Below are 57671 nucleotides of genomic sequence, written 5' to 3'. Positions count from 1 at the left end.
TTGATGACTTAAATGTTTTACAACTGACAAGTGTTGACAGGAATGATTTTATACCAAGAAATAAATTAAGTTTTCAAGAAAATGGTACTGCTGTTCAATTGTTGAGACACTATGTAGACCAATATAATTATAACATAAAAATTAACTTATTTGATAATGACTACAGCAATACAAATTTAATTACTGCAAATTTTCCTGAAATAGAGTATTTCGACGATGGTTTTATTGCTTCAGATAATTTTTTAAATAAAATATATTTTGTTTCAGGTGGTTATAACAACATTTTTATTGCACGGTTTAATTATTCAACTTTATCGATAAATGAATCTGAAATGAATAAAATTAAAATTTGGCCAAATCCAATTGAAAACATTGTTAATTTTTCAACAGATTTTAAAACTGGAGAGATATACAGTATAGATGGTAAGCAAGTGCTTTTAAACATTCGCGGAACATCATTAGACATTACTAATTTGAGTAAAGGAATATATATTCTAAAAGGTATAGATATCTACGATAGAAATATTAATTTAAAAATAGTCAGGAAATAATAAAATACTACTGCCAATCGAGTTACCATCTGGCAATGAAACAATTGCCAGTGCGCCTCTCACACCACCATACGTACGGGTCTCGTATACGGCGGTTCAATAGTCATCTCAACAATTGCTCTTTACACCAATTGAAGCAACCTACTATTTTAAGCATAGGCTACAAAAATTTGCTCCTATGCGAATGTAATAGAGAACGTTGTTCCGTCCTATTTTGAAGACTCTATACATTAATTAGTATAATACCGCAAGAGTATATTCTAGTTTAGAATTTCTATCACCCTAGTTTAGCCCCTATAAATGGAAATAAAATTGAGAGGAATAATTAAAAAAATGACTTAATAAAATAGTGCTAAATTCATTAGATATCCCCATCCTCTCATAAATGATTATGCAATCCTCAAAGATTTAAATTGGTTTGATTTTCATCCAAACTACTTCAAAGAATCTGCATTCAACAATCCTTAAAAAAAAATGATTTTACAAACATATATTGAGTTAAAATATCATCTAAATAGAATGTGTTATCAAAATATAAGAATAGTAATTTATTAAAAATATCACCCCTATATATCAAAGGTGTTTTCTTTTACTTCTTTTTTTTTAGCTAAAACAGGCTGTTTTTTGTTACTATAATGTTACTAATAAAATAGCAGAGGCTTGAAAAACAGATGTTTAACAAGCCTCTAATGTACTCAAGATGGGAATCGAACCCACACTTCTTTCGAAATCGGATTTTGAATCCGACGCGTCTACCAATTCCGCCACTTGAGCTAATGGAGCCACAAAAATAAATATTTTTTATTTAAATCTCTTAAAAATCGCAGCTATTATGCGTTTTAGTACAAAAAAAATCATAAATTTGCACCTCATTAAAAACCATACAGTCTTACACACTGTTAAACAACACATTAGCAATGCCAAACACAAAGCCAGACGCGAAGATTTTTTCGATAACGCAAAGCAAACATTTAGCCGAAAAAATTGCAGCTGCTTATGGCGTTAGCCTAGGAAAAGTAATCACTTCAACATACAGCGATGGAGAGTTTCAACCGTCTTATGAAGAATCGATTCGTGGAACGCGTATTTTTATTATCGGGTCTACTAATCCTAGCTCAGAAAACTTAATGGAAATGTTGTTAATGATTGATGCTGCCAAACGCGCTTCGGCACGCCACATTACCGCTGTTCTTCCTTATTTTGGTTGGGCAAGACAAGACAGAAAAGACAAACCTAGAGTGCCTATCGCTGCAAAATTAGTAGCGAAAATGCTGGAAACAGCTGGAGCGACTAGAATTATTACAATGGACTTACACGCCGATCAAATTCAAGGATTTTTTGAAAAGCCTGTAGATCATTTATTTGCTTCAACGGTATTTTTACCGTACTTAAAAAGTTTAAACCTAGACAATTTAACGATCGCTTCACCAGATATGGGCGGTTCTAAAAGAGCCTATGCCTATTCTAAAGCTTTAGAAAGCGATGTGGTTATTTGTTATAAGCAAAGAACTAAAGCTAATGTAATTTCTCATATGGAATTAATTGGCGATGTTACTGGTAAAAACGTAGTATTGGTAGACGATATGGTAGATACTGCAGGAACCTTAACTAAAGCAGCCGATTTAATGATGGAGCGTGGCGCACTTAGTGTAAGAGCTATTTGTACACATCCTATTTTATCGGGTAGTGCTTACGAGCGTATTGAAAACTCTAAACTTGAAGAATTAATCGTAACTGATTCTATTCCTTTAAAACAAGAAAGTAAAAAAATTAGAGTCATTAGCTGTGCCAATCTATTTGCTGATGTTATGCAAAACGTACACTATAATAGATCGATAAGCTCAAATTTTTTGATGTAACAGCACCACTTACATCAACTTGACACCGAATAATAAATATTAACTATAAATAAAAACAATGAAATCAATTACAATTAACGGATCTCCAAGAGAAAGCGTAGGTAAAAAAGTAACAAAAGCCTTACGTAATGCTGGTCAGGTTCCTTGCGTATTATACGGAGGAGACAAAACAGTTCATTTCTCAGCAGCTGAATTAGCATTCTCTAAATTGGTGTACACACCTTATGCGCATACAGTTGTAATAGAAATAGAAGGTGGCTCTAGCTTTAATGCTGTTCTACAAGACATTCAATTTCACCCTGTAACAGACAGAATTTTACACATAGATTTCTATCAAGTATTTGAAGATAAAGAGATCACTATGACTATTCCTGTACGCTTTACTGGTAACCCAAGAGGTGTAAAAAACGGTGGTGTTTTTCGTAAAAGCAAACGTAGCTTAAGAGTAAAAGCCTTACCTGGAAACTTACCAGATTTCTTAGAAGCTAATACTACTGAACTTAAAATCGGACATAAATTATACGTTACATCTTTAGAAAATGAAGATTTCACCCTAATGCACCCAGAAAACACGGTGGTATGCTTTGTAATGCGCTCTAGAGCAGCAGTTTCAGAGGATGATGAAGATGTAGAAGCTGAAGATGAGGACGACGACGCAACAGCAACTCCAGCAGCTGAAGGTCAAGAATAAGCCATCAACTCTTAATTTTATTAAAAGCATTCTGTTAATTCAGGATGCTTTTTTATTTTTACACCAAACTAATCATCTTCTATGCTTACTTACATTTCGACTCTTTTTAAAACTAAGAAATCTAAACCTCTAGTAGAAGAACAAGATCCTATGAAAAAATTTCTTATTGTGGGCCTAGGAAACATTGGTCCTAAATACCATCACACCCGACATAACATTGGCTTTAAAATAATAGATGCTTTTGCTAAACAGGAAGCGCTTACTTTTACCACTCAGCGTCTAGGAGACCTTACTACCTATAAATTAAAAGGACGCACGTTTATTTTATTAAAACCCAGTACGTTTATGAATTTAAGCGGAAAAGCTATTCATTACTGGTTAGAAAAAGAAAAAATTCCGTTAGAAAATCTATTGGTAATTACCGACGATTTAAACCTTCCTTTTGGTAGTATACGTATTAAAACTAAAGGTAGCGATGGCGGACACAACGGACTTAAAGACACGCAGCACACTTTAAACACTACTGGTTATAACCGCTTTAGATTTGGTATTAGCGATGCGTTTTCTAAAGGAAGACAAATCGATTATGTATTAGGAGAATGGACCGATGAAGAAAATACCAAACTAGAAGAACGATTAGAAAAATCAATTGAAATTATAAAGTCTTTTGGTCTCGCAGGCATCAATAATACAATGAACGCCTTTAATAAAAAGTAACAAAAACGCTATATAACATATAAAAAAAAGAGGTAACACTGATTTATTATTCGTATTTTTACGAAAAATTTAATATATTAACATATTCAATAAATTGATATTATGAAGAAAACTACCCTCACTTTCTTTCTTTTCTGTGTATTCTGTTTGCCCTTATTAGTCTTTTCACAAGAGAAAGCGTCCACCGTTGTCGAAAAATGCGCAACCGATAAATTTAACGCACAACAACTTGCACAGTTCCCTAATATGATGGGAAGCCCAGCATTTGAAGCTATGGTGCAAGAACGCATTAATAATACAGACTTTAGCAAAACGTCAATGGCTGTGGTCACTATTCCTTTAGTGGTTCACGTACTTCACAATGGAGAAGCTGAAGGTGTTGGCGCTAATATTTCCGACGCACAAGTACTTTCTCAAATTACGGTAATGAATCAAGATTTTCGACGTATGGCCGGTACACCGGGTTATAATACAAATGCTGTTGGTGCCGATGTAGAAGTCGAATTCGAATTAGCAAAACAAACGGAAGACGGTTGCCCAACAGACGGAATAAACCGTGTTAATATTTGTCAAGATGGTGTTTCTAGCTTTGCCGAAATGGACAGCTATAAAACGCAAACCATTTGGGATTCTTCACGCTATATGAATATGTGGTCTTCAAAATACGTGGGGGCTTTAGGCGGCATTCTAGGTTTTGCTCAGTTTCCAGGCGGAAACCCAACTACAGATGGTGTTAGTGCCAACTATACTACTTTTGGAAGTTCAGATTACGATACTAATAACGATTTTGCATTGAATGCGCCTTACGATAAAGGCCGTACCATGACGCACGAAGTAGGGCATTACTTAGGTCTTTACCACACGTTTCAAGGTGGCTGTAATGGTGTAGGAGACGAAGTATCTGATACACCTCCTGTAGCGGCGCCAAATTATGGCTGTCCTACAGGAATCGATTCTTGTAATAACGGTACTTTAGATATGGTTGAAAATTATATGGATTACACAGACGATTTATGTATGAATATTTACACTATTGATCAAAAAGCAAGAGTAACAGCAGTGATTACTGGTCCAAGATCTGGATTAGTAGCAGGAACCAACAATGCCTTAACAGTACCTTCTCCAGTCACTAACGATGCAAGTGCTACAATAGAAAACTTAAATGTTAATTCATGTGGTGCAGACTTTACTCCAGAAGTTAGAGTGTACAACTATGGTACTACTACAATGACTTCTGCAACCTTAACTTACGATGTAGATGTTGCAGGAACGCAGGTTTACAACTGGACAGGATCGTTAGCGGAAGGACAATCGGAAGTTGTGACTTTACCAACGGTAACAAGTACTGGAGGAGAGCATACGTTTAACACTGTTATTTCAAATCCTAACGGAGCAACAGATGCACGTGCGTGTAACGATGTTTCGGAAGCGTGTTTAACACTTACTTCTATTGTAGATGCTATTACTGTAGAACTTACAATAGTCCCAGATAATTACGGAAGTGAAACAACCTGGTCGCTTACAGACGGATCTAATAACGTAGTTTATAGCGGTGGTCCATACGCAGATAATGACTCTACACCTATTGTTGAAACATTTAACGTTAACAATGAGTGCTACACTTTTGTCATTTATGATCAATATAATGATGGTATATGTTGTAACTATGGTAATGGTTCTTACGAATTAAAAACAGATGCGGCTTCTGGAGGAGCAATTATTTTTACTGGTGGTTCTTTTGCGAGTTCAGAAACTACTAAATTTTCTGTTAACTCATTAAGTACAGACGACTTTGCTAAAAGCAACACTATTAGCCTTTACCCTAACCCAACACAAAATGTTTTAAACATTAAAGTAGCAAATACAAATGCATTACCTGATGGTTTTAAAATCTATAATATGTTAGGTCAATTAGTAAAAGAGGCAACTATTAACAGTATTAACGATTTAAAGGTAAATACTGCTTCTTATAGTAACGGTATGTACTTTATAAAAATTAATAAAGACAATAACTCTGTGACTTTGCCTTTTATAAAAAAGTAATTTCATAATTTATATATAATAAAAAGCCAATTGAAGTAAATTCAATTGGCTTTTTATATTTTTGTAATTAAATGTTATACGTTTGGAAGCTTTAAAAACACTAAAAAATAATACCGTTATCACCATTGGCACTTTTGATGGTGTACATATCGGGCATCAGAAAATTTTACAGCGCCTTTTAAAAATAGGTGGTATTAAAAATTTAGAGCCTACCGTATTAACCTTTTTTCCTCATCCTAGAATGGTATTGCAAAAAGATGCCGGACTAAAACTTATTAATTCTATTTCCGAAAAAACCGCGATCTTAAAACAATTTGGTATTAGCAGATTAGTGGTTAAAGAATTCACTAAAGAGTTCTCTAGATTAACAGCGGAAGACTTTGTAGAAAAAATTCTAGTGAAAGAATTAAAAGCCAAACATATTATAATAGGATACGATCATCATTTTGGAAGAAACCGAACCGCCGACATTAACGATTTAAAAGCGTTTGGTAAGATTTATGGTTTTGAAGTGGAAGAAATTACTAAACAAGACATAAACGATGTCGCTGTTAGCTCTACCAAAATAAGAAAAGCGTTACTAGATGGCGCTATTACTATGGCGAACACTTATTTAGGTTATAATTTTTTTCTTACCGGAACCGTGGTTATAGGTAAAGGGTTAGGTCGCACCATTAATTATCCCACAGCAAATTTAGAGGTATTAGAAAATTATAAACTCATCCCTAAAAAAGGGGTCTATATTGTACAAAGCACCATTAATTCGGAAACCGTTTTTGGAATGATGAATATTGGCAACAACCCTACCGTAAATGGCGACAAGCAAACTATAGAGGTTCATTTTTTAGATTTAGATGAATCGCTGTACGGTGCGCATTTAAAAGTAGAACTCTTACACCGATTACGAGACGAAATTAAATTCAATTCAGTGGAAGATTTAAAAGAACAATTACACCGCGACAAACAACACACACTAGACTTTATAGCCAAAAATGCTTAACGCTTTTCTTTTTAAATATATAGATAATTCGGCATTAGTTGTTTTCCGAATTATTTTTGGTTTACTCGTTTTCTTAGAATCTGTCGGTTCTATTTTTACCGGTTGGATAACCCGTACATTGGTAGAACCTGAGTTCACCTTTTCGTTTATAGGTTTCGAATGGCTACAACCTTTACCAGGAAACTGGATGTATGTGTATTATCTTGTAATGGGTCTTTTAGGCCTGTTAATAATGGTAGGCTATAAATACCGAATGAGCATGATAAGCTTTACATTGCTTTGGTGTGGGGTGTATTTTATGCAAAAATCGTCTTACAATAACCACTACTATTTGCTTATTTTATTGAGTGCAATAATGTGTACACTACCAGCAAATAGGTATGCCTCTATAGATGTGAAATTAAATCCTAGTTTAAAACAACTCGCGATGCCAAGTTGGTGTAAATGGGTCTTTGTTTTACAATTACTTATTCTCTACACCTACGCCGCTATTGCAAAACTGTATCCGGATTGGTTAGATTTAACATTGCCAACCCTTTTAATGGAAGGCAAGAAAAACTACCCCATTATTGGCGCTTACTTACAACACGACTTTGTACCGTACTTAATAGCTTATGGCGGTATTTTATTCGACGGTTTAATTATACCTTTATTGCTCTTTAAAAAGACTAGAAAATATGCGTTTTTTGCGTCTATATTCTTTCACTTATTCAATTCTATAGTTTTTCAGGTTGGTGTGTTTCCGTATTTATCGCTAGCCTTTTCATTGTTCTTTTTCGAACCCGAAGTGGTGCGCCGCCTATTTCTTAAAAAGAAACCTGCGTATACTAAAGCCGAAATTATAGTACCTCATTACAAACCCATTCTGCTTGCCATTGGTAGTGTTTATTTTGTAGTCCAGGTGCTATTACCCATTAGACATCACTTTATTCAAGACGATGTCCTCTGGACAGAAGAAGGCCACAGAATGTCGTGGCGTATGATGCTAAGAAGTAAAAGCGGAGTGACCAGCTACAGAGTGATTGATAAAAAAACAGGGGAAACAACCGCAATACATCTAAGCGATTATTTAACGGCAAAACAAACCCGATTAGCGAGTAGTAAACCGGATGCTATATGGCAGTTTTCTCAACATTTAAAAGAAGACTTTAAAGCCAAAGGCCAAGACGTTTCTGTGTTTGTTGACTGCAAAGTGAGCGTAAACAGAAAACCATACCAAACGTTAATAAACCCAGCTATAGATATGGGAAGCGTAAAATGGCACTGGTTTAAGCATAACGAATGGCTTTTGCCATCAAAATAGGCGGATAAAATATTTTTCGGCATCTAAAAACGTATTACTTTTACGTTTTAGAATTGTTACTATAATTGCGTTAAGGATTGATGCGGTATCCTTTTTTGTTTTTCACAAAAAAGATATAGCGGAAAGCCTGACTTTACGGCGCTACTAAAAGCGAAGTAAAGTAACGCCCAAACAAAAAAATATGTTACAAATACCTTTTATTAGAGAAAACAAAGCGCTTGTAATTTCGCGTTTAGCAAAACGAAATATTGATGCTACAGAAACGGTAAACGCTGTAATTGTGCTAGATGAAGAGCGCCGTGCTTTACAAACCGAGTTAGATAACACCCTAGCAGAATCGAACGCGATATCTAAAGAAATTGGTGTTTTATATACGTCCGGACAAGCGGAAAAAGCAAAGGGACTAAAAGCAAAAACTAGCGAATTTAAAGAGACTACAAAAACACTAAACGAGGCCCTTAACGCAAAAATCGAGGCGTTAAACGCCTTGCTTTACACCTTGCCAAATGTACCCAATGCAACGGTGCCTGCTGGAAATACTGACGAAGACAATGTGGAAATTTTTAGAGAAGGTGCTATTCCTACTTTATTTGATGGCGCGTTACCACATTGGGAATTGGCAAAAAAATATGACCTTATTGATTTCGAATTAGGAACTAAAATTGCGGGTGCTGGTTTTCCTGTTTATAAAGGGAAAGGGGCGCGTTTGCAACGTGCACTTATCGCTTATTTTTTAGATAAAAATACGGCGGCCGGTTATACAGAGTATCAACTGCCTCATTTAGTAAACGAGGCTTCTGCCTTTGGTACTGGACAATTACCCGATAAAGAAGGGCAAATGTACCACGTTACCGAAGATAATCTGTATTTAATTCCAACAGCCGAAGTTCCTGGAACTAACATTTTTAGAGATGTGGTTTTAAATGCCGATGAGTTACCTGTTGGGATTACGGGATATACACCGTGTTTTAGACGAGAAGCAGGTAGTTATGGTGCGCATGTAAGAGGTTTAAATAGATTACACCAGTTTGACAAAGTGGAAATTTTGCGCGTAGAGCACCCCGATAACTCCTATAAAGCACTAGACGGAATGGTAGAACACGTAAAAGGCTTACTGCAAGAATTAAAATTACCGTATAGAATTTTACGACTTTGTGGTGGTGATTTGGGTTTTACATCGGCACTTACCTTCGATTTTGAAGTCTTTTCTACAGCGCAAGATCGTTGGTTAGAAATTTCTAGTATTTCTAATTTTGAAACTTTTCAAGCCAACCGTTTAAAATTACGTTTTAAAAATAGTGATGGTAAAAACGAATTGGCGCATACCTTAAACGGAAGCTCTTTAGCATTACCACGTGTTTTGGCCGGGATTCTAGAGAATTATCAAACAGAGAAAGGGATTGAAATTCCTGAGGTTTTAATACCCTACACAGGGTTCTCAATTATTGATTAATAACTTTATAGTAGTATTTTTCCTATATATTTAATAATTAAATCGTTAAACTGTTAATAAAAGACGCTGTTTAACGATTTTTTTCGGTTATGCCTTGTCAGTTCCATTTTTAATTAGCATATTTACCAGATAAGATTTTAAAATGAAAAATATAAAACGCCTACTACTACTTGCAACACTCATTTTTTTAGCTATCAAATATTTATAACATAGCCTGTAGAGGATACCAAAGTAGTAAAAAATGGTTGCGCGTTTTAATAATAAAAATAAACACCCTTTAAAATATTTCCGATCGAGTAATTGAATCATCTTAAATATATGATTAATAGCACATTTATTTAGATTGGCAAAGCCTGATGTTTACATCGGGCTTTTTTTTGTTATGTAATTATGCGTTTATTTAGATCGTAATTTTAGCACGACTTTTGCAATTACATTTGCTATATTTACCTAAAGTATACTTATGCGATTTTTATTTATTTTATGCCTTTTTTCTTATAGCCTCGTTTTTTCTCAAAGTGAAAACTCTGCCCTAGCTGAAGACTATTTTAAAAATGGTGAATTTGAAAAAGCGCTTATTAGCTACCAAAAGCTATACAAGAACAATAGCAGCAGTCTAGACTATATTTACAAGTTGGTTAGAACACACCAACAATTACAGCAATATAAAGAAGTTGATACCTTTTTAAAAACTCTTATTGAAATTAAAAACTATCCGCCTTTTACAATAGAATTAGGCTATAATTACGCGCTTCAAAACGATACTATTACAGCGAATACGTATTATAATAACGTCATCAATTCGGTTACCAATAACCCCAGTTCTGCGTTTGCTGTTGGTCAATCTTTTCACAACCTATCGCTATTAAACCAGGCTATCGCTACATATACTAAAGCGATGGAGAGTAATACGGAGTTTAATTTCGATATGCAATTGGCCAGAATTTATGGAGAACAAGGTGATGTAAAAAAAATGTTCACCAAATACATAGAGTTTGGAGCCGATAACACCTCGTATTTAAATACGATTAAGAGAGAGCTTAACACCTTTATAAGTGAAAATAAAGACCATCAAAACAACAAAATTTTACGATTAATACTACTTAAAAAGATCCAAGACTCCCCAGATATCTTGTGGAATGAAATGTTGAGCTGGTTATTTATCCAGCAAAAAGAATATAATAAAGCATTTGCACAAGAAAAGGCCATTTACAAAAGAGAAATGGAATCGCTAGATCGCATAGAAGAGCTTGCCAACATAGCGCACAACCAAAAAGACAACGAGATTGCCACGTCTATCTTTACCTATATTGTAGAAAACACTCAGAATCTAGATTCTAAAATTAATGCGTATTACAATATTCTAAAAATTAAAACGAGTATAGCGTCTCCAGAAGATTATGAGACCATTAATAAAGAATATCTAGACGTTCTAGCAGAGTATGGCGGATTAATGAGTGCCATAGATTTAAAAATAGCTTATGGACACTTTTTAGCGTTCTATTTAAAACAAACCGACAAGGCAATTCACTTTTTAAAGGAAGCACTTAAAGCCGATGCTTCGCAACAAAAGATTGCGAAAATTAAATTAGAGTTAGGGGACATCTTAGTGTTAGAGGAAAAGTTTAACGAAGCCTTAATTTATTACACTCAAATACAACGCAGCCTTAAAAACAGCACCATTTCTCAAGAAGCACGTTTTAAAGTAGCAAAAACTAGTTATTATAAGGGTGATTTTAAATGGGCGGAATCCCAGCTTAAAATTTTAAAAGCATCCACATCGCAACTAACTGCAAACGACGCTTTAGATTTAAAACTCCTTATTACCGATAATAAGTTGGAAGATTCATTACACGTCGCTCTAAAGAGTTATGCCAAGGCCGATTTATTACATTTTCAGAATAAAAATGAAGAAGCCATTGCTTTACTAGATGGTATTTTAATTACGCATTCTTCCGAAGCGATTATTCCGCAAACGCTTTTAAAGCAAGCACAGCTTTTCGAAATTAAAAAACAATACGATAAAGCCATTGTAAACTACCAACAAATAATTGCTAATTATAACGATGGTATTTTAGTAGACGATGCTATTTATGGTATTGCGCTGTTGTACGATAAACAACTGGAGCAGCCCGAAAAAGCGAAACCGTTTTACGAAACAATTCTTTTTAACCACCAAGACAGCATCTTTTTTGTGGAAGCCCGTAGACGATTTAGAGCACTGCGCGGCGATTCTATTCAATAAATTAAAAGTCATTTCGCTTTGTATATAACTCAGAACTACTGTTATTTGCAAAAAATATAGATTTATGTACATTTATAACGTTACCATAAACATCGATAATAGCGTTCACGACGAGTGGCTAAAGTGGATAAAAGAACATATTCCGCAAGTTTTAGCTACAGGTAAATTCTCTGAAGCGCGTTTTACAAAAGTATTAATAGAAGAAGAAATGGGCGGCCAAACCTACTCTATTCAGTACCGCTCTTATTCGCGTGCAGCACTAGACGCGTACTACAAAGAAGACGCCGATAAACTTCAGATTGAAGGCCTTGAAAAATTCGCCGATAAAATGCTCGCTTTTAGAACAGAACTTGAGATAATAGATGTATATTCTGTTAATTTTAAATAATATCCACCAGTATAAATAGCAACGCTTCAACATAAAAAAATGGCTTACAAAGGGAACAATCATCAAGTAAAAGCAAAAAAATTCTTAGGTCAGCATTTTTTAGAAGACGAAACTGTAGCCGAACGTATTGCCAACAGCATCAGCTTTAAGGGGTATAATAAAGTATTAGAAATTGGGCCAGGAATGGGCGTTCTCACTAAGTATTTATTAAAAAAAGAGTGTACGCTTTATGCTATAGAAATAGACACAGAAAGTGTAGCGTATTTAAAAAACAACTACTTGAATCTTGCGCCAAGAATTATAGAACAAGATTTTTTAAAATACGACGTTAGCGAAACCTTTAATAAAGAACCCTTCGCTATAATTGGTAATTTTCCGTATAATATATCTACGCAAATTGTATTTAAAACCTTAGCGTTAAGAGATCAGATTCCGGAATTTTCAGGAATGTTTCAAAAAGAAGTGGCGCAACGTATTTGCTCTAAGGAAGGCAGTAAAGTGTACGGTATTTTATCGGTTTTAACTCAAGCTTTTTACGACGCCGAGTACCTCTTTACAGTCCCCCCAACGGCGTTTACCCCACCACCAAAAGTAGAGTCTGGCGTTCTCGTTTTAAAACGAAAAGAAGACTTTAGCTTACCGTGCGACGACAAACTCTTTTTTAGAGTTGTGAAACAAGCGTTCCAACAACGCCGCAAAACACTTCGTAACAGTTTAAAAATGCTAGAATTAAGCGATAATTTGCGAGAAGATACTATCTTTGGCAAACGGCCAGAACAATTAAGCGTTCAAGCCTTTATAGAGTTAACGATGATGATTGAAAACGATAAATAAACCCTTTAAATTATTATTGTTTGATTGAGCAAAACGAAAACACACAATTCGAACTTACAGACGAACTTGTAGCACTGGTAGAACAACTTATCGCTTCACAAAGCGATACAGAACTACATACCCTTTTAAATGAATTTCACCACGCAGATATTGCCGAAATTCTTGACGAAGTCGGCTTAGAAGACGCTACTTACGTTATAAAACTGTTAGACTCAGAGACCACTTCCGAAATATTAATGGAACTGAACGAGGATAACCGTGAGAAAATATTAAAAACACTATCTGCCAAAGAAATTGCCGAAGAAGTTGAAGAGCTAGACACCGATGATGCGGCAGATATTATTTCCGAGCTTCCCGAAAGTCGTCAATTAGAAGTTATTTCTAATATTGAAAACGCGGCTCATAAAGCAGAAATTAAAGAACTTTTAGCCTACGATCAAGATACCGCCGGAGGTTTAATGGGTAAAGAGCTTGTAAAAGTCTATGAAAACTGGACGGTTGCCGGGTGTTTACGCCGTATTAGAGGCCAGGCCAAAGATGTTAAAAGAGTACATTCTATCTATGTTGTAGACCGCCAAAATAAACTTATTGGGCGTTTATCGCTAAAAGATTTAATTGTGGCAAAAAGCGATCAGAAAATTGCAGACATCTACATCAAAAGTGTAGATTATGTAAACGTAGAAGAAGGTGCTGAAGAAGTCGCAAAAATTATGCAAAAATACGACCTGGAAGCCATCCCTGTCGTTAACGATAACCAAACACTTTTAGGCCGTATAACTATCGACGATATTGTAGATGTTATCCGTGAGGAAGCCGACAGAGATTACCAAATGGCAGCCGGTATCTCGCAAGGCGTAGAGGCCGACGATAGCATTTGGAAACTTACAAAAGCCCGTTTACCATGGCTTTTAATAGGTGTATTTGGCGGCCTTGGTGCTGCCAGCATTATCGAATATTTTAACGAAGCTATGGGCTCATTTATCGTCCTGCTTAGTTTTGTACCGCTTATACAAGCCACCGCAGGAAACGTCGGTGTGCAATCCTCTGCCATTGTAGTGCAAGGTTTGGCAAACGACAGTGTAGATAGCAATATAGTAAAACGGCTTCTAAAAGAGTTTTTTCTTGCTATTGTTAACGGTTTCGCCATTGCCACTGTCGCTTTATTCATTACACATTTTGTGTTCGGCACGCCTTATATTGTATCAATTACCATTGGTATTGCATTAATATCAGTCATTATTATGGCCGCACTAATTGGTACATTTATCCCTTTCTTTTTAGATAAAAGAGGTATAGATCCCGCGGTTGCAACAGGGCCTTTTATAACCACCAGTAACGATGTCTTTGGTATATTAACCTATTTTTTAATTGCAAAACTTATACTCGGTTTTTAAAGTTGGGCGTTACCTAAAAGGTCGCGCTTTCCGTTGCAATCTTTTGCCGAAAAAGCAAAAGGATTTACACTGCAATCGCTAACGCAAAAAACCACACTTTTAAAATAAGTATCTATTATGAACATTCTTCACCTCGATTCCAATCACCCGCTTTTAATACAACAATTAAACGCTTTAGGGTTTACCAACGACGAAGATTACAGCACTTCAAAGGAAGGGATTGAAAAAATAATTCATAATTACGACGGTTTTATTATCCGCAGCCGATTTAAAATAGATGCCGATTTTTTAGACAAAGCCACAAAATTAAAATTTATTGCTCGTGTTGGTGCCGGATTAGAAAATATAGACTGTGCTTATGCCCACCAAAAGGGCATCACCCTTATAGCGGCCCCAGAAGGCAATTGTAACGCCGTAGGAGAACACAGCTTAGCAATGCTGCTCTCTCTATTCAATAAACTCAATACAGCAGACCGGGAAGTTCGTAGCGGCAAATGGTTACGAGAAAATAATCGCGGATTAGAACTCGATGGAAAAACCGTAGGCCTTATTGGGTACGGCAATATGGGGAAATCGTTTGCCAAAAAGCTACGTGGTTTTGAGGTTACAACCTTATGTTACGATATTAAACCCCAAATGGACGATGATAACGCGACGCAAGTCTCGTTGCAAGAACTACAACAACGTAGTGATGTCGTAAGTTTACATACTCCAGAAACGCCATTAACCACAAATATGGTAAATACCGAATTTATAAACGGGTTTGCAAAACCATTTTGGCTTATAAATACCGCGCGCGGTAAAAGCGTCGTAACCTCCAACCTGGTTTCGGCTTTAAAATCGGGAACTATTTTAGGCGCCGGCTTAGATGTTTTAGAATATGAAAAAGCTTCTTTCGAAAACTTATTTTCCAACGAATTGCCAGAAGCTTTCAAATATTTAATAAACTCAAAAAACGTACTACTCTCACCCCACGTTGCCGGATGGACTATAGAAAGTAAAGAAAAACTTGCTCAAACCATAGTCAATAAAATAAAAGCTAAGTTCTGTTAATTGGCATTTACACCTTTACTTTTACCTTTTCAATGCATTTATTATATCTTTAAAGTCCTTAATATTTAAAGACGATTATAAATGCAATACAAAGCCGATACGCCAGAAGAGTATAGTAATCAACTTCCAGAAAACCGTAGAGAATCCATAAATAAACTTCGACAAACCCTTCTTGCTAATCTTCCCAAAGAAATGGAAGAAGTTGTTAGCTACGGTATGTTAGGTTATGTGATACCGCATTCTGTTTATCCCGATGGCTACCATTGTGATCCTAAAACACCACTGCCATTTATCAATTTGGCGTCACAAAAAAATCATATAGCCATTTACCACTTGGGATTGCATGCGCATACAGAGGTACGCGATTGGTTTACTTCCGAGTACGCAAAACGTTGTAAACAAAAGTTAGATATGGGAAAAAGCTGTATCCGCTTTAAAAACATCGAAGCTATTCCTTTCGATCTTATCGGTGAGCTCGCCGCAAAAATGAGTACTAAAGAATGGATAACAATTTACGAAACCGCAATTAAAAATAAATAATTATGAAAAAACGCGTGACAGGTATTGGCGGTCTTTTTTTTAAAACCGAAGACCCAAAAGCAACTAAAGATTGGTATAAAAAACATTTAGGTTTTAATACCGACGAGTACGGGGCTACTTTTTGGTGGAAAGATAAAGAAGATAATGAATGCTCTACACAATGGAGCCCCTTTAAAACCGATACCGAGCATTTCGAACCCTCGAAAAAGGATTTTATGTTCAACTATCGCGTAGAAAACTTAAAAGAGCTTTTAGCAGCGTTAAAAATTGAAGGCGTTACTATTGTAGGTACAATGGAAGAATATGACTATGGTAAATTTGGTTGGATTTTAGATAACGATGGTAATAAAATTGAACTTTGGGAACCCATTGACGATGCCTTTAAGTAAAACGCCCCTTTTTTTTTAGTACTTTTATATCTTAACAGTATAGCAAAAAAATACTAACCTCAAAAAAGACACCATGAATACTATCAAAGACGACGCAAACGAATTCGCTTCAGAAGCTAAAAAAACAGCTAACGAATTCTCTAATAACGCTAGAGATACTTTTGGAAATAATAAAAATGTTGAAAACAAGAAAATCTTAGTTGGAATATTAGCCTTATTTCTTGGTTATTTAGGCGTACATAAATTTATTTTAGGTTACAACAAAGAAGGTATTATTCAACTCATTGCCTCTATAGTAACTTGTGGGATTGCTGGAATTATTCCTTTTATTGAAGGCATAATATACCTTACAAAAACCGATGAAGAATTCTACAACACTTACCAATTAGGTAAAAAGGGATGGTTCTAAAACCTAAAAAAAGGCTAAACACACAGTATTTAGCCTTTTTTATATCTCGTTTATCTCAATTTTACGCAATACCCACGTTTACTTATCCGCGTTATTTATCCCCGTTATTTGAAACCTTACTTTCTAATTCCGCCTGAAATTCTTCCATTACAGGTCTTACGGTACTCTCCGGTAAATCGGCAATTTTAATATACATTAATCCGTCTACCGCATTATTAAATAAAGGGTCAACATTAAAAGCGACCAATCGTGCGTTTTGTTTAATGTATTTTTTAAGTAATACCGGTAATCGTAATGCACCCGGCTCAATTTCATCGATAATCTTATCAAACTTATTCAAATCGGCTTCGGTGGCATCAAAAACAAAATCTTTATCAGCGTCTTTAAGCTTCACTTTAAATTCTTTTTTCGGGTGCACGTATTGCGCCACATAAGGATCGTAATAGTGCGATTTCATAAACTCGATCATTAACGATTTCGAGAAATTAGAAAACTGATTACTAATACTAACCCCTCCAATTAAATATTTATGCTCCGGGAAACGCAATGTGGTATGCACAATTCCTTTCCATAATAAAAATAAAGGCATTGGTTTTTGCTGATAGCTTTTAATAATAAATGCACGGCCCAGCTCTATGGATTCGCCCATCATTTTATATAATTCGGGCTCAAAACGAAACAAATCTTGTAAATAGAAGCCATCGATTCCGTGTTTGGCAAATATCTTAGAACCCAAGCCCATTCGGTAGGCGCCAACAATTATTTTGGAATCACTATCCCATAAAAACATATGGTGATAATAGGTGTCAAAACTGTCTAAATCTATGGCTTCATTGGTACCTTCTCCTACTTCTCTAAAAGTAATCTCACGCAAACGCCCAATTTCTCTAATAATATTAGGAATGTCCTTAGCAGGTGCCAAATACACTTCGTAATTTTTACTCACTAATAGACGCTTATCGTTTTCTAAAAGCGCTTCAACTTCTTTAATCATAATATCTGCCGCCACAGGTGTTACAATTTTTTTAGGAATTTTAAACCCTTTTAAAGAAGAAGAAATAGTATTTATAATTTTCTCTTTCGGTTCGAAAGTGTTCGATAACATATATGTTTTACGGCGAATAAAATCGGTAAAACTTTGTAGATCTTTATGTTCGTTTTGGTCGTTTACAGAAATCGGTTTTCCCACGCGCACTTTAATAGTTCGGCGTTTCTGGGTTAACACTTCCGATGGTAATTTTGCTGTTCTAAACGTATCGCTAATTTTAGACAATTTATAAAACAACTTGCTGTTTTTAGCGTGAAAGTAAATAGGCACAATAGGTACATTTGCTTTTTGCGCTAATTTCATCGCTGCTTCTTCCCAAGGTTTGTCGACCACCAATTTACCATCTCTATAAGTAGAGACTTCGCCTGCAGGAAAGATCCCAAGAGGATGTCCGTCGCGTAAATGCGCAATAGCACTTTTAAAACCGGCAATGCTGGACTTAGCATCCTTCCTATCTTCAAAAGGATTAACTGGCATTATGTATGGCGCCATTGGCGTGATACGATGGAGTAAAAAATTACCTATTATTTTAAAATCCGAACGCTCTTCTAGCATTAATTTTAATAATAAAATACCATCAATCCCCCCTAATGGATGATTAGAAACAGTGATATAAGCCCCTTCCTTTGGGAGTCGTTTTAAATCTTCTTCAGGAATTTCAAATTTAATTTTAAATTCATTTAAAATAGCATCCAAAAACTCGATTTCGGATAAATGTTTATTACGATCGTAGACTTTATTAAGCGTAGAGATTTTAAGAACTTTCATTAGCACCCAGCCACTAAAAGTACCAAAAACCCCGTATTTATCAAGGTGTATCGCTTTTGATACCTCCTTTGCTGTTACTAATCCCATTGTATATTTTAGAAGTTAACACTTACAAATGTAAGCAATACTTTATTTAGTTACTATTTGTACGGTTTGCTGAAACATCTGTTTTAACAAAACGTCTTTACCGTTTTCTAAGGCTTTTATAGCACCGTCGTCATAATGCCGAATAGTATATAATGACACGTTTTCCTTACACGTTACTTTAAACTTAGCTTTTAAATGTAATAATAACTTTTCTAAGTTATTGTATGCGTCGTCAAAACAAACCGAAAAACTTATGGCCGAATTTTGAATAACATCAACCTTCATTTTATGCAACGCTAGTAAATTAAAGATGTCGCTTATATTTTCTTCAACAACATACGAAAAGTCTAACGTTGAAAGCGACAGTAATATTTGATTCTGTTTTAATATAAAACACGGTGTATTTGGTTGAATTCCATCGGACTTTCTGACTATTGTACCTGGATTTTCAGGATTAATAAACGATTTTACATGCAAAGGTATTTCTTTTCTTTGTAATGGCTGCAGTGTTTTTGGATGTATTACCGAGGCGCCATAAAAAGCCAACTCAATAGCTTCTGTATAAGAAATAGTATTTAGTAAAACCGTGTTTTTAAAGTGCCTAGGATCTGCATTGAGCACTCCGGGCACGTCTTTCCAGATCGTAACATCGGTGGCATTTAAACAATACCCAAAAATTGCAGCCGAATAATCACTTCCTTCGCGACCTAAAGTGGTTGTAAAGTTGTTAGGATTGCTAGCTATAAATCCTTGTGTGATATATAAAGTTGAAGCCTCTACGACTTCTGAAATGTTTTTTTGAGTTTGCTCCCAATTCACATTAGCGCGTCTGTAAAAACTATCGGTTTTTATGCACGTTCTTACATCGAGCCACGTATTTTTAATGGATTGCTCATTTAAATACGCGCTTACAATAGTTGTAGAAAGTAACTCGCCATAGCCTATAACTTGATCGTAAACAAAATTATAATCGGGTGATTTATTGGTTTTAAAGAACAGTGTTAATTCTTCAAAAAGCAGTAATACTGATGTGTATACAGAGTGATTTTTATTCTCAAAAAGGGCTTCAACAATAGTTAAATGATATATTTTTACAGTATCAATTTCATTTATCAATCCCTTAGGATTATTAAAATATTGATGAATTACGCGTTCAATAGCATTGGTCATCTTTCCCATTGCAGACACCACCAATAGCGTGCGCGAATACCCAACTGTATTGAGAACATGCACGACATTTTTTACGCCGTTGGCATCTTGAATTGAAGCGCCTCCAAATTTAAAAACTCTCATTAAATAGTCTTAAGATATCCTTTTATGGCTTTTTCGTTAAGGTGAACGACATCCCAATCGCGCATAACATTAGCGCCTTTTTTTTCGTAAAAATTAATGGCAGGTGCGTTCCAGTCTAACACTTCCCAGCTAATACGCTTAACGCCCAATTGGTCGCCATATTTTACAACCGTATTAAGTAATGCGGTTCCTAAACCTGTACCGCGCATTTTCTCACTAACAATTAAATCTTCTAAATGTAAAACAGCGCCTTTCCAAGTCGAAAATCGCATATACACCAATGCAATTCCCACGACATTAGCTTCAGTTTCGGCAACGAAACAGGTGAATTTTGGATGCGCTCCAAACCCATCAATTTCTAAATCTTTAACCGTAACTTCTACTGCATCAGGCTCTTTTTCATAAACGGCCAACTCATTGATTAAGTTTAAAACGGCGGTCATATCCTTTTTTTCAGCTAAACGAATGTTGTAACTCATACTCTCTAATTTAGTGGGCAAATATAGTTTAAAGTTAATAGGTCTAAAAGATTTATCTGTATTGAAACCTATCTAATGTGTTAAAAAATACGATATTTGCAAAAACAACACTACACAATACTTATGTCTCGAAAAAATCAAACCTTAGGCGAATTCATTATTGAAAACCAGTCGTCTTTTAAATACACATCTGGAGAATTATCCCGATTAATTAACTCAATTAGACTCGCTGCGAAGGTGGTAAGTCACGAAGTAAACAAAGCTGGGTTAGTTGATATTATTGGTGCCGCTGGAGATGTAAACATTCAAGGTGAAGACCAACAAAAATTGGATGTGTATGCCAACGATAAATTTATACAAACGCTTAAAAATAGAAATATCGTCTGTGGTATTGCAAGTGAAGAAGAGGACGATTTTATTACAATAAACAGTCAGGATGAAAACAACCAGAATAAATATGTGGTTTTAATAGATCCTTTAGATGGTTCTTCAAACATCGATGTTAATGTATCGGTAGGTACTATTTTTTCTATTTACAGACGTGTTACACCTATTGGAACCCCTGTTACTATAGACGACTTTTTACAGGAAGGAAACCAACAAGTCGCTGCCGGTTATGTGGTTTACGGCACTTCTACAATGTTAGTTTACACTACGGGAGCAGGTGTCAATGGTTTTACGTTAAACCCAGCAATTGGTACGTTTTATTTATCGCACCCAACTATGGAATTCCCAGAAAATGGAAACATATACTCGGTTAACGAAGGAAATTACATTCATTTTCCACAAGGTGTAAAAGACTATATTAAATATTGCCAAATGGAAGAAGATAACAGACCATACACGGCGCGTTATATAGGATCGTTAGTCTCCGATTTCCATAGAAATATGATAAAAGGAGGTATCTATATGTACCCTAAAAGCTCTAAAGCGACGAACGGAAAGTTGCGTTTATTATACGAATGTAATCCTATGGCTTTTATTGCTGAACAAGCTAATGGTAAAGCTAGCGACGGTGTTACAAGAATATTAGATATTAAACCAACCGAGCTTCATGAGCGTGTTCCGTTTTTCTGCGGAAGCAAAACAATGGTGAATACTCTAGAAGACTTTATTCAAAAAGGGAAATAGATAAAACTAATACAAAAGGTAACGTAATTAACAAAGCAAAAAAAGCGAGCTCATAAAATTATGAGCTCGCTTTTTATTATACTAATTTTTAAATAGCGTATTATCTATTCATTTGCTTAATTTCATCCATAAAGGTATCGACATCCACACCATCACTGACTAAGGTTAATGCTTTATCTACAACATAAGCCACATTTTCGTGAGAAAACCCTAAACCTACCGCGATTTTTCGAAGTAAGATTTCTTCAGTATCCCCTTTAATATGATCTACATAAACCATACGAGATAAATCGTACAACCGCTCTAAACGTCTATCGTAAGTTGTTGGTGGATTAATGGGATGCGATTGGTAATCTTTCAAGATTATTTCATAATCGCCTTCACTAATATCTAAATTACGAGCCAATCGGTCTAAAAAGGCTTTCTCTTCAGCACTAATAATTCCATCATCCATAGCAACTCTTACAATCGAAGCAAAATGATCTTCATTACGCTTTTTAAATCCACTATCGAATAAATCTGAAAATGACATATATGTATTGTTTTATATGCTGCAAATATAACTAAAGTTAAATCCTTTTAAAATTAAAACTTTCTTTTTTTAACAGAGTCATTTTTGAACTAAAAACAGATTAAAAAACTAATTTATAACTTCTAGCAGGTCTGTTTAATAAAAATATAGACCCTTTTTTTTAGAGGTAATTATCACTGTGTAACCTTCAATACTCAGATAGCACGACCCATAATACACTATTAAAAATTCGGTATTTAAAATTAGACAAGTAAAACCTATCTTTGTACAAAATTAAAATTCGTGAGCAAATCTATAATCTCGCAAGTCTATTCAAAGTCTTTGCAACTGCAAAAACTGCAAACTGCTATTGCCCAACCTGAAAGTAAGACCCATTTAAAAGGACTTGTGGGCTCCTCATTATCCTTCGTTTTAAGCGAAACTTTTAAAACTGCAGATAAACCTTTTCTTATTATTTTAAACGATAAAGAAGAAGCTGCTTTTTACTTAAACGATTTAGAACAACTTCTTAACCCTAAAGATGTTTTGTTTTACCCCGGCAGCTACCGTAGGCCGTACCAAATTGAAGGCACCGACAATGCTAATGTTTTACTGCGATCGGAAGTTTTAAACCGGATTAATTCGCAAAAAAAACCCGCCGTAATTGTCACGTATCCCGATGCGCTTTTCGAAAAAGTAGTGACTAGAAAAGAACTAGAACGCAACACCCTAAAAATTAACGTTGGCGATAATTTATCCATAGATTTTGTCAACGAAATCTTATTTGAATACAAATTTAAACGCGTTGATTTTGTTACCGAACCTGGCGAGTTTTCTGTTCGTGGCGGTATTGTAGATGTCTTTTCCTTTTCGCACGATGAGCCGTTTAGAATTGAATTTTTCGGTGACGATGTGGATAGCATTAGAACCTTCGATGTAGAAACCCAATTGTCTAACGAGCAGATAAAAAAAATTGGCATTATTCCAAATGTCGAAAACAAACTTTTAGAGGAAACAAGAGCTAGTTTTTTAAAATATATTGCTCAAAAAACAATTATTTATACTAAAAATCTTGATCTACTATTTTCAAGAATCGACGATTTCTTTGGCAAAGCGGAAGCTGCATTTCAAAGCTTATCGTCTGAGATTAAACACGCAGAGCCTACCGCTTTGTTTTGTAATTCTACGGTGTTAAAAAAACAGCTATTAGAGTTTACCTTAGTAGAGTTTGGCAGCCACTCTTGGTTAAACAGCTCGACGGTAATAACATATAACACGACACCTCAACCCGCTTTTAATAAGCAATTTAATTTATTAATAGATAATTTAAATAGCAACCATAACAAAGGGTTTACTAATTATATCGCTTGCATTAGCGAGCAACAAGCTAAGCGTTTTCACGATATATTTAACGATGTAGAGCAAGAGGTAAGTTATACAACCCTCACGTTATCGTTATTTCAAGGTTTTGTAGATCACGATAACAAAATTGTGTGCTACACCGATCATCAAATTTTTGAACGCTACCATAAGTTTCATCTTAAAAATGGGTATGCAAAAAAGCAAGCCATCACTTTAAAAGAATTAACCAATTTAGATATTGGTGATTATGTAACTCATATCGATCACGGTATTGGACGTTTTGGCGGACTTAAAAAAATTGATGTTGAAGGCAATAAACAAGAAGCAATTAAATTGGTGTACGGCGAGCGCGATATTTTATATTTAAGTATCCATTCGTTACATAAAATAACCAAGTTTAACGGTAAAGATGGCAAGCCTCCAAAAGTTTATAAATTAGGTAGTAAAGCTTGGAAAACACTTAAAGAGAAAACAAAAGCCCGTGTAAAACACGTTGCTTTCAATTTAATAAAACTATACGCCAAACGGAAATTAGAAAAAGGATACCAGTATAGCCCAGATACTTATTTACAGCACGAATTAGAAGCGTCGTTTATATACGAAGATACGCCAGACCAAAGCACAGCCACTGGAGATATTAAAGCAGATATGGAAAGTGAGCGCCCAATGGATCGTCTAATTTGTGGAGATGTTGGTTTCGGTAAAACCGAAGTGGCCATTCGTGCGGCTTTTAAAGCGGTAGATAATGGAAAACAAGTTGCCGTTTTAGTACCGACTACCATTTTAGCATTTCAACACCATAAAACGTTTTCAGAACGACTTAAGGAATTTCCTGTAACCGTAGATTATTTAAACCGTTTTAGAACACCTAAGCAAAAAAAAGAAACCTTAGAAAAATTAGAAAAAGGACACGTCGATATTATTATAGGCACCCACACGCTCGTCAATAAAAACATAAAATTTAAAAACTTAGGCTTACTAATCGTCGATGAAGAGCAGAAATTTGGTGTTGCCGTAAAAGAAAAGCTTAAAACACTAAAAGAAAATGTCGACGTATTAACGCTAACGGCGACACCAATACCTAGAACGCTTCAGTTTAGTTTAATGGCAGCTCGCGATTTATCGGTAATTACAACTGCCCCGCCAAATAGACATCCTATAGAAAGTAATGTAACGCGTTTTAACGAAGAAACTATTCGCGATGCGGTGAGTTATGAAATTCAACGTGGCGGGCAAATTTTCTTTATCCATAATAGAATTGAAAACATAAAAGAAGTCGCGGGAATGATTCAGCGGTTGGTTCCCGATGCTAAAATTGGGATTGGTCACGGCCAAATGGAAGGTAAAAAACTGGAATCTTTAATGCTATCGTTTATAAACGGTGAATTTGATGTTTTAGTAAGTACTACCATTATTGAAAGCGGTCTAGATGTACCCAATGCGAACACTATTTTTATAAATAATGCGAATAATTTTGGCTTGAGTGATTTACACCAAATGCGTGGTCGTGTAGGACGAAGCAATAAAAAAGCCTTTTGTTATTTTATTACACCAGAATATTCTGCAATGACCGATGACGCGCGTAAACGTATTCAGGCATTAGAGCAATTTACGGCTTTAGGTAGTGGTTTTAATATCGCAATGAAGGATTTAGAGATTCGTGGTGCCGGTGATTTATTAGGTGGTGAACAAAGTGGATTTATTAATGAAATAGGATTCGATACCTATCAGAAAATATTAAATGAAGCGATTGAAGAATTAAAGCAAAACGAGTTTGCCGATTTATATCCCGATGAGATTCAAGATAAAGAATATGTGAAGGATATGACCATCGATACCGATTTCGAATTACTATTTCCTGATGATTATGTGAATAATATTGCAGAACGCTTAAATTTTTACACGCAATTAAATACGTTTAAAACAGAAGAGGAACTTCAAAAATTTGAATTGGATGTTGTAGACCGCTTCGGGGAATTACCTGTGCAAGTGGTAGATTTATTTAATAGCGTGCGCTTAAAATGGATAGCTACTAAATTAGGCATTGAAAAAGCTATAATGAAAAAAGGTAAATTAATTTGCTATTTTGTTAACGACCAACAGAGCAAATTTTATCAAAGTCAGAATTTTAATTTAGTAATTCAATACGTTCAAAAGCACCCACAATCGTGTAAGATGAAAGAAAAAGAAACGCGAAATGGCTTACGACTCATTATTACTTTCGATAAAATTAAATCGGTAAATCAGGCACTTTCTGCTTTAAAACCGATTTTAAATTAATACTTTTAAGACGACGTTAATCTTTTTTAATGCTTTAATGCTTTTGAGACACGAACTGGCTTAACTTTTGTTTTAACTGAATAAAACCTAATACAATGAAAAAAAACTTTCTATTTATACTCACTTTTCTACCTACTCTTTTGCTAGCTCAGCACACTATATCGGGCTCATTTTCGCCTGCAAAAGAGTATAAATTTGCTTTTTTATACCGCGTAACACCAAATGCCGCAACGTTTATAACCAATGCCGATGTTAGTAGCGATGGCACTTTTAAAATGGCTTTAGATAAAAGCATAGTGTCTGGAACATTTAGATTGGTGTACGCACAACCACAAGAGGATAATTATTTCGACTTTATTTATAACGGAAAAGAAGACATTGCTTTCGATTTTAATAAAAACGACGGTGTGAAGTTCACCACTTCTTCAGAGAATAAAATGTACGCCTCTTACAATAAAAGTATTGCTTTAATCAACCAAAGTATTCGCAACTATTATGGTTCTCAGAAAGTAGATAAAGACGGCTATAAAAGTATTTTCGCCATTTTAAGTAAAACACAGAATGAGTTTGAAAAGGCTTCAAAAGGAATGCTTGTTAATCATTTTATAAAAGCGTGTAGACCTTATATTCCTTCAGTACACGAAGATGTAACGACATTTTCGAACAACATAAAAAACTATTATTTTACAAATATCGATTTTAGCGATGACGCACTCCAAAACTCTAATTTTTTAATTAAAAATGCAACTAGCTATGTATACGGTTTTGTAGATCGCAATGTCCTTAATGCATCTTACAAAGAAAATATAGATGTAGCGGTGAAAGCGATAGGAAACAATCCTAAAGTTAAGAAAACGATTTTGGATATTATGTGGCGCAAGTTTGCGGAAACAGGCAATGAATCTATAGCAAATTATATCACAGATAACTATTTATTAGACCTTGCAAAAGCAGACCAAGACAGAAAAATAATGGATGCGATTGTGCCGTTTAAAAATATTTCTTTAGGTAAAGTCGCTCCAGACTTCGATATCACATTAAACATTAATGAAAGTACCAAATTGAGCGCCTTAGATAGCTCTGAGAACTATATTTTAGTATTTTGGAGTACAAATTGCTCACATTGTTTAGAGGAGGTACCGCAATTAGAAGATTACATAAAACCGATAGCTAAAGAAAAAATCCTGGTGATTGCCATAGCTTTAGAAAATGATAAAGCACGCTGGGACGAAATGATTACTGATTTCCCTGAATTTATACACGTATTTGGCGAGGGTAAATGGAATAACGAAATAGGCGACAATTATAATATTAGCGGCACGCCTTCTTATTTTATACTGAATAGCAACAAGGAAATTGTGGCTAAACCTTATGATATCACTTCGGTAAAGAATTATTTCGATTCGCGACAGGTTAAAACTTCTAAAGAATAGTAACGCTCTTTAAGAAATGCCATTAGAAATGATAAAACGCATTTTCTAAATGTTCTAGTTTTACCGTTTTATTTTCTTTTATAATGGCTATAATATCAAAACGCACCTCAACGTCTAATTTATTATCGGTCACATATTCGTGTACCGCGCTCACTAAGCGTTGAATTTGCTTTGGTTTCACAAAGTCCTGTGGGTTTCCAAAATCGGCTGTAGATCGCGTTTTTACCTCCACAATAGCCAATATATCTTTTAATTGGGCGATAATATCGACTTCCGCTTTTTGAAAACGGTAATTACGTTCTAGAATAGCATATCCTTTTTTTTGAAGATACGCTACTGCCATTTTCTCACCTTCTTTTCCGAGTTCGTTGTGCTGAGCCATAAATTGTAATGTTAGCGATATACACTCTATAAGATAATTAAACTTAAGCCTATAGTATTTAATTCTATATCAATACTATCACACTAAAGACATAGACATAGACATAGACATAGAAAATAGTGCTTTCCATTGTCACCCTATAAATGTATTCCTTTTAAATATAATACAATTTACACTAAACTAGAGTTAAGGAAAGTTCTATAAATAGTAATACCTTTACAGTTAACGTTAAAGAGTTGCTATGGTGAGTCGAAATATTAAGTGCCCTAATTGTGGTGTCTATAATACGAATAGGGATTATTGCTCGGAGTGTAACACTTTATTATCGTATAAAAAACGACGTGAACTGGCCCACAAAAAAGAACAAGAAGCACGATTAGATCTTCGACGTCTTGAGAAAAAAAACAATCCTTCGTTTTTTGAAAAATATGAAGCACATCGTTTTTGGATGGTACGCGCTTTTGTAAAAGTGATTAAATCGATTTGGATGGCTGTAATGGCCGTTGGTATATTTATCGCTTGGCTAATTGCGGCTATTGCAGCATGAGTATTTTAAAACACCCTTTGTTTTTAGTTGTTTCCGCGCTTACTTTAGCTATTTATTTTGCTAAAATGGCCGCCGTACCATTACCTAATTGGGTGGCTTTCTATCTCAGTGATGTATTGTGTATGCCTATTGTATTGAGCGCCTGTTTGGCTACCGTTCGCATCGCGAAGCAAAACAACTTAATCTCTATTCCGTTGGGAGCAATTATGGCACTAACAATTTATTATGCTCTGTATTTTGAATGGCTTTTACCACACTACAATAGCCGTTATACCGCAGATATTATAGATGTTGGCTTGTATGTTATAGGATCTGGTCTGTTTTATACCTTTCAGAAACGCTTGTATTAAAATGGTAGATTATTCATCAAAACGGATTGTAGTTGCGTCTTTTGCCACCTTTAATTGAATTGTTCGCCCTAAAATTAAAGCGCGGTTATCGTTTTCGTGACCTGCCGGCATATTAAAAGCAACCGGAAAATTATAATCGGCTACCACGTCCAAAATAAGTTGCTGAATAGGTTTTCCCCACGGCGTAGTGTTTTTTCTCACTTTGCTCATATCACCCACTATAATACCTTTACAATTTTCAAAATATCCCGCACGTTTTAAGCTTTGCAGCATACGATCGATATGATACGCATACTCTCCAATCTCTTCAATAAAAAGTATTTTACCAGTCATATCTAAACTTGTATTTGAGCCTAGCATAGTATGTAAAATAGTTAAATTCCCTCCCACAAGTTGCCCCGAAGTCTCACCTATTTTATTATACTTTGAGCCTGTTAAATCATATTGTAACGATTTACCAAAAAGTGTGGATTTAAAGGTGGAGATAGATGCTTTAATGGCACTGGATGCGTCACCCAAACTCACTGCCATTAACGCGTGTAAACTCTCTACTCCTATCGTATTAATTTGGTTGTGTAAGGCGGTAATATCACTGTAACCAATCACCCATTTTGGGTGTTTTAAAAATGTAGAATAATCCAATTTATCTAAAATACGCACGGTACCATATCCTCCGCGAGCAGCCCAAATGGCCTTAATATTAGAATTATCTAATGCCTTTTGGAAATCTTCACAACGCTCGTTGTCTGTACCAGCAAAATGATGGGCTTGACTAAATACGTGTTTCCCAATCATGACTTTTAATCCCCAACTTTCTAAAAGCTCTTTTGCGGTAGCAACCTCTTGTTTTCTATTTTGTAAAATTCCTGAAGGGGCCACAATAGCCACAGAGTCTCCAACTTTTAAATAGGGTGGTTGTATCAATTTTTGAGTGGTTTTAGGGGTTGTAAAATCTTGAGCTGAAACGGTCGTTTTTCCGATGAAGAAAAAGAGACAGCAGAGACTAAAAATGAATGTAAATTTTGACATACCGTAAATGTACATTTTTTTTCCAAATCCCTATCAAAATGCGTACTTTTACACCTTTAAAATAAAGATTTCAAAATGTCAAAAAGATATACTATTACTGCAGCTTTACCTTATACCAATGGCCCTATTCATATAGGACATCTTGCCGGTGTTTATGTGCCTGCAGATATTTATGCACGTTTTAAACGGTTAACGGGTAACGACGTCGCTTTTATTTGTGGAAGCGATGAGCACGGTGTACCCATAACTATAAAAGCTAAAAAAGAAGGGGTTTCACCACAAGATATTGTAGATAAATACCACGTAAATATTAAAAAATCTTTTGAAGAGTTTGGTATTTCTTTTGATAATTATTCGCGTACCTCGGCCAAAATACACCACGATACAGCCTCCGAATTTTTTACCACATTATATAATAAAAATGAATTTGTTGAAGAAACGACAGCGCAATTATACGATGCAGACGCCAATCAGTTTTTGGCAGACCGTTTTGTAACAGGAACGTGTCCTAAATGTGGCAACGAAGAAGCTTACGGCGATCAATGTGAAAGTTGTGGAACCAGCTTAAACGCTACCGATCTTATTAACCCGAAATCGGCTATAACAGGAAATGTTCCTTCATTAAAAGAAACGAAACACTGGTTTTTACCATTAAATAAACACGAAGCCTTTTTAAAAGAGTGGATTATTGAAGGCCATAAAAAAGACTGGAAACCTAATGTTTACGGACAAGTAAAATCATGGATCGACGACGGTTTACGTCCGCGTGCCGTAACCAGGGATTTAGATTGGGGAATCCCTGTACCGTTAAAAGGCGCAGAAGGCAAAGTGCTTTATGTTTGGTTTGATGCTCCTATAGGCTACATCTCTGCAACCAAAGAATGGGCAGAGCGTGTAGGAAAAGATTGGACACCGTACTGGAAAGACGAGAACACGAAATTAGTACACTTTATAGGTAAAGATAATATAGTGTTTCACTGTATTATTTTCCCGGCCATGCTTAAAGCGGAAGGCAGTTATATTTTACCAGACAACGTACCAGCAAACGAGTTTTTAAATTTAGAAGGCAAAAAATTATCGACCTCAAAAAATTGGGCGGTTTGGTTACCAGAGTATTTAAAAGATTTCCCTAATAAGCAAGATGTATTGCGTTATGCATTAACAGCCAATGCTCCGGAAACTAAGGATAATGACTTTACTTGGAAAGATTTCCAAGCGAGAAATAATAACGAGCTTGTCGCTATTTTTGGTAACTTTATAAACCGAGTGGTGGTATTAACGAACAAATATTATGACGGAATAATTCCTGCTCCAAATGATTTTACTACAATAGACGAGGAAACATTAGCTGCTATAAAAGCCTATCCGTCGGTTATTTCTAGCTCTATCGAGCGTTATCGTTTTAGAGAAGCGAGTCAAGAATTAATGAATTTAGCACGATTAGGTAATAAATATCTAGCCGATGAAGAGCCTTGGAAACTGATTAAAACAGAGGAAGAGCGCGTAAAAACAATAATGTTTGTAGCCTTGCAAATTGCTTCTGCTCTAGCAACTTTAAGCGAGCCTTTTTTACCATTTACATCTACAAAACTTAAAACGATATTGAATATTGGTTCTAGCGATTCTGTCATTAATAATTCTTGGGACGATATTTCGGTTAAAAACGACTTAATTGCTGCTGGACATCACATTGGTAAAGCTGAATTGCTATTCAGTAAAGTTGAAGACAGCGAAATAGAAGTACAATTAGAAAAATTAGAAGCCAGTAAAAGAGCAAATAAAGCAGCCAATAAAGTTATCGAGCCACAAAAAGAGACTGCTTCTTTTGACGATTTTACAAAATTAGACCTTAGAGTCGGCACCATTGTAGAGGCTAAAAAAATGCCAAAAGCTAAAAAACTTTTAGTTTTAAAAGTAGACACAGGAATAGATATAAGAACAATTGTTTCTGGTATTGCAGAAAGTTTTAAACCGGAAGAAATTATTGGTAAACAAGTAACCGTTTTAGTCAACTTAGAACCACGAGCACTTCGCGGCGTTAACAGTGAAGGAATGATTTTAATGACGGAAACAGCTGAAGGTAAATTGGTGTTTGTAAACCCCGATGATGCAAAAGCAACAAACGGGTTGCAGATTAGTTAAGGTTTGTAACGTGTTTAATGCGTCATTTAGAAACTAATACAGGAATTATGCTACGTAAGAAAAAAACAGCTTTATTAATTTTAACTTCCATACTACTTTTAAGTTGTGGGACCCAAAAGAAGTCTTATCCTGATTATGTGCATGGTTTGAGTCTAAATAAAAATAAAAAAAAGGTTTCAAAAGACAGTTTATTTATTGTCACACCTAGTGTAGAAATATACCATTATGTGAACCGTAAAAGTTCCGCCAAATACGATAAAAGAGAAATAATTAAAAAATTTATATTAGAAACTTTAAAATCTGAACTAAATAAAACTGATTACTACGATTTGTCTCTTATGTCCAAGGATTATCGCTCTGTTAATAATGTTCTCGAGGGAATAATTTCTGAAAAATACAAAAATCCAGATTGGATTGTTAGCGCTCCAAATGATATTCTTATTGATGAAAAAAAGTATACAGTTTTAATTAGAACGATTGGAGTCTATGGGGATTCAAATAAAGTTATTATGTATTTCTCCATCATTAATAACGAAAGTAAAACCATAGAATCAGTAGATAGATACGAGTATGATGAAAGCCCCTTAGAGACGCAAAAAACTAAAAATAGAATCAAGAAGGCGTTTTCAAAAATAACAAATACGTAGAATAATTTCTAAAACTGTACCACAACTCCCTGCTTAAATGGCTATTCTATAAGACACCCTAAAGACTTCATAATCACTATGAAGTCTTTTTTTATCTACTTTAAATTTTAGTTTTTTATAATACATTTATGACGTTATTAACTTTTATTTATGAAGTAAAAAACATCCACGTTATGTTAATTTTCGTACATTTAGATAAACCATTACATCTTATGAAAAAACTATCATTTTTATTATTAGCCGTCTTTTTGGTGGGCTGTGGCTCCTCAAAAGTGGTGCGTGAATCCAAGAAAGAAATTAAAGGAAACTGGGTTTTAAACTCAGTAAATTATGACAACGCAGGAACTTACGAAGTCACGTTATTAAACGATGCTTCAAAAGAATGTTTCGAGCAAAGTACGTGGTCTTTTGTACCAAATAACAATACCGGTATTTATAGTATAGCCAATACCAATTGTGCCACCGGAGACCGATATTTCAATTTTACGATTCAAGAGGTCGATGCCAATTCTGGCCTATATCACTTCCTATTAAAACCAACCGATGCTAAAGGTAAAAGCGCAAACAATGCAGGTTTTAGATTCCGATTGTCTCAACTATCAGAAAGCGTAATGCAATGGCAACAAACAGTCTCTGTAGATGGCAGTCCTTTTATAATTAATATGAACTTTACAAAACTTTAAAAAACATTATGAAATCTATACTTAATAAATCAATTGTAGCCGTATTCGCTTTGTCACTTCTATTTAGCGTTTCAAGTTGTACGGCTGTCAAAAACGCAAATAACAAACAAAAAGGTGGTGCTATTGGCGCTGCTGGTGGTGCTGTTTTAGGTGCTATTTTAGGAAATAACATTGGAAAAGGCGGTAATGGCGAATTAGGCGCTGTTATTGGTGGTGTTGTTGGTGGTGGTGCCGGTGTCCTTATTGGTAGCAAAATGGACAAGCAAGCGCAGCAAATTGAAAACGAAATTCCTGGGGCCCAAGTAGAACGTGTAGACGATGGTATCGTAGTTACCTTCGATGAAAACAGTGGTGTGTATTTTTCTACTGAAAAATACAATATTAACGCAGCCTCTCAAAACTCTTTAGACAAGTTATCTGGTGTATTTAAGGAATATCCAGACACCAATATTTTAGTTGTTGGGCATACAGATAGTGCGGGTGCAGAGGCGTATAATATGACGTTGTCTAAAAATAGAGCGTATGCGGTAACCAACTATTTAACTGGAAAAGGCTTAAGCAGCAGCCGTTTTACAACCAATTGGTTTGGAGAAAACAAGCCAACCAACGACAACGCTACGGCAGAAGGAAGAGCTAAGAACCGCCGTGTAAACGTTGCTATTTTACCCAACGAAAAAATGATTCAAGATGCGAAGAATGAATCTGGTCAAAACTAGAATTCCTTCAACTTTTCCTCGGATAATAACGCCGAGATAGATATATTACAAGCCTTATACAACTAAAACGTATAAGGCTTTTTTTATGCTTATTAAATACATCATTTCACAAACACAACTGCCAGAAAGCAGTATTAAAAACACAATACAATTACTCAACGATGCGTGTACTATTCCGTTTATTTCAAGATACAGAAAGGAGCGTACAGGTAATTTAGATGAAGTACAAATTGGTGATATTGTACATTATAAGGAACAATTTGAAGCTTTAGAAAAACGTAAAGCAACCATTCTAAAAACTCTTGACACCCAAAACGATTTAACACAAGCTTTAAAAGACCAAATTGAAACCGCCGATAATTTAGTCCTCCTTGAAGATTTATACTTACCATTTAAAAAGAAAAGAAAAACAAAAGCCGATACGGCACGTAACAACGGCTTAGAACCTTTAGCAAAAATTATAATGAGCCAAAATGCTCCTAATCTGGAGGACATCGCCCACAACTACGTAAAAGGCCCCGTTAATTCCACAGAAGCCGCTTTTGAAGGTGCGCGCCATATTATTGCAGAGTGGATAAATGAACGCACAGATATCAGAAACACTATTCGTAAACAATTGGAGCGTTTCGCAATGCTTGCAACAGCCGTAATCAAAACGAAAAAGGACGACGAGAAAGCGCAAAAATTTAGAGATTATTTCCATTGGGAAGAAGCGCTAAGCCGAATTCCTTCGCATCGTTTATTAGCTATTTTAAGAGCTGAAAAAGAAGGTTTTATCCGAGTTAAAATTGAAATAGACAATATACGTGCTTTAGAAAAAATAGAATCGCGAATAATTCGTTCGCAAAAGGAATGTGCCCAACAGCTTGAAATAGCAATTAAAGACGCCTATAAACGTTTATTATTTCCATCGCTTTCTAACGAAGCCTTGCAAGTAGCAAAAGATAATGCAGATACCTCAGCAATTGCTGTATTTGCAAAAAACTTAAAACAATTATTATTAGGTTCACCTTTAGGAGAAAAGCGTGTTTTGGCAATAGACCCAGGCTTTAGATCGGGCTGCAAAGTGGTTTGCATAAGTGCACAAGGACAGTTAGAACACAACGAAAACATCTACCCCCACGCTCCGCAAAATGATAGCACTGGTGCGATGAAGAAGATAAAATCATTAGCCGATGTTTATAAAATTGAAGCTATAGCTATTGGAAATGGAACTGCTTCGCGCGAAACCGAGACATTAATTAGAAATATTCAATTTAAAAACAATCTTAAAGTTTTTGTGGTTAGCGAAGCTGGTGCGAGTATTTACTCGGCTTCTAAAATAGCACGAGAAGAATTTCCTGACTATGATGTTACGGTTCGGGGTTCGGTATCTATTGGTCGCCGATTGCAAGATCCTTTGGCCGAATTGGTTAAAATTGATGCGCAATCTATTGGAGTGGGACAATATCAGCATGATGTAGACCAAACAAAGCTTCAGAAATCGTTGGATATAGTGGTGGAAAATTGTGTGAATTCTGTCGGCGTAAACATTAATACGGCCAGTAAAAGCTTACTAAGCTATGTGTCTGGTATCGGCCCCAAATTAGCCGAAAATATTGTTAGTTATCGTCACGAAATCGGAGCTTTCTCATCGCGAAAAGACATTAAAAAAGTAGCACGATTAGGAAATAAAGCCTTCGAGCAAGGCGCCCCTTTTTTAAGGATTAAAGATGCTAAAAACCCTTTAGACGATTCTGCTGTACATCCAGAAAGTTACGCCATCGTTAAAGAAATGGCTAAGGATTTAAAAGTGACTATAAAAGAGCTTATTGGCAATTCGGCAGTCTTAAAGCAACTCAACTTAAAAAAGTACCAGACCGCGACTGTAGGACTTTTAACTTTGGAAGACATCGTAAAGGAATTAGAGAAACCCGGTTTAGATATTAGAGCACAAGCCAAGGTTTTTACATTCAATCAAGATATAAAAACGATTACCGATTTGCACGTAGGCCAATTACTTCCGGGCATCGTTAATAATATTACCAATTTTGGGTGTTTTGTAGATGTCGGTATTAAAGAAAGTGGCTTAATTCACGTTTCAAATTTAAGCCAAAGTTTTGTAAAAGATGTCAATGCACACGTAAGTTTACACCAACAAATAATAGTTAAAGTACTAGAAATTGATATTCCGCGAAAGCGTATTCAACTTAAACTACAGACAACGTAAATCGTTGAATTATACCGCTTGGAGTAGCAATAAACCAAATCCTAAACAAATAAAAGGAAGCAGCAATAACAAAACAATATTATGTTCTGCTGTTTTCTTTCTGTTGAATTTAGCATTCATTACTTTTCTTTTCTTACCGCCATATTTTATCCAGTTTTTAAAATGAATTCCAATCGCGATTAAAACAAAAAGTGTCCATCCCTTATCGCTCGACATTACGTCTGAATTCAATTGACTTAAGAATGCGGCGAAAAAGCAGCCTAAAACAAACATTATCGCTATTTCTAATACAGAAATATAGACTAGCGCTATAGTATTTGCTTTTTGTTTAAACTGGCCTTTAAAATGGCTAAATACGGAAAAGAAAAACTGTTCGAGAACTGTCATATATATATATCAAAAATAAAAAAGCACTAGAATGTACTAGCAGGTTTTAAAAGTATATAAATTATTTTATAAAATGTTAGTTTGCGAACACTTTAAAATCATCTATTTGATAAGAGCCGTCTAAATCTAGTTCTGTTCCAGAACCCGTAACTTTAAAAGCAATAAAAAAACCGCCACTATAATTAGAAATATCTATTAAACCAGAATCTACAAACTCATACCAATTATTTGCAGTGGTAGGAACAGTAACGTTTAGCGGATTCCAAGTGGCTCCTAAAACATCTATCCCATCGAAATCTGTAGACAAATAGACCTCTAAAGTATTATCGTTAGACTCCAAATGGTGGTGTGCTGATCTGAATTTAAAAAACATATTATTTTGAGAGCCTGTAGTAATATTGGGCGCTATTAACCACGCAATGTTTTCAACATCCTGAGAGTTAAAACTTCCAAATTCCGCTAATCCATTACCTTCAAAAAACACTTCTTTCCAGACACGAGAACCGACTTCCGAGAAGTTAGTCCAACCCGGTAAATCTAAATCTGTTCCATCTACAGACGCTTCAAAATCCTCGTAAAACACAATATTGGAGTCTGTTAAGTCTGGTGGTGAACAGCGTGCATTTGTAAAGTTAACATCGTCTGTGGAATTTAAAGCCAAAACTAACTGGCTCCCATTATACGTTTTTACAACAACGGCTGTAATTGTACCATTCCCTACTGGAAGTGGTTCTTGTTTAAAAGACGCAAAAGAGCTCGTTTCTAATTGAAAGCTACCATATCCATCTGCTTCACAAGATATCATTTCCCTTTGGGTGTCATAAGTTTCATTGGTCTCAAGATAAGACTCCCCTGCTAGATCGTTAACAAACTCTACATTGTCCACGCTTACCAACATTCCGATATTCGAAGATCCTATTGTTGAAAATGTTTTGGGCAACGGAATTATATCTTTCGTTATCGTCGATCTTAAAATATTTGATTTTATTTGATTGTCTATTAATTGCGCCACGGTCGTCCCGAATGCACCATATTCAATATCTCCACCAATAGTGTATACGCCATTTCCTACTCTTTCTTCGCCAACATATAAACCTTTAAGCTTTATGTAAACCGCTCTTCCCTTATTAAATTGGTTGTAACTATCTGTTTGGTTTAAAACAACTTTTAACGTTTTGGTTGGGGCTGAAGGGGCGTCCTGCATATAAAATTCTTTGTAAAAATTCCCTGTTACGTCCGATGATGAAACATATCCTTTCACGTAAATGTTAGAGGTTATCAATTGAGCGGTCCCAGACGTGTATAATCCTTGTACAAAAGCCATATCTACTTCTGTACCTGTTTCTAACAACGCAACTAACGCCGCGTTCTCTTCATCGGCTAAGCTAGAGGGTATTGTAAAATCGTCGTCTTCAACACATGACGACAAAGCTAAAAACGCTACTAAACTCATTATTAAATTTAACAATTTATTTGTTTTCATAATATACTATTTAATATTTCTTGTTTTTTCTAGAACCTGATGGACACATTTACAAAATAATTTGTACCACGCCCATACCAGTATTTAGATCCGAAAATTCTTTTAGGGTTATTAACATCGTCTCTTAAAGCTCTGTAATCTGCTGTTCTTCCTTGCTCGAAACCGCCCGTTTTATATTTCTTATCTAATAGGTTTCCTACACTTGCAAAGAAGCCAATGTATTTATCTCCTATTTTCCAAGATTTACCCCCAACTAAGTTTACAACCATATAGTCGTCAAACTTTTCTTGTTTTAATAAGTCTTTAGCGCTGTTTTCGTTGTAATCGTTATACGGTATACCATCGGTATCTAGAAAAAATGCTTCAGACCTAGCTAAGGGACTCACATCTACGTAGGTATTTGTAAAAAAGTTTGTTGTTGCACCAAACCACCAATACTCTGGATCCCTGTATTCAAAACCTATTGAATAAGCACGTTGTGGCCCCCCTGCTACTTTGTAATCTTTCATCTTGGAAGTTCTTAAGGTTGTTCCAGATAAATTGGTTTGATTTCCAGCAGCGTCATTGACCATAAAATCATCTGAAGTAGACGTAATATACAACGATGGGTTATTGGCGTAAGTATATTGCCCTACCGAAGCGGCTCCTTTTAACTTAATAGTAGGAGTTACTTGTGCTTCAATACCTAATTCGAAACCCAAATGTAATTTATTGGCACCGACTAATACTTCTTGTATAAATCCTGTTGAACTGCCTTGTGTAAAGAAGAAAGACACCTCGTTGGCCGCTTCAATTTTTGTATAAAACCCGGTTAATTTAGCTTTTAAGATTGAGGAACGGAAAATATAACTAACATCTAAAGTGCTAATTTTCTCCTCTGTAATACTTACATCCTTACTTTTCTTACCATTTATAACACCCACGTAATCGTGACTCTCTCTAGAGTTGGTATACGTGTTTCTGAGATTTGGTGCTTGTGTTATGTATCCCGCATTTACATCGAACAAATGCTTTCCAGATAATTTATAAGTAAAACCGGCTTTACCACCAAAACCTATAAATTCAATCTGGTCTCCTTTCCCAAAAGAGTTATTTATTTTAACACCATTCTCATCGGATGTTTGGTTTCCGTTTCTATATAAGCCCTCCCTTTGATAATCGGTTTTAGTAATACTACCTGCTACATAAAAATCAATTGTATTGTATTTAAATTGTGCTTGAGCATATCCTGCTAATTCTTTGACATACAAATTATAATTATATCTAAATTTATCACCTTCAAACGCAACGGCATTTGGATTATTTTCATCAAAAGGGTTATTGCTAAAGGCATCTACATTAAGCACTCCATTAGCACTTCCTAATAAATCAATAACTTCCGCAAAATTTTCAGAATTCAGTTTTTTATAGTTAACCGCTGCATTAAAAATAATATTCTCATTGATTTGGGAGGTTAAAATAGAGTTGAATGTCCACTGCTTGTCGTCTGTTCTATCTTCGTATAAAGAATACGCCGCATAATTACCGCTAATATTATTAGTTATGTTGGCATCGAAAATACGGTTCCAGTCAATTTGACCATTATTCAAAAAATTCTGTTCAGCAATATAAGCACCAGCATAATCGGCCCCATCGGTGTCGCCTAAAGCGTAACTTGGTAAATCCTGGTAGTATGCTGGGCTTGGATTAGCACCTCCTGGATAGTCTAAACGACTGTTCCCTATTCTACCAAATTGATAACCTATGTTGGTATTTAATTTTGTTTTGCTAGTTAGATCCCAAAAATGATTTAGCATTACAATAGGCTCTTTAACTTCCTTAACCCGAGAGTTTTTCTTGCTTCCATTTAAATCACCCCAATATTCATTGTATTTAATATCTTTTAAATCGTAAACTTCTTGAGTATTCGCAGAAGATTTACCCCGTCTATTGGGCGTGTAAATGGAGGTGAAATTAATACTGTGTTTCTCATTAATTTTCTTTTCTACGGCGCCAAAAAACGAATTAGAATCGTAAAGAGTTGCCTCTTGATACCCTTCGTCTCCCCAACGCCTGCCTGCCATGAGTGTATAAGCCCAACCATTCTCAAGTAAACCAGAAGCGTAACTCGCCAATAAACGATTTGTATAACTACGATTAGAAGAGGAATACGTAATACGCCCACCTGCTCTATATGAAGACGCTCTCGTAATAATATTGGTAACCCCTAAAACGCCACCAAAATTATAGGTCGATGGCTTTAAGCCAGAAGTAAATTCTTGATTTCTAACGACGTCATTTAATCCGCCCCAGTTACTCCATTGCGGGCGACCAGTATCGAATTTATTCATTTCAATTCCGTTTATTAAAACAGTACCATTATCTGAATCTAAACCTCTTACTCTAAAAAACGAGGGGCTGAACTCGAATGCTGCACTACGCTGGAAAACATCTTTTGAAGAAGACAATAATCCTGAAATATTAACAGAACCTCCTGTGTCGTCATTTAATTCATCATCAGATAAAGTAATAGTGAATAAATCATTTTGGTTTCCTCTGTCCACCTCAAGCGACATATCTTGAATGTTTAGCGTCCTGCCTTCATTTATAACAATAGGGTATCTTTTTGGAAGAAATCCAGTTTTCGAAATTTTAAGGATTTGTTCGCCCAACGGAACACCTGCCTTAAAAATGAACTCACCAAAACCATTCGTTTGTTCTTTTAGCAACGTTCCTTCCATTGTAATTATTACTTCTGGAATAGGCTGGCCTGTTACCGCATCCTTAACACTCCCTTTAACATTTGTCTCTTGTGCTAGCACTGAAACACATGAAATTAATCCATATAAAAAGATAAATATACTTTTACTCATACTAAAAATAATAGGTAATATTAGCCTTAACCTTCAAAATCAGATATTTAAGGTAATTAAATTTACATTATTTATAATAAATATCTACCTTTAATAATGTTTTTATCACATACAACAACTTTAACATACTATTAAATTCATGAACACTATTAAATTGCTGTTTACCGCGTTTTTAATCATAGCCTTTGTAGGTGTTAACGCCCAGGAGGAAAAGAAGTATAAAATTCACACTGTGGCCTTTTATAATCTTGAAAATCTATTCGACGCGGTAGATGACACGTCAAAAAATGATGAAGCGAGTCCCATAATGGAAATTAAATCAGATCGAGAAGGCGTTTACAAAAAGAAAGTGCGCAATATGGCGAAAGTGATTTCTGATATCGGATTAAGTGATACCGGTAATTCACCGGCCGTAATAGGCATTTGTGAAGTGGAAAACAGAACCGTTATAGAGGACCTGGCAAATGCCCCTGAATTACTTAATAAAGATTATGGTATTGTACATTTCGATTCTCCAGATAGGCGTGGAATTGATGTCGCTTTAATGTATCAGAAAGACTTATTTCAACTAATATCTAAAAGTGCGCACACCTTAAAAATTTTCGATAACGCTTCTAGAAAACGTATTTATACTAGAGATCAACTTCTTGTTACTGGTAAGCTGGACGGAGAAACAATGCACTTTATTGTTAACCACTGGCCATCGCGTCGTGGTGGAGAAGAGCGCAGTAGAGCGAAACGTGTAGCTGCAGCAAAACTAAGCAAGCATATTATAGATTCTTTACAAGTTATAGACCCGTACGCAAAAATTATTATAATGGGAGATTTAAACGACAACCCTAACAATGCCAGTATAAAAGATGTTTTAAAAGCCGAAAGAAAAAAGAAACAGGTCGCACTTAAAGGCATTTACAACCCTATGATAACGCTTTTTAAAAAAGGCCAAGGCTCTAATGCTTATAGAGATAGCTGGAGTTTATTTGACCAAATGATGTTAACAAAACCCTTTATTGAAGAGGGTTACCAATCGTTTAAGTTTTATAAAGCAGGTATTTTTAATAAAAATTACTTGATAAACACGACTGGGCGCTATAAAGGATACCCTTTTAGAAGTTTTGGAAATGGTAGTTTTACAGAAGGCTATAGTGATCACTTTCCAGTGTATGTTTATTTAATAAAGGAAGTGGAATAAACCCACTTATTAAACATAAAAAAAAGGAGCTTAAGTATTTAATCAAGCTCCTTTTTGTTGTAATATAATTAACTGTTATATCCAGTTACTCCAAGGAATTCTAGATAGAATTAGAAGCATACCAATAGTGTAAAATATAGCTAATGGTTTAAACTTCCCTGTAGAGCTTAGTTTCTTTTTATGTTTAGAGTATCCAATAGTAATAAAGGCAACTGCTAGAATAGCAACGAACGGGTGCTCTACTGCTAATAAACGCGTGTAAGATGTTAAGCCTCCCATTCCATTAGTTGTTATACTATTTAAGCCTAAAGGCGAGGTGAAATATAACACTAAGCCAATTAAAAGCTGAATGTGTGTAACAATTAAAGTAAACAAAGCGATTCTAAAATCATTGTTTCCATATTCTTTCTTTCCAAAAAACTTAACAAGCGCATTGAAGGCTCCTATAACCACCATAAATACTACTAAATAGGCCCAATACGAATGAAGATCTTTTACTACTGTATACATATTCTTATATATTTTTTAATTAAAACAAATGTAATAATTATAAAGCATAAAAAAACCGCTTCAATACGATGAAGCGGTTTAAATTGCATATAATTTTAATTTTTCTAATTAGAAGTTAAAACGGATACTAGTATTCCAAGTTCTTCCGTAACCAAAACGTCCATTATTATCTTTATTGATTCCTTTATAGTTTTCAGTTGGATCTGCTGACGCTGCATCAGTTCCAAATACAGACTCTAAATACACTTCATCAAACACGTTGTTGATGTTTACTCTAAATTGAATTGAATTTGTCTTGTCTTTTCCTACTAAAGCTTTAAAAGATAAACCAGCATCTACCGTATCGTAAGATGGTAAAGATACAGGAGGTGCTTCTTTACTAAAGTTCCCTTCCGAATGTTGATCGTTATACCAGTTCCATGAGGTATCGAAACTAAATCTTGGTAAGATTTCGTAATCTGCAGAAACCCCTCCAGTTACTTTAGCTGCACCACCAACGTTTAAATCGTCGATATCAATTTTTTCTTCTTCACCAATTTGAACACCATCAGCATCAAAAGTTCTTCTTGTCACTTCTCCTTTATATTTCCAATCTCCTAAAGATAAATACCCTTTTACTTTTAAGTTTTGCATTGGACGCGTGAATACTTCTAACTCAACACCACTGTGTACTTGTTTTTGCCCTAAATTTTGAAAGGCTCTATACTCTGCAGATTCTTGGTTTTTACCATTTGTACTTGGATCTGTTCTGTTAGCCCAAATCGTGTGATAAATGTTAAAGTTAGCAGAAAACAATTCTCCTCCAAATTGATACCCTGCTTCTAAACCTGTGATTTTTTCATTGTCTACCGCTGGATTAATTAAATCAACGCTGTTTCTATTATTGTCTAGTAAGTTGTCATGGAAAGGCTGACGAGAATAGTAACCCGCATTAACAAATACTTTATTAGAGTCGTTAATAGCGTAAGCTGCACCAGCTTTTAAGTTATACCCAATATTAGACACTTTTTCAGATTCTCTAGAATCATCGTAGTTAAACTCGTTCGTAACTAAATGATCTTGATTTGATAAGGCTCCTTGAAAGAACGCTGAAATATCATCTTGAGAATACTCTAACTGACCGAATAAACCATAATATGTGATTACTTCTTCGTAGTTATATCCTAAACGATCACCAACAGTAGTATTCGTATTGAATACCATTCCCCATGGACTAATACCGTACTCTTCAGAAATCGTATAATCTCCTAAAAATGTACTGCTTTCGTTTATAGAGTTTTGACCTAAAAATTCTGTTACGCCTCTAAAGTGAATACCGTTATACGTTCTTACATCCGCTCCAGCATTAAGCGTTAACGTTTCGCTTAACTCTGTAGTATAATTTGAAACTAACCCAAACCAGTTATGATTATTGTTCGAGCTACGTGCGTAAAAATCACCATTATCATCTTTAGTTAATGAAGCAAAAGCACCTCGACCTAAAGAACCATAAAGCACTGTAGATAATGAAGAATTATCATCAATTGTCCAATCCCAGGATAGATTTGCTACCGGTTTATGGTAGATATTTCTTCCACTTGGGTATTTACCTTCGATAAGATTTGGACTCGCAATACCTGTTTCGTTCCAATCGTTATAGCGTCTTCCGTTTTCTAAAAATGTTCCTATAGAACCTCTACCTGCCGCAGCGTGCCATTGTGGAGCACCTGTTAATAATACGTTCAACGTATGGTCGTCGTTAGGTTGGTAACCTAAAGAGAAAAAGTAAGTTTGGCCCTGGCCTCCTGTATAATCTACATAACCATCACCTTGCCAGTGACCTAATAAACTTGCAAAAGACCATCCTTTTTCGTTTACACCGGTAGAATAGTAGGCTGTTGTTTTTGTATAATCGTCGTTTCCAACCATTTGCTGCACAAAACCACCTTCTCTTCTATCTATTGACTTCGTTACGATATTTACCGTACCACCTACAGAAGAAATTGCTAATTTAGAAGATCCTAAACCACGTTGTACCTGTACTGCGTTTGCTACATCTAATACACCAGACCAGTTAGACCAGTACATTTTACCGTCTTCCATACCATTAATTGGCTGTCCGTTTAATAAAAATGCTGTATTGGTTTGGTCAAAACCACGTAAATACATTGATCCTTCACCAAATCCACCACCTTTAATGTTCTGTACAGAAGGCGTAGATTTTAAAATCTCTGGTAAATCCCAGTTCCCAGCTTTCTCTTGAATTTCTGCTGCTTTAATAGTAGATACAGCCACTGGCGTATTTCTATCTTCTGCTAAATCGATAATACCAGAACCTGTAATTACAACCTCTTCTAAAGTGTTGTCAGACACTAATTTAATTGTACCCAGAGAAGTCTTTCCTTTAAAAGATAACGACTTCTTCTCGTAACCTACATAAGAGATAACGATTTTACCCGCTTCCGAAGAAGTTTTTAGGCTAAAATTACCGTCAAAATCTGTAGAAACACCATTGGTTGTACCTACTTCAATAACGTTTACTGCCGGTAAAGGCTCGTTCGATTCTGGATCCAGCACAGTACCTGTTACTATACTCTGAGCCATTGTGTTAGCAGACAACATTAGCGTTACTGCAAAAAACAAAAATTTGATTGAGTTCTTCATCTTGTTAAATTAACTATTGATATTTTTAATATTTTGTGCAAAAATACAGATAATCTTAAATATTTACCATTAACTTAAGGTTAACATTTAATTATTATTGCTAAAGTAACATAACAACTTATATTTCAGCTGATTACTACGTAAACATATCAACAAAGTTTTTAACAACACGCTATTTTAAAGACTTGTAATGGGCTAAAAGGTTATGTGTAGAAGCGTCATGAACGCTAGTTTTCTCCTCATTAATCTCAGATAGGATAGTATTGGCTAATTGTTTACCGAGCTCTACCCCGTATTGATCGTAGCTATAAATATTCCAGATAATGCCTTGAACAAATATTTTATGCTCATACATTGCTAGCAACTCTCCTAAACTTTCTGGTGTTAGTTTATTAATAAAGATTGAATTTGTAGGCTTATTGCCTTTAAACACTTTAAATGGTAATATGCGATCTATCGTGTCTTGCGGTACCTTATTAGAGATCAGATCATTAATAATATCTTCTCTCTTTTTTCCGTGCAATAAAGCTTCCGTTTGGGCAACATAATTAGAGATTAATTTGTCATGATGCGCTTGGTTACCGAATAAACTTTCAGCAAAACCTATAAAATCCACAGGTATTAACTTTGTACCTTGATGTATTAATTGAAAGAAAGCATGTTGCGAATTCGTGCCTGGTTCTCCCCATACAATGGTTCCTGTCTGGTAGTCTACCGGCAACCCATTTCTATCGACACTTTTACCATTACTTTCCATTATACCTTGCTGCAAGTAACTGGTTAGTTTATTAAGATATTGAGAATAGGCGATAACCGCTTCGGTTTCCGACTTAAAAAAATTATTATACCAAACACTTAACAAGGCCAGAACAACAGGAATATTTGTTTTAAAATCTTCAGTTTTAAAATGGGTGTCCATTTTATTAGCGCCTTTTAATAGACTTTCAAAATTTGAAAATCCTAAAGACAAACTAATGGTTAAGCCTACAGCGCTCCATAATGAAAAACGACCACCAACCCAGTTCCACATCGCAAAAATGTTGTCTTCGTGGATACCAAAAGATGTTACTTTTTTTATATTTGAAGACACCGCTACAAAGTGTTTTTCTATATCTTTTTGCGAGCCTGCTTTTAAAAACCACTCCTTTACAGTATTAGCATTTGCTAACGTCTCCTGCGTTGTAAAGGTTTTAGAAACAATTACAAATAGCGTTGTTTCTGGGTTTAATTGCGCTAAGGTTTCACTAATATGATCACCATCTATATTACTTATAAAATGGGCTTTAAGATGATTCTTATAAAAACGAAGGGAATCTACCACCATCGCGGGTCCCAGATCACTCCCGCCAACACCAATATTTACAATATCCGTAAACGCTTTTCCCGAGAATCCCTTTTGGTTTCCGCTAACGATGCAATGCGTAAAATTTTTAATTTTTTCCTTAACCTCATTAATCTCAGGAATTACATTTTTGTCTTTTACACACACCGTATCGGTAGCATTTGCTCTTAAAGCGGTATGTAAAACAGCTCTCTTTTCTGTATGATTTATAGGTTCTCCAGAAAAGTAAGAAGAAATTGCTTCTTTTAACTTTAACTCATCAGCTAAATTTAAAAGTAGTTGCATCGTTTCTTCTGTTATTCTGTTTTTAGAATAATCGACATAAAAATCTTCCCACTTAATGGTAAATGTCTGTGCACGATCTAAATCTTTTGAAAATAAAGCACTCATTTCAACCTCTTTAATAGCATTAAAGTGCTGTTCTAGAGCTTTCCAAGATTTAGTTTGCGTAGGGTTTCTTGAAGATATATTCATTGTTTCTTAGTCTATATCGGCAACGTTATCGCTATTTAAAGTTTCGGTTAGTGCATTTTCAATCACTTCCGATTCTTCAAAAAGTTGGTATTCGACAGCATCCAATTGTTGCTTTATAGGTTTTATAAACTCTAAATATTTAATTTTTAATTTATCTGAAATAGGCTCAGCGTCTGGTAAATCTTGTTTAAAGGGGTCCACTTGCTTTCCGTTTTTCCAGAAACGGTAGCACACGTGTGGCCCTGAGGTATTTCCGGTCATTCCAACCCAACCAATAACATCACCTTGCCCCACGAAATCTCCCACTTTAGACTTTCGTTTACTCATATGAAGGTATTGCGTGGAGTAGGTCGCATTGTGTTTAATTTTTACATAATTACCGTTACCGCCCCGTTTCTCTGATGCGATTACCGTACCATTTGCCGTTGCCATAATGGGTGTTCCGGTGCCGGCGGCGAAATCGGTGCCTTTGTGAGGGCGTACTCTGTTACCATATAAAGCAATGCGTCTGTTTAAATTATACCGCGACGAAATACGTTGAAATTTAACCGGTGATTTTAAAAAGGCGCGACGCAAATTTTTAGCTTCATCGTTAAAATAATCTTTAATACCTTTAAGGCTATCGGTTTCAAATTGGAAAGCATAAAGCGGACGTTTGTTATGCTCAAAATACGCAGCTTTTATAGTTTGAATACCCGCATAAATTGAATCGTCAATATATCTTTCGGTATAAATAACTTTAAACTTGTCGTTTTTTTGAAGTCTAGTAAAATCGATGGTCCAAGCGTAAACATCGGCCATTTTATAGGCCAAAGCGATGCTTTTTCCTTGCTGACTTAGGGCTTCTGAAATATTTGAAGTAATAATTCCAGAAATTTCTCTTTCTACATATTTTATAGGTTTCGAACTGGTATAAGCGTGAATTGAATCTTGAAAATTTATAACTACATAATCTGTTTTATTTGGCTGGTAAATAAAACATTTTGGTTGCTGTAAAGAGTCGTTAGAACATAGAATGGTGTACGGTTTTCCCACCTGAAGTTTCCTAATATCGAAGGTATCTCTAGCGCGTTCTGCAATTTTAAAAATCGTAGAATACCCTAACTGGTTACGTTCTAGTATTTCACCAAAACTGTCTCCTTTTTTTACCGTATCTCTTTTAACGACGTAGTCATTAAGATTAAAGCCAAATTCAAAAAGGTCTTCTGGCTCTTCAATTAATACGGTCTCTAAAGTGTCTATCTGTTGCTCTTCTTTCTTACAACTATATAACGTTATAAAAAGTATAACTATAATTATACATCTTTGCCCCAATCTGCTTGCTCTTGTTCGCTCCATAAGTCTGGAAAAAATATTCTTTTTTGATATTTTGGGTGCATATACTTTACCCATTCACTTCCTCCTGTTGCCTCTACTGCTTTTCCACCAATTTTTAAATAGTGGTTTGCTGTATTGTAATGCGCCATAACCCACGTAATATTGACCGTGTAATCTAAGTGACGCATTGCTTTTACTAGGTCTTCATTTTCTCTAACCGCTTTAGGCAACCCTTTAAAAGTGCTCCATAAATTGTGCGTGTTATAGAATTCGACAAATCTAATAAATTCATCTTTGTATTTCTCTTCGAAAACTGTTAATGTATAGGTTTTTTTTCCAGTTTTATAATCTTTTCCTGCTGCTTGCCAATACAAGTGCTCGAAAGCGTGCTCGAAAGGGGTGTTGCGATCTATAGTAGCTCTAAACCTTTTGTCTATTAAGTTAATAAGCTCGGTAGAAGCAAATTCTATCTTTCTGTATTGCGCACTTTGAAAACCACTTGCTGGTGTTAATGTATGTCGGAATTTATTGTATTGTGCGACATCCATTCCTTCACGCATAACGTTAAATGAAGAGGTTAACATATCGAAATAACGACTAACACGCATTAATTTATCTTCGAAAAACGTCGCGTCAATATTTTCTTTCTTTGCGACTTGCTCAATTTCCCAAAGGATCATTTTAAATAACAGTTCGTTGACTTGGTGATACATTAAAAATACCATCTCGTCTGGTAACGTTGTGCGTTGATTTTGAAGACTTAGTAAAGCATCGGTTTGAATATACTCCCAATAATTTATAGGTTTCGAGTGCAACAAGCCATCCAAATGAACGTCTACATCTTGATTTATAGCTTCGTATTTATCTCTAAGTTGGTCGGTTATATCTTTTTTGGTATTCATTAGTTGTTTACTATAATTTTGAATGGATGCTTAAGGCCTTTAAAAGCGTCTAAATCTGCTCTTAACGAACCTACAGCCAAATCTGCTTTGATGCGTAAAGGTACTTTATTTTTGTCTTTTGAAACCCATAGAGTTAAACTTTCTTCTTCTTTAAAAACACGACCTGCCATAACATACGGTCTAAATTTTAATGACGCGACAGTACCAAAATCGGTATCTATACTTTCTTCGCCTAAATACTTCAATTTAAAACCATAGTTTTCTTCATCAAAGAACATATCTAGTGTAACCTCATCGCCAATTCTAAGTGTAGAAATATCTAGTTTATTACGCAAATAATAAAAAGTAGACACCATATCTTGAATATTGGGTTTGGTGGTTATTGACTTTTTTGTATTATGCTTTTTGTTGTGGACTAGAGCTTCGTTTTTTGCTTGATTAAAATTGATTTCTAGATTTTTTTTATGTCCACCCTCGTTGATATCTCTAACAAATTTATAGGGCAACATTGTATGTCTATCAAAATAACTTTCGTACCTATCTTTTACTTTAAAAAACCATTTTATCATTCCAGTAGTCCATCCTTTTCCTACAACGTGATAGACATCGTTTCCGTTAAGCGAGGTTTCGTTTACCGCTAAGGTAGCATTTCCAGCTTTGAGAAAGCCGCTATAACTCATTTTGAATCTAAACCACTCTCCTTCTCCAAAAGCGCTTTCTTGAGAAGTGGCTATATGAACTATAAAGAAGGCAACGATTAGTACTACTATTTTTTTCATATTGTGAGGTATTTTATTATAACGGCTTTAAAGCTATTGTAATATAGAATACAATTACTATTCCAAAAATATAAAACAAAAAAATGCCACCGACATAAGCGGTAGCATTTTTCAATTTATTTGTAATAAAATTTTGTTAAAGTGTTCCTCTTAATGCTTGTTCTCTTTCTATAGATTCGAACAACGCTTTAAAATTTCCTGCTCCAAAACCTTTGGCTCCCATTCTCTGAATCACCTCAAAAAACAATGTTGGTCTATCTTCTAATGGTTTTGTAAAGATTTGAAGTAAGTAACCTTCTTCGTCAGCATCAATCATAATCCCTAATTTCTTAAGCGCTTCGATATCTTCTCTAAGCTCATGACTGTACTCCTCTAATCGTCCTGGAACGGCATTATAATATTCTTCTGGTGGTGTAGACAGAAATTCTATTCCACGAGATTTTAGTTTGGCAACTGTTGTTATAATATCGTCTGTTGCTACAGCAATGTGCTGTACACCAGACCCTTCATAAAAGTCTAAATACTCCTCAATTTGAGAGCGTTTTTTACCTTCGGCAGGCTCGTTAATTGGAAATTTTATACGTCCGTTACCATTACTCATCACCTTACTCATTAATGCTGAATATTCGGTGTGTATTTGCTTGTCATCGAACGATAAAAAGTTCACAAAACCCATAACATCTTCATACCATTTTACCCACGTATTCATTTCATTCCATCCTACGTTTCCTACCATATGGTCTATAAATTTTAAACCGGTTGGCTCAGGATTGTAATCTGATTTCCACTCTACGAATCCTGGCATAAATGTACCGCTGTAGTTTTTGCGCTCTACAAACATATGTACGGTTTCGCCATACGTGTAAATACCAGCTTTTACCACTTCTCCAAACTCATCTTTTTCTGCGATTGGCTCCAAATACGATTTCGCACCACGTTTTGTAGTTTCTTCGTACGCTTTTCTAGCATCGTCCACCCACAAAGCAATAACTTTTACACCATCACCATGTTTTACAATATGGTCGTTTATTGGCGATTTACTGTTTAATGGCGTTGTTAATACTAAACGGATTTTATCTTGCTTTAACACGTAGCTCACAGAATCTCTAGACCCTGTTTCTAACCCTTTGTAGGCGTAAGATTGAAAACCGAATGCTGTTTTATAAAAGTGTGCGGCTTGTTTAGCATTACCCACATAAAACTCTATGTAATCGGTACCTAATAGTGGCAAAAAATCTTGTGCGCCTTCAAATATTTTTTCTAATCCGTACTCTACTGATTGTATGTCTTTTTTACTCATAATATATATTTTTATAATAGTGCATTAATAGGAAAGCCCCGTTTAAAATGGCGTTTGACTTCTAATTAAATAATTCACTTAAAATTGTGTTATTGTTTTGTTTTTAGCCCTGATTGATGCGGTATCCTTTTTTAATTTTTCTTTAAAAAAGATGTAGCGGAAAGCAGGAAATAGCTCCTTCTTTAAATTACTCTAACCACGATTTAAAGTACTCTTCGTCTGCAATTTTAAGTGCTTCTTCGGTTACTTTTAAGGGTTTAAAGGTGTCTACCATAACGGCGAGTTCATCGGTTTTTACTTTCCCAATACTGCGCTCGGTTGCTCCGGGGTGTGGACCGTGAGGAATTCCGGCAGGGTGTAATGAGATGTGTCCAGCTGCTATATCATTTCGGCTCATAAAATCACCATCGACATAATACAAGACCTCATCGCTGTCTATATTACTGTGGTTGTACGGCGCAGGAATACTGTCGGGGTGGTAATCGTACAGTCGTGGCACGAAACTGCAGACCACGAAGGCATCGGTTTCGAAAGTTTGATGCACTGGTGGCGGTTGGTGAATACGCCCTGTTATGGGTTCGAAATCGTGAATTGAAAAGGCGTACGGATAGTTATACCCGTCGTAGCCCACAACATCGAAAGGATGCGTTGCGTAAACCATTTCGAAGATATCGTCTTGCTTTTTAACTTTTATAATAAAGTCTCCGGTTTCGTTGTGTGTTTCTAACTCTTGCGGCTGACGCAGATCGCGCTCGCAAAACGGAGAATGTTCTAATAATTGTCCGAAATAATTACGGTACCGTTTTGGTGTGTAGATAGGGCGTCGAGATTCGACAATAAACAAGCGGTTATCTTCAGTATCGAAGTCTATTTTATAGATAACACCTCTTGGCACTAATAAATAGTCGCCGTATTTAAAGTCCAAATTACCTAAATGCGTGCGTAATTTACCGGTACCCTTGTGAATAAAAATAAGCTCGTCTGCGTCTGAGTTTTTATAAAAATAGTCGGTTTGCAACTGTTTAGGAGCCGCTAAAATAATACTACAATCGCTGTTGGTTAATACCGTTTTACGACTTTCTAAATAATCGTTTTCTGGTGTTACTTGAAACCCTCTTAAACGATAGGATTGTATATGGTTTTCTTTCGCTATTTTAGGTGCAACACTATATTGCTTTCTAATTTCTTTAACTTGGGTTGGTCTGTGTTCGTGATACGAATTTGTAGACATCCCATCGAAACCAATAGTACCAAATAGTTGTTCGGCATACAAGCTGCCATCAGGTTTTCTAAATTGCGTGTGGCGCTTTGGTGGAATCTTTCCTAATTTATGGTAAAAAGGCATAATAATTTTTTTAATAATTAAACAATAATTTGATTGTTAATTATATAGCATCATTCTGGGTTCCTCTTTATAAGGAATTTTAAATGCGATAATAAGTCTTGCCAAAAGTGTTTCATTACCAACAAATATCGTTAATTTTTTGGAGTTTATAAAATGTAATTGAATAACTCGTAACGCGAATATTTAAAACCACTGATTTTGAGGCTGTTTTTAACTCACCTGAGACGTATAACACATTTAAAAAAGAAGTCACTTCCGTTTTTTAGCAAGAAACACTAAAACCAGAAACCCAAATTAAAAAACCAGTAACTTTCTTGAGTGTCTGGAGACCACGTATAACGTGCTTCGATGGGGCCTAAAAAGGTTTCCACCCCATAACCTAAAGCATAACCAGAGTAAGTTGGCCACGCAAACCAACCTACAGTATCGAATAAATCATTTTCAATATTAGCATAGTTTGCTGCTAATAAAATGTGGTTTTTTTTAAACACTTCGTAATCGGCTTGAACGGTTGCTTTAATATAACTATTTCCACGAATAGATAAAAAGTCGTAACCATAAAAGGATTTAAGATTATTTACAAAGTTTTTAGCGTAACCGCCAAGAATATAGTCGAAAGATGAACTTTGGTTAGAATTAATACTTAAACCCGCTTCGTTTATAATTGAAGCGCTAAACTTATCGCTAAAACTCTGTGCGTAGCCCAACTTACCGCTTAACACTGAAAATTCTGAGAAATCCTTATTATAGTCTGACGAATATAAGTAAATATTAAAATCGCCATTAAGATAAAATCCTTTTGAAGGATAGTACTTATCATCGAAAGAATCGTATGTAATATTGCCATATAAACTTACATAATCACTTTTATCGAAATAAGTTTCTTTATTAGACTCGGCAATTACGGTTTCTGTACTTATTTTTAAACGTTGATGTTGCGCGCCTAAAGTAATTTTAAAATCGTTTTTATATTGCGTTTGCACAAAGAAACGATTGCTTAAATCGCTTAATTGCGTATTTAGTTTATTGACTCCTGAAAGCGTCAATTCTTCGGGCGTTAATAATCCTGATGCCGATACGTTTGCCTGGAATTCACTGTATTCAGAGCTTACTCCAATACTCCAATAATGTCCTTTATCGATATAATAATCAAAATTATACCGTACATTATCCCCCACGATAAAATCAAAGGACAAAACATCACTTTTAAATAACAACTGCTTGTTCGTAATATTTACTAAAAGAGCACTTTTATATAGCCCGTCATAATGTAGTCCTAATTTTAGAGAAGCTGTTTTTTTCGTCTCCTTCAATTCTGTGTACAAATCGTAACCGTCTACACCCTTTTTTTTCGAAGGTTTCAATTTATAATTAAAACTATCGAAGTTATTTGTTCCTACCAAATTGTTTGTTCCACTTACAAAAGCGTCGTAAGTGATCTTCTCAGAGGGTTTAAACTTAAATTTACCTAATACGTAAGACATTGTATAATTATGTAATCCTTCAAAATAAATATCATTAATTTGAAGGCTGTCGGGCACTTTATGTTCTGTAATTTCTAAGGGTTCTTTAATTTGTTGTCCGGCAAGGACTTTTAATTCTGGAATTTTTAAAACAGCCGCAGCTTCTCCGTTTTCAATAATTTTCTCACCTAAATCGAAAGACACCACCGTAAATTTTGTAATATCTGGTTTGATATAAATATCTGTTTTTTTAGACTTCTCTTTCATATCATTAATGGTACGAAAGTTATTTATCTGAAATAATATCGCAGCAGCTGAAGACAAATCTGTTCGCTTCGCCAATCCATCTTGCACATCGACACCTATTATAACATCCATTCCTTTAGCTCGAAGTTCGTCTATAGGATAATTATTAACCACACCTCCATCTATTAACAATTCGTCATTAATGAGTACGGGTTGAAACAACGATGGAAAGGCACCACTTGCTTTTACTGCCAATGCCAAATTGCCCTTATCTAATATCACGGGCTGCCCATTCTCTATATTTGTTGCAATACAGAAAAAAGGAATAGGAAGTTTACTAAAATCGTCCGTATTGGAAACGTGCAACGTTAACCGTGATAATAAATTGAACGTGTTTTGTCCACGAGATAATGCCGATGGTAATTTTAGAGAAAAATTGTCGAAAGGTAAGGTCACCGCATATTTTTCGTAGTTTTCGCGCTCGTAGAACGTTTTTGCTTCTCGCGGAATATTATCGTTAATAATTTTACTAAAATCTACTCTTTTAAATATAGAATCTAATTGTTTTCCGGAGTATCCTGAAGCGTATAGCGACCCTACAATAGCACCCATACTTGTACCCGCAACATAATCGACACGAATACCGAGACTATCTATTACTTTCAAGGCACCAATATGAGCCAATCCTTTTGCACCTCCACCACTTAAAACCAGACCCACTTTCGGTTCTTTATTTCCGTCATTTTGGGCATAAATATTACCACTTAAAACGACTAATAATAGCGTTAAAATAATTAGGTACTTCATCTATTAGTCTTCATTTTTATGGTAGTAATTATAAATTTTTTCGGCCCTAGAAACACCAATCACAGCCTCTAACTCGTCTAGCTTTGCATAGGCAACGCGTTTCGCCGATTTGAACGCTTTTAACAAATCTACGATTGTTTTTTCACCAATACCTGGAATTGTTTCCATTTCTGTATTTAACGCGGCTTTGCTACGTTTATTCCTGTGGTGCTCAATTCCGAAACGGTGCGCTTCGTTTCTTAATTGTTGTATTATTTTAAGGGTTTCACTTTTTTTATCTAAATACAATGGTATGGAGTCTCCCGGATAAAACAGCTCCTCTAAGCGTTTTGCAATACCAATAATGGCTATTTTTCCTCTCAATTCTAAATCGTCTAAGCTTTTTAAGGCCGATGATAATTGGCCTTTTCCACCATCAATTATAATTAGTTGTGGTAACGGTTGGTTCTCGTCTAACAATCGTTTATATCTTCTGTAAACAACTTCTTCCATAGAAGCAAAATCGTCCGCACCTACAACCGTTTTAATATTAAAATTTCTATAATCCTTTTTACTTGGCTTTCCGTTTTTAAAAACTACACAAGCCGCTACCGGATTTGTTCCTTGAATGTTCGAATTGTCGAAACATTCTATATGCCGTGGCTCTACACTTAAACGCAAATCCGTTTTCATCTGTGCCATTATACGTTTTACATGGCGATCTGGATCTGTAATTCTTACTTGTTTAAAGCGTTCCATTCGGTAATATTTAGCATTTCGAATAGATAAATCTAGAATATGCTTTTTATCTCCCAATTGCGGAATCGTTACTTTCAGCTCATCGCCAAGATGCACCTTAAAAGGTACATATATTTCTCTAGAATTAGAGTTGAATCGCTGTCTAATTTCAATTATTGCGAGCTCTAAAAGTTCTTTGTCCGCCTCGTCTAATTTCTTTTTAATTTCTAAGGTATGTGACCTCGTAATAGAACCATAAGATATCTGAAGAAAATTAATATAACCATAGCTGTCGTCGCTTACAATGGAGAATACATCAACGTTACTAATTCGCGGATTAATAATTGTAGATTTTGCTTGATAATTTTCTAAAACTTCAATTTTTTCTTTAATCTTCTGTGCTTCTTCAAACTGCATATTCTCGGCAAAAATGCTCATTTGCTCTCTAAACACATCTATAGAATCTTTAAAATTCCCTTTTAAGATTTCTTTTATCGCCACTATATTTTCGTGGTAATGCGCTTCGGTTTCTAAACCTTCACAAGGGCCTTTGCAATTTCCTATGTGGTATTCTAAACACACTTTATATTTATCTGCTTCAATTTTCTCTTGAGCCAAATCGTAAGTACACGTTCTTAATTGGTATAATCCTTTTATTAAATCCAAAAGTACCGATACCGTTTTCATACTCGTATATGGCCCAAAATACTGGCTCCCATCTTTTATAATACGACGGGTAGGAAAAATTCTAGGAAAGCGTTCATTTTTAATACAAATCCACGGATACGATTTGTCGTCTTTTAACAAGACATTATACCGTGGCTTGTACTTCTTTATTAAGTTGTTTTCAAGTAAAAGCGCATCGGTTTCAGTTTCAACAACAATATGTTTTATACTCTCTATATTTTTAACTAGCACACGAGTTTTACCATTATCGTGGGTTTTATTAAAGTAAGAACTTACTCTTTTTTTAAGATTTTTAGCCTTTCCAACATAAATAATAGTGCCCTCGGCGTCCAGGTATTGATATACTCCGGGCGAGTTGGGTAAGGTTTTTATCTGCAGATCTAAAGGGGTTTCACTCATTGTGTAAAGGTAATTATTTATCTGTTTTTTTAAAGTATAGTAAATCCCATTAAACGTTAATCTTTTACAAAATAACATTTTTCTGCATTAACTATTTTATTACATTGCACCACTTTATTATCTTATCAAGATGAAAAAAAAAATCATTGGTCGCGTTGACAAAGTCGACTTTCCGAAACTTAATTTATATAGTATAAACGTTAAAGTGGATTCTGGCGCTTATACTTCAGCTATACATTGCTCAAAAATAAAAGAAGAAAACAAGCAATTAAAATGCACTTTTTATAGCAAAGGACACCCGAATTTTAATGGTAAAGAGGTTGTTTTCGATACTTATTCTTTTACAAATGTAAAGAGTAGTAATGGACAAGTAGAGAATAGGTATAAAATTAAGTCGGAAATTATACTCTTTGGAAAAACGTATAAAATAAATTTTACACTAAGCACAAGAGCAGAGATGAAGTTTCCTGTTTTAATTGGAAGACAATTTTTAAGTCGCAAATTTATGATAGATGTAGATAAAGAAAACCTATCCTATAAAAAATCACTAGAATGAATATAGTAATATTATCAAGAAACGCCCATTTATACTCTACAAGACGATTAATTGAAGAAGGCGAAAAAAGAGGACATAAGCTAGAGGTTATTGACCCGTTGCGTTGCGATATCATTATCGAAAAAGAAAGACCACGTATTTATTATAAAGACAGATATCTTGATTATGTAGATGCTGTTATCCCTAGAATTGGAGCTTCGGTAACGTTTTACGGTTGCGCTGTAGTGCGCCAATTTGAAATGATGAATGTGTTTACAACGGCATCTTCAGAGGCTATTTTAAAATCTAGAGACAAATTAAAAAG

The 57671-nt window shown here is 35.3% G+C and carries 48 protein-coding genes and 1 tRNA gene (2 of these 49 running past the window's edge); 29 read left to right on the top strand and 20 right to left on the bottom strand.

Translation table 11 applies throughout. From position 1 onward, the window contains the following. On the top strand, positions 1–551 hold the 3' end of the coding sequence (locus ES677_RS07430) for a T9SS type A sorting domain-containing protein (protein ID WP_148380913.1). Its footprint begins 763 nt before the window's first position; the window shows 551 of its 1314 coding nt (coding positions 764–1314); its start codon lies off the left edge, out of view; it ends in the stop codon at positions 549–551. Between the two features lie 692 nt (positions 552–1243). On the opposite strand, the gene ES677_RS07425 is transcribed toward ES677_RS07430, so the two are convergent. Beyond that, positions 1244–1325: transfer RNA gene (locus tag ES677_RS07425), tRNA-Leu, on the bottom strand. Between the two features lie 143 nt (positions 1326–1468). On the opposite strand from ES677_RS07425, the gene ES677_RS07420 reads away from it, so the two are divergent. From ES677_RS07420 to ES677_RS07350, 15 genes are all read left to right on the top strand, one after another. Next, complete coding sequence (locus ES677_RS07420) at positions 1469–2410, top strand: ribose-phosphate pyrophosphokinase (RefSeq protein ID WP_148380912.1); 942 nt, start codon at positions 1469–1471, stop codon at positions 2408–2410. 58 nt (positions 2411–2468) lie between these two features. Further along, positions 2469–3101: a 50S ribosomal protein L25/general stress protein Ctc gene (locus ES677_RS07415; RefSeq protein ID WP_148369450.1), complete on the top strand. Its 633-nt coding sequence runs from the start codon at positions 2469–2471 to the stop codon at positions 3099–3101. Positions 3102–3251: 150 nt separating this feature from the next. Beyond that, positions 3252–3818 (top strand): aminoacyl-tRNA hydrolase, encoded by a 567-nt coding sequence (gene pth, locus ES677_RS07410; RefSeq protein ID WP_394349292.1) that lies wholly within the window; start codon positions 3252–3254, stop codon positions 3816–3818. 102 nt (positions 3819–3920) lie between these two features. Continuing rightward, on the top strand, positions 3921–5861 hold the full coding sequence (locus tag ES677_RS07405) for a M43 family zinc metalloprotease (RefSeq protein ID WP_148369446.1): 1941 nt from the start codon (positions 3921–3923) through the stop codon (positions 5859–5861). A gap of 82 nt (positions 5862–5943) precedes the next feature. Continuing rightward, positions 5944–6861: a bifunctional riboflavin kinase/FAD synthetase gene (locus tag ES677_RS07400; protein WP_148369444.1), complete on the top strand. Its 918-nt coding sequence runs from the start codon at positions 5944–5946 to the stop codon at positions 6859–6861. Beyond that, on the top strand, positions 6854–8164 hold the full coding sequence (locus tag ES677_RS07395; protein WP_148380910.1) for an HTTM domain-containing protein: 1311 nt from the start codon (positions 6854–6856) through the stop codon (positions 8162–8164). The genes ES677_RS07400 and ES677_RS07395 overlap by 8 nt, the downstream gene beginning before the upstream one ends. 181 nt (positions 8165–8345) lie before the next feature. After that, on the top strand, positions 8346–9617 hold the full coding sequence (gene serS / locus ES677_RS07390; RefSeq protein ID WP_148380909.1) for a serine--tRNA ligase: 1272 nt from the start codon (positions 8346–8348) through the stop codon (positions 9615–9617). Positions 9618–10080: 463 nt separating this feature from the next. After that, complete coding sequence (locus ES677_RS07385; protein WP_148380908.1) at positions 10081–11862, top strand: tetratricopeptide repeat protein; 1782 nt, start codon at positions 10081–10083, stop codon at positions 11860–11862. A gap of 64 nt (positions 11863–11926) precedes the next feature. After that, positions 11927–12250, top strand: a complete 324-nt coding sequence (locus ES677_RS07380) for a DUF4286 family protein (protein WP_148369435.1) — start codon at positions 11927–11929, stop codon at positions 12248–12250. Between the two features lie 39 nt (positions 12251–12289). Beyond that, complete coding sequence (gene rsmA / locus ES677_RS07375) at positions 12290–13084, top strand: 16S rRNA (adenine(1518)-N(6)/adenine(1519)-N(6))-dimethyltransferase RsmA (RefSeq protein WP_148380907.1); 795 nt, start codon at positions 12290–12292, stop codon at positions 13082–13084. A 20-nt stretch (positions 13085–13104) separates the two neighbouring features. Then, positions 13105–14478 carry a magnesium transporter gene (gene mgtE, locus ES677_RS07370; protein ID WP_148369431.1) on the top strand — a complete coding sequence of 458 codons (1374 nt, stop codon included), beginning with the start codon at positions 13105–13107 and terminating at the stop codon, positions 14476–14478. A gap of 117 nt (positions 14479–14595) precedes the next feature. Then, positions 14596–15531, top strand: coding sequence for a 2-hydroxyacid dehydrogenase (locus ES677_RS07365; RefSeq protein ID WP_148380906.1), 936 nt, complete (start codon positions 14596–14598; stop codon positions 15529–15531). A gap of 81 nt (positions 15532–15612) precedes the next feature. Then, on the top strand, positions 15613–16071 hold the full coding sequence (locus ES677_RS07360) for a DUF1801 domain-containing protein (protein WP_148380905.1): 459 nt from the start codon (positions 15613–15615) through the stop codon (positions 16069–16071). Positions 16072–16073: 2 nt separating this feature from the next. Beyond that, positions 16074–16460: a VOC family protein gene (locus tag ES677_RS07355; protein WP_148380904.1), complete on the top strand. Its 387-nt coding sequence runs from the start codon at positions 16074–16076 to the stop codon at positions 16458–16460. A 73-nt stretch (positions 16461–16533) separates the two neighbouring features. Continuing rightward, a complete protein-coding gene (locus ES677_RS07350) occupies positions 16534–16869 on the top strand; it encodes a TM2 domain-containing protein (protein WP_148369424.1) in 336 nt (111 codons plus the stop codon). A gap of 91 nt (positions 16870–16960) precedes the next feature. Here ES677_RS07350 and ES677_RS07345 read toward each other — a convergent pair whose 3' ends face one another. From ES677_RS07345 to ES677_RS07335, 3 genes are read right to left on the bottom strand one after another with little or no spacing between them, the layout of a single operon-like run. After that, positions 16961–18772, bottom strand: coding sequence for a GNAT family N-acyltransferase (locus ES677_RS07345; RefSeq protein ID WP_148380903.1), 1812 nt, complete (start codon positions 18770–18772; stop codon positions 16961–16963). Between the two features lie 42 nt (positions 18773–18814). Continuing rightward, on the bottom strand, positions 18815–20065 hold the full coding sequence (locus ES677_RS07340; RefSeq protein WP_148380902.1) for an aspartate kinase: 1251 nt from the start codon (positions 20063–20065) through the stop codon (positions 18815–18817). Then, positions 20065–20544, bottom strand: coding sequence for a GNAT family N-acetyltransferase (locus ES677_RS07335; protein WP_148369418.1), 480 nt, complete (start codon positions 20542–20544; stop codon positions 20065–20067). The genes ES677_RS07340 and ES677_RS07335 overlap by 1 nt, the downstream gene beginning before the upstream one ends. Positions 20545–20667: 123 nt before the next feature. Between ES677_RS07335 and fbp the strand changes: the two genes are divergently transcribed. Beyond that, complete coding sequence (gene fbp / locus ES677_RS07330; RefSeq protein ID WP_148380901.1) at positions 20668–21675, top strand: class 1 fructose-bisphosphatase; 1008 nt, start codon at positions 20668–20670, stop codon at positions 21673–21675. Positions 21676–21775: 100 nt separating this feature from the next. Here fbp and ES677_RS07325 read toward each other — a convergent pair whose 3' ends face one another. Further along, positions 21776–22207, bottom strand: coding sequence for a tellurite resistance TerB family protein (locus tag ES677_RS07325; RefSeq protein WP_148380900.1), 432 nt, complete (start codon positions 22205–22207; stop codon positions 21776–21778). Positions 22208–22489: 282 nt separating this feature from the next. Here ES677_RS07325 and mfd point away from each other — a divergent pair, with 282 nt between their 5' ends. Together mfd and ES677_RS07315 are read left to right on the top strand one after the other, a co-directional pair. Continuing rightward, entirely contained in the window at positions 22490–25828 is a 3339-nt protein-coding gene (gene mfd / locus ES677_RS07320) for a transcription-repair coupling factor (protein WP_148369412.1), read from the top strand. Positions 25829–25923: 95 nt separating this feature from the next. Further along, on the top strand, positions 25924–27261 hold the full coding sequence (locus ES677_RS07315) for a TlpA family protein disulfide reductase (protein WP_148369410.1): 1338 nt from the start codon (positions 25924–25926) through the stop codon (positions 27259–27261). A 22-nt stretch (positions 27262–27283) separates the two neighbouring features. On the opposite strand, the gene ES677_RS07310 is transcribed toward ES677_RS07315, so the two are convergent. Further along, entirely contained in the window at positions 27284–27643 is a 360-nt protein-coding gene (locus tag ES677_RS07310; protein ID WP_148369408.1) for a YraN family protein, read from the bottom strand. Positions 27644–27884: 241 nt separating this feature from the next. Between ES677_RS07310 and ES677_RS07305 the strand changes: the two genes are divergently transcribed. Further along, positions 27885–28190, top strand: coding sequence for a hypothetical protein (locus ES677_RS07305; RefSeq protein WP_148380899.1), 306 nt, complete (start codon positions 27885–27887; stop codon positions 28188–28190). Beyond that, positions 28187–28540: a hypothetical protein gene (locus ES677_RS07300; protein ID WP_148369404.1), complete on the top strand. Its 354-nt coding sequence runs from the start codon at positions 28187–28189 to the stop codon at positions 28538–28540. The genes ES677_RS07305 and ES677_RS07300 overlap by 4 nt, the downstream gene beginning before the upstream one ends. 9 nt (positions 28541–28549) lie before the next feature. On the opposite strand, the gene ES677_RS07295 is transcribed toward ES677_RS07300, so the two are convergent. Next, on the bottom strand, positions 28550–29569 hold the full coding sequence (locus tag ES677_RS07295) for a S66 peptidase family protein (RefSeq protein ID WP_148380898.1): 1020 nt from the start codon (positions 29567–29569) through the stop codon (positions 28550–28552). Positions 29570–29644: 75 nt separating this feature from the next. Between ES677_RS07295 and metG the strand changes: the two genes are divergently transcribed. The 5 genes from metG (at position 29645) to ES677_RS07270 (ending at position 35966) form a co-directional block, all read left to right on the top strand. After that, the gene (gene metG, locus ES677_RS07290; protein ID WP_148380897.1) at positions 29645–31711 is read left to right on the top strand and encodes a methionine--tRNA ligase; all 2067 of its coding nucleotides are present in this window, start codon (positions 29645–29647) and stop codon (positions 31709–31711) included. A 17-nt stretch (positions 31712–31728) separates the two neighbouring features. Continuing rightward, complete coding sequence (locus ES677_RS07285) at positions 31729–32358, top strand: hypothetical protein (protein WP_148380896.1); 630 nt, start codon at positions 31729–31731, stop codon at positions 32356–32358. 212 nt (positions 32359–32570) lie between these two features. After that, the gene (locus tag ES677_RS07280; protein WP_148369396.1) at positions 32571–33041 is read left to right on the top strand and encodes a lipocalin family protein; all 471 of its coding nucleotides are present in this window, start codon (positions 32571–32573) and stop codon (positions 33039–33041) included. Between the two features lie 8 nt (positions 33042–33049). Next, on the top strand, positions 33050–33757 hold the full coding sequence (locus ES677_RS07275) for an OmpA family protein (protein WP_148380895.1): 708 nt from the start codon (positions 33050–33052) through the stop codon (positions 33755–33757). A gap of 85 nt (positions 33758–33842) precedes the next feature. Next, complete coding sequence (locus tag ES677_RS07270; protein ID WP_148380894.1) at positions 33843–35966, top strand: Tex family protein; 2124 nt, start codon at positions 33843–33845, stop codon at positions 35964–35966. 9 nt (positions 35967–35975) lie between these two features. Here the strand turns inward: ES677_RS07270 and ES677_RS07265 are convergent, their stop codons facing one another. From ES677_RS07265 to ES677_RS07255, 3 genes are all read right to left on the bottom strand, one after another. Continuing rightward, positions 35976–36353, bottom strand: a complete 378-nt coding sequence (locus ES677_RS07265; RefSeq protein WP_148380893.1) for a hypothetical protein — start codon at positions 36351–36353, stop codon at positions 35976–35978. Positions 36354–36429: 76 nt separating this feature from the next. Next, positions 36430–37836 carry a DUF5689 domain-containing protein gene (locus ES677_RS07260; RefSeq protein ID WP_148380892.1) on the bottom strand — a complete coding sequence of 469 codons (1407 nt, stop codon included), beginning with the start codon at positions 37834–37836 and terminating at the stop codon, positions 36430–36432. Between the two features lie 29 nt (positions 37837–37865). Continuing rightward, positions 37866–40688 carry a TonB-dependent receptor gene (locus tag ES677_RS07255; RefSeq protein WP_148380891.1) on the bottom strand — a complete coding sequence of 941 codons (2823 nt, stop codon included), beginning with the start codon at positions 40686–40688 and terminating at the stop codon, positions 37866–37868. 139 nt (positions 40689–40827) lie between these two features. Here ES677_RS07255 and ES677_RS07250 point away from each other — a divergent pair, with 139 nt between their 5' ends. Next, positions 40828–41880: an endonuclease/exonuclease/phosphatase family protein gene (locus ES677_RS07250; RefSeq protein WP_148380890.1), complete on the top strand. Its 1053-nt coding sequence runs from the start codon at positions 40828–40830 to the stop codon at positions 41878–41880. A gap of 75 nt (positions 41881–41955) precedes the next feature. Here ES677_RS07250 and ES677_RS07245 read toward each other — a convergent pair whose 3' ends face one another. The 10 genes from ES677_RS07245 to uvrC form a co-directional block, all read right to left on the bottom strand. Beyond that, on the bottom strand, positions 41956–42390 hold the full coding sequence (locus tag ES677_RS07245; protein ID WP_148380889.1) for a hypothetical protein: 435 nt from the start codon (positions 42388–42390) through the stop codon (positions 41956–41958). Between the two features lie 108 nt (positions 42391–42498). Continuing rightward, positions 42499–44973: a TonB-dependent receptor gene (locus tag ES677_RS07240; protein WP_246124397.1), complete on the bottom strand. Its 2475-nt coding sequence runs from the start codon at positions 44971–44973 to the stop codon at positions 42499–42501. A 232-nt stretch (positions 44974–45205) separates the two neighbouring features. Further along, complete coding sequence (gene pgi / locus ES677_RS07235) at positions 45206–46849, bottom strand: glucose-6-phosphate isomerase (RefSeq protein ID WP_148380887.1); 1644 nt, start codon at positions 46847–46849, stop codon at positions 45206–45208. 6 nt (positions 46850–46855) lie between these two features. After that, positions 46856–48187 (bottom strand): peptidoglycan DD-metalloendopeptidase family protein, encoded by a 1332-nt coding sequence (locus ES677_RS07230; protein WP_148369376.1) that lies wholly within the window; start codon positions 48185–48187, stop codon positions 46856–46858. Then, entirely contained in the window at positions 48145–49068 is a 924-nt protein-coding gene (locus tag ES677_RS07225; protein ID WP_148380886.1) for a tryptophan 2,3-dioxygenase family protein, read from the bottom strand. The genes ES677_RS07230 and ES677_RS07225 overlap by 43 nt, the downstream gene beginning before the upstream one ends. Then, positions 49068–49847, bottom strand: coding sequence for a DUF3108 domain-containing protein (locus ES677_RS07220; protein ID WP_148380885.1), 780 nt, complete (start codon positions 49845–49847; stop codon positions 49068–49070). The genes ES677_RS07225 and ES677_RS07220 overlap by 1 nt, the downstream gene beginning before the upstream one ends. A gap of 136 nt (positions 49848–49983) precedes the next feature. After that, a complete protein-coding gene (hppD, locus tag ES677_RS07215) occupies positions 49984–51147 on the bottom strand; it encodes a 4-hydroxyphenylpyruvate dioxygenase (protein ID WP_148369370.1) in 1164 nt (387 codons plus the stop codon). 187 nt (positions 51148–51334) lie between these two features. After that, positions 51335–52492 (bottom strand): homogentisate 1,2-dioxygenase, encoded by a 1158-nt coding sequence (locus ES677_RS07210; RefSeq protein ID WP_148369368.1) that lies wholly within the window; start codon positions 52490–52492, stop codon positions 51335–51337. 275 nt (positions 52493–52767) lie between these two features. After that, positions 52768–55008: a patatin-like phospholipase family protein gene (locus ES677_RS07205; protein WP_148380884.1), complete on the bottom strand. Its 2241-nt coding sequence runs from the start codon at positions 55006–55008 to the stop codon at positions 52768–52770. 3 nt (positions 55009–55011) lie between these two features. Continuing rightward, positions 55012–56811 (bottom strand): excinuclease ABC subunit UvrC, encoded by a 1800-nt coding sequence (gene uvrC / locus ES677_RS07200; RefSeq protein ID WP_148369365.1) that lies wholly within the window; start codon positions 56809–56811, stop codon positions 55012–55014. A gap of 130 nt (positions 56812–56941) precedes the next feature. Here uvrC and ES677_RS07195 point away from each other — a divergent pair, with 130 nt between their 5' ends. Next, a complete protein-coding gene (locus ES677_RS07195; RefSeq protein WP_148369364.1) occupies positions 56942–57367 on the top strand; it encodes an ATP-dependent zinc protease family protein in 426 nt (141 codons plus the stop codon). Then, on the top strand, positions 57364–57671 hold the 5' portion of the coding sequence (rimK, locus tag ES677_RS07190) for a 30S ribosomal protein S6--L-glutamate ligase (protein ID WP_148369363.1). 571 nt of this gene lie beyond the right edge of the window; the window shows 308 of its 879 coding nt (coding positions 1–308); it begins with the start codon at positions 57364–57366; the stop codon falls past the right edge of the window. Before ES677_RS07195 ends, rimK begins: the two co-directional genes overlap by 4 nt.

The organism is Bizionia gelidisalsuginis (genome assembly GCF_008086185.1).
Taxonomy (GTDB): domain Bacteria; phylum Bacteroidota; class Bacteroidia; order Flavobacteriales; family Flavobacteriaceae; genus Bizionia; species Bizionia saleffrena.
The sequence above is the reverse complement of the archived record's forward strand: the minus strand, read 5'-3'. Positions and strand labels throughout refer to the sequence as shown.

What these genes read in the sequence shown, in the direction of transcription:
- ES677_RS07420 (WP_148380912.1), top strand. Translation starts at nt 1,469, where the DNA reads ATGCCAAACACAAAGCCAGACGCGAAGATTTTTTCGATAACGCAAAGC.
- ES677_RS07415 (WP_148369450.1), top strand. Translation starts at nt 2,469, where the DNA reads ATGAAATCAATTACAATTAACGGATCTCCAAGAGAAAGCGTAGGTAAA.
- pth (WP_394349292.1), top strand. Translation starts at nt 3,252, where the DNA reads ATGAAAAAATTTCTTATTGTGGGCCTAGGAAACATTGGTCCTAAATAC.
- ES677_RS07405 (WP_148369446.1), top strand. Translation starts at nt 3,921, where the DNA reads ATGAAGAAAACTACCCTCACTTTCTTTCTTTTCTGTGTATTCTGTTTG.
- ES677_RS07395 (WP_148380910.1), top strand. Translation starts at nt 6,854, where the DNA reads ATGCTTAACGCTTTTCTTTTTAAATATATAGATAATTCGGCATTAGTT.
- serS (WP_148380909.1), top strand. Translation starts at nt 8,346, where the DNA reads ATGTTACAAATACCTTTTATTAGAGAAAACAAAGCGCTTGTAATTTCG.
- ES677_RS07385 (WP_148380908.1), top strand. Translation starts at nt 10,081, where the DNA reads ATGCGATTTTTATTTATTTTATGCCTTTTTTCTTATAGCCTCGTTTTT.
- ES677_RS07380 (WP_148369435.1), top strand. Translation starts at nt 11,927, where the DNA reads ATGTACATTTATAACGTTACCATAAACATCGATAATAGCGTTCACGAC.
- rsmA (WP_148380907.1), top strand. Translation starts at nt 12,290, where the DNA reads ATGGCTTACAAAGGGAACAATCATCAAGTAAAAGCAAAAAAATTCTTA.
- ES677_RS07365 (WP_148380906.1), top strand. Translation starts at nt 14,596, where the DNA reads ATGAACATTCTTCACCTCGATTCCAATCACCCGCTTTTAATACAACAA.
- ES677_RS07360 (WP_148380905.1), top strand. Translation starts at nt 15,613, where the DNA reads ATGCAATACAAAGCCGATACGCCAGAAGAGTATAGTAATCAACTTCCA.
- ES677_RS07355 (WP_148380904.1), top strand. Translation starts at nt 16,074, where the DNA reads ATGAAAAAACGCGTGACAGGTATTGGCGGTCTTTTTTTTAAAACCGAA.
- ES677_RS07350 (WP_148369424.1), top strand. Translation starts at nt 16,534, where the DNA reads ATGAATACTATCAAAGACGACGCAAACGAATTCGCTTCAGAAGCTAAA.
- ES677_RS07345 (WP_148380903.1), bottom strand. Translation starts at nt 18,772, where the DNA reads ATGGGATTAGTAACAGCAAAGGAGGTATCAAAAGCGATACACCTTGAT.
- ES677_RS07340 (WP_148380902.1), bottom strand. Translation starts at nt 20,065, where the DNA reads ATGAGAGTTTTTAAATTTGGAGGCGCTTCAATTCAAGATGCCAACGGC.
- ES677_RS07335 (WP_148369418.1), bottom strand. Translation starts at nt 20,544, where the DNA reads ATGAGTTACAACATTCGTTTAGCTGAAAAAAAGGATATGACCGCCGTT.
- fbp (WP_148380901.1), top strand. Translation starts at nt 20,668, where the DNA reads ATGTCTCGAAAAAATCAAACCTTAGGCGAATTCATTATTGAAAACCAG.
- ES677_RS07325 (WP_148380900.1), bottom strand. Translation starts at nt 22,207, where the DNA reads ATGTCATTTTCAGATTTATTCGATAGTGGATTTAAAAAGCGTAATGAA.
- ES677_RS07315 (WP_148369410.1), top strand. Translation starts at nt 25,924, where the DNA reads ATGAAAAAAAACTTTCTATTTATACTCACTTTTCTACCTACTCTTTTG.
- ES677_RS07310 (WP_148369408.1), bottom strand. Translation starts at nt 27,643, where the DNA reads ATGGCTCAGCACAACGAACTCGGAAAAGAAGGTGAGAAAATGGCAGTA.
- ES677_RS07305 (WP_148380899.1), top strand. Translation starts at nt 27,885, where the DNA reads ATGGTGAGTCGAAATATTAAGTGCCCTAATTGTGGTGTCTATAATACG.
- ES677_RS07300 (WP_148369404.1), top strand. Translation starts at nt 28,187, where the DNA reads ATGAGTATTTTAAAACACCCTTTGTTTTTAGTTGTTTCCGCGCTTACT.
- ES677_RS07295 (WP_148380898.1), bottom strand. Translation starts at nt 29,569, where the DNA reads ATGTCAAAATTTACATTCATTTTTAGTCTCTGCTGTCTCTTTTTCTTC.
- metG (WP_148380897.1), top strand. Translation starts at nt 29,645, where the DNA reads ATGTCAAAAAGATATACTATTACTGCAGCTTTACCTTATACCAATGGC.
- ES677_RS07285 (WP_148380896.1), top strand. Translation starts at nt 31,729, where the DNA reads ATGCGTCATTTAGAAACTAATACAGGAATTATGCTACGTAAGAAAAAA.
- ES677_RS07280 (WP_148369396.1), top strand. Translation starts at nt 32,571, where the DNA reads ATGAAAAAACTATCATTTTTATTATTAGCCGTCTTTTTGGTGGGCTGT.
- ES677_RS07275 (WP_148380895.1), top strand. Translation starts at nt 33,050, where the DNA reads ATGAAATCTATACTTAATAAATCAATTGTAGCCGTATTCGCTTTGTCA.
- ES677_RS07270 (WP_148380894.1), top strand. Translation starts at nt 33,843, where the DNA reads ATGCTTATTAAATACATCATTTCACAAACACAACTGCCAGAAAGCAGT.
- ES677_RS07265 (WP_148380893.1), bottom strand. Translation starts at nt 36,353, where the DNA reads ATGACAGTTCTCGAACAGTTTTTCTTTTCCGTATTTAGCCATTTTAAA.
- ES677_RS07260 (WP_148380892.1), bottom strand. Translation starts at nt 37,836, where the DNA reads ATGAAAACAAATAAATTGTTAAATTTAATAATGAGTTTAGTAGCGTTT.
- ES677_RS07255 (WP_148380891.1), bottom strand. Translation starts at nt 40,688, where the DNA reads ATGAGTAAAAGTATATTTATCTTTTTATATGGATTAATTTCATGTGTT.
- ES677_RS07250 (WP_148380890.1), top strand. Translation starts at nt 40,828, where the DNA reads ATGAACACTATTAAATTGCTGTTTACCGCGTTTTTAATCATAGCCTTT.
- ES677_RS07245 (WP_148380889.1), bottom strand. Translation starts at nt 42,390, where the DNA reads ATGTATACAGTAGTAAAAGATCTTCATTCGTATTGGGCCTATTTAGTA.
- ES677_RS07240 (WP_246124397.1), bottom strand. Translation starts at nt 44,973, where the DNA reads ATGGCTCAGAGTATAGTAACAGGTACTGTGCTGGATCCAGAATCGAAC.
- pgi (WP_148380887.1), bottom strand. Translation starts at nt 46,849, where the DNA reads ATGAATATATCTTCAAGAAACCCTACGCAAACTAAATCTTGGAAAGCT.
- ES677_RS07230 (WP_148369376.1), bottom strand. Translation starts at nt 48,187, where the DNA reads ATGGAGCGAACAAGAGCAAGCAGATTGGGGCAAAGATGTATAATTATA.
- ES677_RS07225 (WP_148380886.1), bottom strand. Translation starts at nt 49,068, where the DNA reads ATGAATACCAAAAAAGATATAACCGACCAACTTAGAGATAAATACGAA.
- ES677_RS07220 (WP_148380885.1), bottom strand. Translation starts at nt 49,847, where the DNA reads ATGAAAAAAATAGTAGTACTAATCGTTGCCTTCTTTATAGTTCATATA.
- hppD (WP_148369370.1), bottom strand. Translation starts at nt 51,147, where the DNA reads ATGAGTAAAAAAGACATACAATCAGTAGAGTACGGATTAGAAAAAATA.
- ES677_RS07210 (WP_148369368.1), bottom strand. Translation starts at nt 52,492, where the DNA reads ATGCCTTTTTACCATAAATTAGGAAAGATTCCACCAAAGCGCCACACG.
- ES677_RS07205 (WP_148380884.1), bottom strand. Translation starts at nt 55,008, where the DNA reads ATGAAGTACCTAATTATTTTAACGCTATTATTAGTCGTTTTAAGTGGT.
- uvrC (WP_148369365.1), bottom strand. Translation starts at nt 56,811, where the DNA reads ATGAGTGAAACCCCTTTAGATCTGCAGATAAAAACCTTACCCAACTCG.
- ES677_RS07195 (WP_148369364.1), top strand. Translation starts at nt 56,942, where the DNA reads ATGAAAAAAAAAATCATTGGTCGCGTTGACAAAGTCGACTTTCCGAAA.